The organism is uncultured Microbulbifer sp. (assembly GCF_947498635.1).
Lineage (GTDB): Bacteria > Pseudomonadota > Gammaproteobacteria > Pseudomonadales > Cellvibrionaceae > Microbulbifer > Microbulbifer echini.
Map to the genome: position 1 here is coordinate 57,672 of NZ_CANMKV010000010.1, position 57,671 is coordinate 115,342.

The 57,671-nt window shown below is 51.1% G+C and carries 52 protein-coding genes and 1 tRNA gene (2 of these 53 cut by a window edge); 42 read left to right on the top strand and 11 right to left on the bottom strand.

Annotation, left to right across the window (positions count from 1 at the left end; genetic code table 11):
- On the bottom strand, positions 1-333 hold the 5' portion of the coding sequence (locus Q1A69_RS07180; protein ID WP_299583257.1) for a hypothetical protein. The gene continues 27 nt to the left of window position 1, outside the view; the window shows 333 of its 360 coding nt (coding positions 1-333); the start codon lies at positions 331-333; its stop codon lies beyond the left edge, outside the window.
- 337 nt (positions 334-670) lie between these two features.
- Between Q1A69_RS07180 and Q1A69_RS07185 the strand changes: the two genes are divergently transcribed.
- From Q1A69_RS07185 to Q1A69_RS07200, 4 genes are all read left to right on the top strand, one after another.
- Positions 671-1,093: an HIT family protein gene (locus tag Q1A69_RS07185; protein ID WP_299583260.1), complete on the top strand. Its 423-nt coding sequence runs from the start codon at positions 671-673 to the stop codon at positions 1,091-1,093.
- 140 nt (positions 1,094-1,233) lie between these two features.
- Positions 1,234-2,043 carry a DUF2807 domain-containing protein gene (locus tag Q1A69_RS07190; protein WP_299583263.1) on the top strand — a complete coding sequence of 270 codons (810 nt, stop codon included), beginning with the start codon at positions 1,234-1,236 and terminating at the stop codon, positions 2,041-2,043.
- 122 nt (positions 2,044-2,165) lie between these two features.
- Positions 2,166-3,623, top strand: a complete 1,458-nt coding sequence (locus Q1A69_RS07195; protein ID WP_299583266.1) for a YcjX family protein — start codon at positions 2,166-2,168, stop codon at positions 3,621-3,623.
- The gene (locus tag Q1A69_RS07200) at positions 3,623-4,759 is read left to right on the top strand and encodes a TIGR01620 family protein (protein ID WP_299583270.1); all 1,137 of its coding nucleotides are present in this window, start codon (positions 3,623-3,625) and stop codon (positions 4,757-4,759) included. Before Q1A69_RS07195 ends, Q1A69_RS07200 begins: the two co-directional genes overlap by 1 nt.
- Positions 4,760-4,821: 62 nt before the next feature.
- Here the strand turns inward: Q1A69_RS07200 and Q1A69_RS07205 are convergent, their stop codons facing one another.
- Positions 4,822-5,334 (bottom strand): hypothetical protein, encoded by a 513-nt coding sequence (locus Q1A69_RS07205; RefSeq protein ID WP_299583273.1) that lies wholly within the window; start codon positions 5,332-5,334, stop codon positions 4,822-4,824.
- Positions 5,335-5,563: 229 nt separating this feature from the next.
- Here Q1A69_RS07205 and gorA point away from each other — a divergent pair, with 229 nt between their 5' ends.
- Positions 5,564-6,922: a glutathione-disulfide reductase gene (gene gorA, locus Q1A69_RS07210; protein ID WP_299583276.1), complete on the top strand. Its 1,359-nt coding sequence runs from the start codon at positions 5,564-5,566 to the stop codon at positions 6,920-6,922.
- A gap of 180 nt (positions 6,923-7,102) precedes the next feature.
- On the opposite strand, the gene Q1A69_RS07215 is transcribed toward gorA, so the two are convergent.
- Positions 7,103-7,462, bottom strand: coding sequence for an HPF/RaiA family ribosome-associated protein (locus tag Q1A69_RS07215; protein ID WP_299583279.1), 360 nt, complete (start codon positions 7,460-7,462; stop codon positions 7,103-7,105).
- Positions 7,463-7,944: 482 nt separating this feature from the next.
- Here Q1A69_RS07215 and Q1A69_RS07220 point away from each other — a divergent pair, with 482 nt between their 5' ends.
- Positions 7,945-8,937 (top strand): hypothetical protein, encoded by a 993-nt coding sequence (locus Q1A69_RS07220; protein ID WP_299583282.1) that lies wholly within the window; start codon positions 7,945-7,947, stop codon positions 8,935-8,937.
- Positions 8,938-8,983: 46 nt separating this feature from the next.
- Here Q1A69_RS07220 and thpR read toward each other — a convergent pair whose 3' ends face one another.
- Positions 8,984-9,568 (bottom strand): RNA 2',3'-cyclic phosphodiesterase, encoded by a 585-nt coding sequence (gene thpR, locus Q1A69_RS07225; RefSeq protein WP_299583285.1) that lies wholly within the window; start codon positions 9,566-9,568, stop codon positions 8,984-8,986.
- 147 nt (positions 9,569-9,715) lie between these two features.
- Here thpR and Q1A69_RS07230 point away from each other — a divergent pair, with 147 nt between their 5' ends.
- A complete protein-coding gene (locus Q1A69_RS07230; RefSeq protein WP_299583288.1) occupies positions 9,716-10,207 on the top strand; it encodes an Hsp20 family protein in 492 nt (163 codons plus the stop codon).
- Between the two features lie 169 nt (positions 10,208-10,376).
- Positions 10,377-10,862 (top strand): class I SAM-dependent methyltransferase, encoded by a 486-nt coding sequence (locus Q1A69_RS07235; protein WP_366525558.1) that lies wholly within the window; start codon positions 10,377-10,379, stop codon positions 10,860-10,862.
- On the opposite strand, the gene Q1A69_RS07240 is transcribed toward Q1A69_RS07235, so the two are convergent.
- A complete protein-coding gene (locus Q1A69_RS07240; RefSeq protein ID WP_299583294.1) occupies positions 10,842-11,828 on the bottom strand; it encodes a helix-turn-helix domain-containing protein in 987 nt (328 codons plus the stop codon). The genes Q1A69_RS07235 and Q1A69_RS07240 overlap by 21 nt on opposite strands.
- A 137-nt stretch (positions 11,829-11,965) precedes the next feature.
- On the opposite strand from Q1A69_RS07240, the gene Q1A69_RS07245 reads away from it, so the two are divergent.
- The 11 genes from Q1A69_RS07245 (at position 11,966) to Q1A69_RS07295 (ending at position 27,455) form a co-directional block, all read left to right on the top strand.
- Positions 11,966-13,822: a beta-ketoacyl synthase gene (locus tag Q1A69_RS07245; RefSeq protein WP_299583297.1), complete on the top strand. Its 1,857-nt coding sequence runs from the start codon at positions 11,966-11,968 to the stop codon at positions 13,820-13,822.
- A gap of 98 nt (positions 13,823-13,920) precedes the next feature.
- Positions 13,921-14,583 carry a helix-turn-helix domain-containing protein gene (locus Q1A69_RS07250; protein WP_299583300.1) on the top strand — a complete coding sequence of 221 codons (663 nt, stop codon included), beginning with the start codon at positions 13,921-13,923 and terminating at the stop codon, positions 14,581-14,583.
- Positions 14,584-14,830: 247 nt separating this feature from the next.
- Positions 14,831-16,987, top strand: coding sequence for a fatty acid oxidation complex subunit alpha FadB (gene fadB / locus Q1A69_RS07255; protein ID WP_299583303.1), 2,157 nt, complete (start codon positions 14,831-14,833; stop codon positions 16,985-16,987).
- Positions 16,988-16,998: 11 nt separating this feature from the next.
- A complete protein-coding gene (gene fadA, locus Q1A69_RS07260) occupies positions 16,999-18,174 on the top strand; it encodes an acetyl-CoA C-acyltransferase FadA (RefSeq protein WP_299583306.1) in 1,176 nt (391 codons plus the stop codon).
- Positions 18,175-18,368: 194 nt separating this feature from the next.
- A tRNA-Leu gene (locus tag Q1A69_RS07265) sits at positions 18,369-18,453 on the top strand.
- A 193-nt stretch (positions 18,454-18,646) separates the two neighbouring features.
- Positions 18,647-19,960, top strand: a complete 1,314-nt coding sequence (gene tig / locus Q1A69_RS07270; protein WP_299583309.1) for a trigger factor — start codon at positions 18,647-18,649, stop codon at positions 19,958-19,960.
- Between the two features lie 186 nt (positions 19,961-20,146).
- Positions 20,147-20,788, top strand: coding sequence for an ATP-dependent Clp endopeptidase proteolytic subunit ClpP (gene clpP / locus Q1A69_RS07275; protein WP_299583312.1), 642 nt, complete (start codon positions 20,147-20,149; stop codon positions 20,786-20,788).
- Between the two features lie 165 nt (positions 20,789-20,953).
- Entirely contained in the window at positions 20,954-22,240 is a 1,287-nt protein-coding gene (gene clpX, locus Q1A69_RS07280; RefSeq protein WP_299583315.1) for an ATP-dependent Clp protease ATP-binding subunit ClpX, read from the top strand.
- A gap of 278 nt (positions 22,241-22,518) precedes the next feature.
- A complete protein-coding gene (gene lon / locus Q1A69_RS07285; RefSeq protein ID WP_299583318.1) occupies positions 22,519-24,924 on the top strand; it encodes an endopeptidase La in 2,406 nt (801 codons plus the stop codon).
- A 255-nt stretch (positions 24,925-25,179) separates the two neighbouring features.
- Positions 25,180-25,452 carry an HU family DNA-binding protein gene (locus tag Q1A69_RS07290; RefSeq protein WP_067086576.1) on the top strand — a complete coding sequence of 91 codons (273 nt, stop codon included), beginning with the start codon at positions 25,180-25,182 and terminating at the stop codon, positions 25,450-25,452.
- Between the two features lie 119 nt (positions 25,453-25,571).
- Entirely contained in the window at positions 25,572-27,455 is a 1,884-nt protein-coding gene (locus Q1A69_RS07295) for a SurA N-terminal domain-containing protein (RefSeq protein WP_299583321.1), read from the top strand.
- A gap of 87 nt (positions 27,456-27,542) precedes the next feature.
- On the opposite strand, the gene Q1A69_RS07300 is transcribed toward Q1A69_RS07295, so the two are convergent.
- Positions 27,543-29,099 carry a LysM peptidoglycan-binding domain-containing protein gene (locus Q1A69_RS07300; protein WP_299583324.1) on the bottom strand — a complete coding sequence of 519 codons (1,557 nt, stop codon included), beginning with the start codon at positions 29,097-29,099 and terminating at the stop codon, positions 27,543-27,545.
- 203 nt (positions 29,100-29,302) lie between these two features.
- Positions 29,303-30,085: a hydroxyacylglutathione hydrolase gene (gene gloB / locus Q1A69_RS07305; protein WP_299583327.1), complete on the bottom strand. Its 783-nt coding sequence runs from the start codon at positions 30,083-30,085 to the stop codon at positions 29,303-29,305.
- Positions 30,086-30,298: 213 nt separating this feature from the next.
- On the opposite strand from gloB, the gene Q1A69_RS07310 reads away from it, so the two are divergent.
- From Q1A69_RS07310 to dnaQ, 3 genes are read left to right on the top strand one after another with little or no spacing between them, the layout of a single operon-like run.
- Positions 30,299-31,087: a class I SAM-dependent methyltransferase gene (locus Q1A69_RS07310; RefSeq protein ID WP_299583330.1), complete on the top strand. Its 789-nt coding sequence runs from the start codon at positions 30,299-30,301 to the stop codon at positions 31,085-31,087.
- Between the two features lie 50 nt (positions 31,088-31,137).
- Complete coding sequence (gene rnhA / locus Q1A69_RS07315; RefSeq protein WP_366525559.1) at positions 31,138-31,569, top strand: ribonuclease HI; 432 nt, start codon at positions 31,138-31,140, stop codon at positions 31,567-31,569.
- Positions 31,570-31,585: 16 nt separating this feature from the next.
- On the top strand, positions 31,586-32,314 hold the full coding sequence (gene dnaQ / locus Q1A69_RS07320) for a DNA polymerase III subunit epsilon (protein WP_299583333.1): 729 nt from the start codon (positions 31,586-31,588) through the stop codon (positions 32,312-32,314).
- Between the two features lie 139 nt (positions 32,315-32,453).
- Here dnaQ and nhaB read toward each other — a convergent pair whose 3' ends face one another.
- Complete coding sequence (gene nhaB / locus Q1A69_RS07325) at positions 32,454-33,989, bottom strand: sodium/proton antiporter NhaB (protein WP_299583336.1); 1,536 nt, start codon at positions 33,987-33,989, stop codon at positions 32,454-32,456.
- A 317-nt stretch (positions 33,990-34,306) separates the two neighbouring features.
- On the opposite strand from nhaB, the gene Q1A69_RS07330 reads away from it, so the two are divergent.
- The 6 genes from Q1A69_RS07330 to Q1A69_RS07355 all read left to right on the top strand — a co-directional run bounded on the left by Q1A69_RS07330 (position 34,307) and on the right by Q1A69_RS07355 (position 41,226).
- Positions 34,307-36,016, top strand: coding sequence for a hypothetical protein (locus tag Q1A69_RS07330; protein ID WP_299583339.1), 1,710 nt, complete (start codon positions 34,307-34,309; stop codon positions 36,014-36,016).
- A gap of 21 nt (positions 36,017-36,037) precedes the next feature.
- Positions 36,038-36,841, top strand: a complete 804-nt coding sequence (gene nudC / locus Q1A69_RS07335; protein ID WP_299583341.1) for an NAD(+) diphosphatase — start codon at positions 36,038-36,040, stop codon at positions 36,839-36,841.
- A gap of 45 nt (positions 36,842-36,886) precedes the next feature.
- On the top strand, positions 36,887-37,537 hold the full coding sequence (locus Q1A69_RS07340) for a cation/multidrug efflux pump (protein WP_299583343.1): 651 nt from the start codon (positions 36,887-36,889) through the stop codon (positions 37,535-37,537).
- Positions 37,538-37,585: 48 nt separating this feature from the next.
- Positions 37,586-38,737: a protease SohB gene (gene sohB / locus Q1A69_RS07345; RefSeq protein ID WP_299583346.1), complete on the top strand. Its 1,152-nt coding sequence runs from the start codon at positions 37,586-37,588 to the stop codon at positions 38,735-38,737.
- Positions 38,738-38,794: 57 nt separating this feature from the next.
- Complete coding sequence (locus Q1A69_RS07350) at positions 38,795-39,808, top strand: YhdH/YhfP family quinone oxidoreductase (RefSeq protein WP_299583349.1); 1,014 nt, start codon at positions 38,795-38,797, stop codon at positions 39,806-39,808.
- A 155-nt stretch (positions 39,809-39,963) separates the two neighbouring features.
- Positions 39,964-41,226, top strand: coding sequence for a patatin-like phospholipase family protein (locus Q1A69_RS07355; RefSeq protein ID WP_299583352.1), 1,263 nt, complete (start codon positions 39,964-39,966; stop codon positions 41,224-41,226).
- A 190-nt stretch (positions 41,227-41,416) separates the two neighbouring features.
- On the opposite strand, the gene Q1A69_RS07360 is transcribed toward Q1A69_RS07355, so the two are convergent.
- Positions 41,417-42,157, bottom strand: a complete 741-nt coding sequence (locus Q1A69_RS07360) for a pseudouridine synthase (RefSeq protein WP_299583355.1) — start codon at positions 42,155-42,157, stop codon at positions 41,417-41,419.
- 417 nt (positions 42,158-42,574) lie between these two features.
- Here Q1A69_RS07360 and Q1A69_RS07365 point away from each other — a divergent pair, with 417 nt between their 5' ends.
- Together Q1A69_RS07365 and Q1A69_RS07370 are read left to right on the top strand one after the other, a co-directional pair.
- A complete protein-coding gene (locus Q1A69_RS07365; protein WP_299583358.1) occupies positions 42,575-43,783 on the top strand; it encodes an RtcB family protein in 1,209 nt (402 codons plus the stop codon).
- A gap of 115 nt (positions 43,784-43,898) precedes the next feature.
- Positions 43,899-44,165: a hypothetical protein gene (locus Q1A69_RS07370; RefSeq protein WP_299583361.1), complete on the top strand. Its 267-nt coding sequence runs from the start codon at positions 43,899-43,901 to the stop codon at positions 44,163-44,165.
- Here the strand turns inward: Q1A69_RS07370 and Q1A69_RS07375 are convergent.
- Positions 44,132-44,515 carry a YchJ family metal-binding protein gene (locus tag Q1A69_RS07375; protein ID WP_299583364.1) on the bottom strand — a complete coding sequence of 128 codons (384 nt, stop codon included), beginning with the start codon at positions 44,513-44,515 and terminating at the stop codon, positions 44,132-44,134. The genes Q1A69_RS07370 and Q1A69_RS07375 overlap by 34 nt on opposite strands.
- A gap of 326 nt (positions 44,516-44,841) precedes the next feature.
- Between Q1A69_RS07375 and Q1A69_RS07380 the strand changes: the two genes are divergently transcribed.
- From Q1A69_RS07380 to Q1A69_RS07405, 6 genes are all read left to right on the top strand, one after another.
- Positions 44,842-45,369: a TetR/AcrR family transcriptional regulator gene (locus tag Q1A69_RS07380; protein ID WP_299583367.1), complete on the top strand. Its 528-nt coding sequence runs from the start codon at positions 44,842-44,844 to the stop codon at positions 45,367-45,369.
- A 32-nt stretch (positions 45,370-45,401) separates the two neighbouring features.
- On the top strand, positions 45,402-46,466 hold the full coding sequence (locus tag Q1A69_RS07385) for an efflux RND transporter periplasmic adaptor subunit (RefSeq protein WP_299583370.1): 1,065 nt from the start codon (positions 45,402-45,404) through the stop codon (positions 46,464-46,466).
- A 42-nt stretch (positions 46,467-46,508) separates the two neighbouring features.
- Positions 46,509-49,613, top strand: a complete 3,105-nt coding sequence (locus Q1A69_RS07390) for an efflux RND transporter permease subunit (protein WP_299583373.1) — start codon at positions 46,509-46,511, stop codon at positions 49,611-49,613.
- Between the two features lie 333 nt (positions 49,614-49,946).
- Positions 49,947-50,507, top strand: a complete 561-nt coding sequence (locus tag Q1A69_RS07395; protein WP_299583376.1) for a DUF1524 domain-containing protein — start codon at positions 49,947-49,949, stop codon at positions 50,505-50,507.
- Positions 50,508-50,692: 185 nt separating this feature from the next.
- Positions 50,693-53,374, top strand: coding sequence for an ATP-binding protein (locus Q1A69_RS07400; protein ID WP_299583379.1), 2,682 nt, complete (start codon positions 50,693-50,695; stop codon positions 53,372-53,374).
- Between the two features lie 96 nt (positions 53,375-53,470).
- Positions 53,471-53,773 (top strand): hypothetical protein, encoded by a 303-nt coding sequence (locus Q1A69_RS07405; protein WP_299583382.1) that lies wholly within the window; start codon positions 53,471-53,473, stop codon positions 53,771-53,773.
- A 116-nt stretch (positions 53,774-53,889) separates the two neighbouring features.
- Here Q1A69_RS07405 and Q1A69_RS07410 read toward each other — a convergent pair whose 3' ends face one another.
- Positions 53,890-54,204: a DUF6471 domain-containing protein gene (locus Q1A69_RS07410; protein WP_299583385.1), complete on the bottom strand. Its 315-nt coding sequence runs from the start codon at positions 54,202-54,204 to the stop codon at positions 53,890-53,892.
- Positions 54,205-54,352: 148 nt separating this feature from the next.
- On the opposite strand from Q1A69_RS07410, the gene Q1A69_RS07415 reads away from it, so the two are divergent.
- The 6 genes in view from Q1A69_RS07415 to Q1A69_RS07440 are tightly spaced (at most 31 nt apart) and all read left to right on the top strand, a layout consistent with a single transcriptional unit that may run on beyond the window.
- On the top strand, positions 54,353-54,757 hold the full coding sequence (locus Q1A69_RS07415; protein ID WP_299583388.1) for a DUF2170 family protein: 405 nt from the start codon (positions 54,353-54,355) through the stop codon (positions 54,755-54,757).
- A complete protein-coding gene (locus Q1A69_RS07420; RefSeq protein ID WP_299583391.1) occupies positions 54,754-55,449 on the top strand; it encodes a PspA/IM30 family protein in 696 nt (231 codons plus the stop codon). The genes Q1A69_RS07415 and Q1A69_RS07420 overlap by 4 nt, the downstream gene beginning before the upstream one ends.
- A gap of 31 nt (positions 55,450-55,480) precedes the next feature.
- On the top strand, positions 55,481-56,527 hold the full coding sequence (locus tag Q1A69_RS07425) for a potassium channel family protein (RefSeq protein ID WP_299583394.1): 1,047 nt from the start codon (positions 55,481-55,483) through the stop codon (positions 56,525-56,527).
- The gene (locus Q1A69_RS07430) at positions 56,512-57,165 is read left to right on the top strand and encodes a YjfK family protein (protein ID WP_299583397.1); all 654 of its coding nucleotides are present in this window, start codon (positions 56,512-56,514) and stop codon (positions 57,163-57,165) included. Before Q1A69_RS07425 ends, Q1A69_RS07430 begins: the two co-directional genes overlap by 16 nt.
- Before the next feature lie 15 nt (positions 57,166-57,180).
- Positions 57,181-57,597, top strand: coding sequence for a DUF350 domain-containing protein (locus Q1A69_RS07435; RefSeq protein WP_299583400.1), 417 nt, complete (start codon positions 57,181-57,183; stop codon positions 57,595-57,597).
- 13 nt (positions 57,598-57,610) lie between these two features.
- On the top strand, positions 57,611-57,671 hold the 5' end (the start) of the coding sequence (locus tag Q1A69_RS07440) for a DUF1190 domain-containing protein (protein WP_299583404.1). Its footprint extends 563 nt past the window's final position; 61 of the gene's 624 nt are visible here — the first part of the coding sequence; the start codon lies at positions 57,611-57,613; its stop codon lies beyond the right edge, outside the window.

The window sequence follows — 57,671 nt, forward strand, 5'->3', positions numbered from 1 at the left end:
ACAACCACCATAAAGGCTACTGGCCGTTTGTACGAGGTCTGTACTGAGCTGCCAGGGAAAGCCTAGCTCTTCCAGGCGGGCCTCAAGGTATTCGAGGAGTGCGTCGAACAGGGCTGGATTCAGGCCGCGGGCAAGGAAGCTGGCACGGCTACTGCGATCTGGCTCGGGTTGTTCGGAGAAGGCGTGGTTTAGGAATTGTGCTTGGCGGCTTTGTTGTTTGCGATGATCGCAGGTTTCGTAATTGGAAAGGTGTCGGCCTATGGTTTCGTAAAATTCATTGACTGTATGACAGACAAATTTAGCACCACCGACCTGATCTAACAGGCTGTCCATATCTCTCCCCCCGGTGAGCAGTTGGTACTGAAATATAAAATTCCGCAGAGCCGAAAAAATATTGTGATAACGAAAAATGCACAGGATGCATTGGCTCAATTACGGTACAGCATTAATTGCAGTGCAGCGTAAGTCATATCTTCTTGGACTGCCAACTTGCTTTAAGAATATTGTCATTCTGTTCGACAGGTTGTTATTGGTTTTGCTTTTATCTACGCCAAATAAAAAATTGCTATTTATATTAGTGTTTTTTATCACTTTGCTCTGTGTTTAATAGTGTAGATGTTAGACTGCACGATTGAACCAAATATAAAATTGCAACAGGTTGGAACAAATTATGGCAAGCATTTTTACTCAGATTTTGAATGGGGACTTACCTGGGCACTTTATCTGGCGAGACGATAAAGCTATTGCGATTATGACCATTTCCCCGATTAAGCCCGGCCATTGCCTGGTAATTCCGGTGGAAGAAATTAATCATTGGGATGAGGTTCCCCCGGAGCTTGCCGCACACTTGATGTTGGTTGCCCAAAAAGTCGCCAAAGGCTTGAAATCAGTTTATTCACCTAAGCGGGTGGGAGTGATGATTGCCGGGCTGGAAGTGCCGCACACCCATATGCATCTGATTCCAGTTGATGCATTGACAGACTTTGACTTTTCCTTGCAGAAAAATGCAACATCTGAGCAGCTGGCCATGGAAGCTGAGAAAATCCGCGGTGCGCTGCAGAAGTTGGGCTGCGCGGAGGCGGAGTGTGCTTAGGCTAGGCTTGTTAAAATTGAGTAAAGACTGATCAGTCTTTGCTTTTAGTGCCTCAGAAATTTTTCTGATGGCACTGCATCCAGTTCACCTGCTCGGGTAGTCTAGTAATACGAGACAGTGATAATTATGAGAATTTTGCAATGGCAACCACTAAAAAAGCTTTTTTAGCCCCACTGATTGCTCTACTGACCCTTTTTGCGGTTGGCAGTGCTCATGCTGAGGCAGAAGAAATGGAAAGTAAAAGCTTCGATGTCAATGGATTTACCCGGGTATCCCTCAAAGGCAGTTCCCATGTCGAGGTGATACAGGGGGACCATTTTGCCGTGAATGCTACGGGCCCGGCTGAAGTAATGGCCCACGCCAAAGCCCAGCTGAAAGGCGACACGCTCGAGCTGTCTGTGGATGATAATACTCAGCGCTGGTTTGGTGTGATAACCATCACCCGCGATCTGGATCAAAAGGTACAGTTTACGGTAACCATGCCAAAGGTTGAGGCTATTGTGGTGCTGGGATCCGGCCAAGCTGTGGCGGAATCGCTCGAGAGTGAGAGTCTTGACCTTGGAGTCACGGGCTCGGGTACCGTGCGAATTGCCAAGGCAGCGGCTGAGAACCTCAACGCATATGTCACTGGTTCTGGGGACTTGATCTTAGACAAGGCCTTATCAGTCACCAGTGAAATTGCGATTAGTGGCTCGGGTGACGTTTTCTTGGGGGGCATCACCGGTGAGAAACTTTCTGCCGAAATCAAAGGCTCTGGTGATATGCGGGTAGGCGGCCGTGTAGCCGATGTCAATATCCGCATTATGGGTTCTGGCGACTTTGTCGGTCGCAGCTTGCGCGCAGATAACGCGACAGGTTCTGTGATGGGGTCCGGGGATATTGTTCTGAAGCGTCCGCAGCGGGATTCTTTCACCGTAATGGGATCGGGCGACGTTGCCTTGGTGGACTAACTCCTCCCTGTCGAACTGCACATAGCCAGGCACTGCCAGTAACGGCAGTGCCTGGCCTTTTTTGGGGCCCATTTTTCGGGCCTGTTCTCTATTTTGGAAGTAAACTCCCGATGGAATCGCAGGTGACAGGGCCCGGGCAGGAGAGCTCGGAGCGCCCTTCAGGTAGTCGAGGCGAGCGGAGCCGACGGCTCAAGGAAAAATTGCGCCACTGGGGGCGTGGCGCACAGGAAAAATCTCATTGGGTCGCCGAGCGACTCATGGACCGTCGTATTTGTGTGGGGGTGACGGGGTTGAGTGGAGCGGGAAAATCAACCCTGCTTACCAGTTTGATCTACCAGCTGAGCCACCCGCAAAAGGCACAGTTACCCGGTTTTGCGCCGGCGCTGAACGGAGATCTGCTCGGCGCGGAGTTAAAGCCAGCCCTAGACTCCGGCCTGCCAGTGTTTGACTATGAAAGTTGTCTCTCCGCCTTGATGTCTCACCCCCCCAAATGGCCACAAGGCACGCGCGATGTTTCGGCTATGGAGTTGCATATTCACTTGCGGCGCCATGGCCGTTTTCGTGGCAGCAGCCCTAAGACTCTGATTTTGGAGTTGCGAGACTATCCGGGTGAATGGTTGATGGACCTGCCAATGCTACGCATGGATTATCGTGAGTGGTGTAGACATCAAGCCCATATTATCGAATCGGATACCCGTGCAGGATTGGCCCCGGAACTGGTAACTCGCCTGGCGGCTCTATCGCCCCAAGCTGAAGCAAATGGGTCTGAGCTGGCGAGGTTGTGGAACGATTACCGCGGTTTCCTGTTGGACTGCCGCCGTGAGCGCAAGCTCAGTTATTTACAGCCTGGACGAGCGCTTCTCGATGAAGAGGATTACAGCTTATTGCCCCTGCTTGATCTGCGCGGGTTTAATGCCGGGGAGTTGGAGCAGCTGCCAGAAACGAGCAACTACCAGGTTTTACGCCGTCATTACGAAGCATATGTGCAGGGTCAGGTGGCCCCCTTTTTGGAGAGTCACTTCAAGCACCTCGATCGACAATTAGTGTTGGTGGATATGATCGGTACTCTTTTTGCTGGGGAGCAAGCCCTCGATGATATGCGCCTGGCATTCACTCATATAGCCGATACCTTTCGCTATGGGGAATCCGGTTTACTGAGTAAGTTGTGGCGCCCAAAGGTTAATCGTTTGTTATTTGCCGCTACTAAGGTCGATCAAGTGCTGGCCGCCGACCACGATGCTTTGCGCCAGTTACTCGGGCAGCAATTACAGCAAACTTTCACGGGAGCCCGGCATCGTGGATTACCGATTTTTAGTGAGGCTATTGCTGCGGTGCGATGTTCTCGTGAAGATCAGCGTAATGGCCGGCGGATGTTGGTGGGGCACGATCTAGAAGGGCGTTATTTGGGCTTTGAGAATGCTGAGATTTCCTCTCATTTGCCGAGAGAGGAGCGGGACTGGAGCCACTATACCGGTGCGGCGCCGCCCCAGTTACGCCCCCCGCAGGGAATGGATTCGGGCTCCATTCCGCATATTCGTGTCGATGCGCTTCTGAATTTGTTGCTTGGAGATAAGGTCTGATGGGGGATGATGACAAAGAAACTCTGCGTCGTACGACGCGAATAGAGTCCTTACAGGAGCCAGAGCGGGAAGCTTCGCACAGAGAGACCACACGGGTAGAAGCTCTTCGAGAAGAGGATGGGGATATTCCCAGGTCTATTACCACAGGAGAGTCCCTGCCAGACCGAATTGCTTTCTCGGAGTTACGCTTACCTGTTTTTCGCTTGAAATGGTTGAAGCCGGCACTATTTTCGACAATTGCGTTGATCGTTGCCGTGCTTGGGTGGGAGTTGCGCCAGCTGTATACCTGGGCGGCGGATAAACATTGGGGCCTTGGTGTTCTCGCTGGAGTGGTGATCGCGACCTTCGTATTTGCAATTGCCAGCTCTCTATGGGAATTTTTTCGTGCGGGGCGGCCCCTGCGGAAATTGCAAAAAACCCAGACGATGGCTGCAGAAATGCGGGAGAGTCGCAGCCATGAGGAAGCTGAGCCTTTTCGCCAACAACTTCAGGACCACTTTGCAGGGAAACCTCAGGGAGTACTGCTCAATCGGGTGCTGGATGAGACGCCGGATTACTACGATAGCAGTGAGCTGCTACAGCATCTAGAGGTGACTTTCCTCGATGCCCTCGATCAGGAGGCCAAGCGGCGTGTGGTGCGTCACTCTACAACAACAGGGGCTTTGGTGGGCCTCAGTCCCTTTGCCAGTCTCGACATCCTGGTGGCTCTGCGCCAATCGTTGCGAATGATTGATGATGTGGCGCAAATTTACGGAGTGCAGCCGTCCCTGGTCGTGCGTTGGCGCTTGTTCAAAAAGGTGCTTGCGCTGGTGGCTTACAGTGGAGCCAGTGAATATGCGATTAGTGAAATGTGGCCGGATCTGGTGGGCGACAGTTTAATTGGTACGGTGTCAGCACGCCTAGGCCAGGGCGTTGGGGCGAGCTTGTTTGTGGCGCGTATCGGGCTTGCCGCTATGCAGAGTTGTAGGCCTGTCCCCTTTGCTGAAAAGCGCCGCCCAAGGCTGTCTGCGTTGATATCACGGATTGGGGCAGGGTTGAAGGAGCGTATGCCGGAAGTCTTTTCGATGGTGGGCTTCAATCGCCGAACAGTTAACTCTCCGTCTAAACCAGAAGTGAAATATTCACGTAAGGGTTAATTTCACCAGGAGGAGGGGCCCGCTGAGTATGCGGGCCCTAGGGACCTTTGTGAGATCACGGCTTATTGAAACTGCTTTTTCATTAATAGGCGCGTATGGTGGCGGTCCACCAACTGTGCCAGGGTGGTGAAGCGGCGTTTGATGAAAGGTGCGGGGTTGTTATTTCCCGTATCATCCCGATATTCAACCCCGGAGCGGACATGTTGTAGCTCTCGGGTTAACTCATTGATCGCCATAAAGATGTCTTGGGTGTCATCCTGGCTGTGAAAAATGTAAGTGTTATTGGTGTCTACCAAGTACTCATTGCATTCATTCAGCCATTCGGATCGCTGCTCAAGAAAGCGGATTGTATTGCGAATGCCCCCCTTATACTCGGGGTTGAAGTGTTCATTAACATACTTGCCCAGGCTGCGCATGCCCGAGCCGACAAATTGTTCCACCACACTGCTGCAATACTCTTCTGTGAGATAAGAAGGGTGGGTTTTGGCGCTGCTCGAGGTGCTTGCAATCAGCAGAGACAGAAGCCCCAGGGCTCGTAAAATGGCTGAAGTAGGAGAGTTCATTGTCTTGCCCATGCGTTACTCTTTTCAGTGGCCGTTATTCTATCCGCCAAACTTGCTCAGTTGTTTTAACTCTTTGATTGGCGAAGCATTTTTTGTGACAGTTATCACATGAATATCGAAGAGGTGAAAAAGTGTCAACGGTTATTAAGTGCGGAATGACAGCTTTGACGCAAAATGCGTGATGTAGGGATTATGACTTTCGATATTTGTCCGGAAACTAAATTAGAGATTGAGGTTTGCTTTGGCAGAATTTGCATTTGACCTTTTTGTGATTGGGGCGGGCTCTGGTGGTGTGCGAGCCGCGCGAATGGCTGCGGCTCAGGGGATGAAGGTGGCTGTGGCCGAAGACCGTTATATGGGCGGCACTTGCGTTAATGTGGGCTGTGTCCCCAAAAAATTATTTGTCTATGCCAGTGGCTTTAGTGAAGACTTTAGCGATGCCAAAGCGTATGGCTGGGAAGCTCCTGTTGCGGAGTTTAACTGGCCAACATTACGTGATAACAATGCTAAGGAAATAACCCGGCTTAATAATATTTACCGCAATCTGTTGGTAAATTCCGGTGTAACAGTTTTTGATGGGCGGGCCAAGGTCACAGGTGCTAACACCGTGGTGGTAAATGAGCGTGAATATACTGCCCAGAGAATGTTGGTCGCCACAGGTGGCTGGCCTTTTGTTCCTGATATTCCGGGTAAAGAATTTATTTTGACCTCTAACGATGTATTTTCCATGGAGGCTTTCCCGAAACGCGTACTGGTTGTTGGAGGTGGGTATATCGCGGTTGAGTTTGCGGGGATATTTGCCGGCTTGGGGGCTGAAACCCACCTCTCTTATCGCCGGGAACTATTCCTGCGAGGTTTTGATCGTGATATTCGCCATTTTGTCCGCGATGAAATGGTTAAGAAAAATATCGATTTAAAATTTAATCATCAGGTGAGTGCCATTGAGAAATTGCAGGATGGTAGTTTTCTTGTGCATGCGGGGGATGGTTCCAGCTTGAATGTGGATATGGTCCTCTATGCAACTGGGCGAGTTGCGAATACTGAAGGGCTTGGCCTGAAAGAGCGGGGAGTGGTGCTGCACAGGGATGGCACCATCTCTGTTGATGATAATTTCCGCACCAACATTCACTCCATTTACGCGCTTGGGGATGTTACTGGTGAGCCGCAGTTGACACCCGTGGCCCTTGCGGAGGCGATGGCTTTGGTGAAACACTGGCGTACGGGAAATACAGCCGAAATTGATTACAACAATATCCCGACGGCGGTATTTTGCCAGCCAAATATTGGCACGGTAGGGCTCTCTGAAGAGGAGGCTAGAGATTCTGGAATCTCTGTCACTGTTTATAAATCAGAGTTTCGCCCGATGCGCCACACAGTGAGTGGTAATACCGAGCGGACACTGATGAAACTGGTGGTAGATGCCGAGACCGATAAGGTGATTGGCGTTCACATGGTTGGTGATGATGCCGGTGAGATTATCCAGGGTTTGGCTGTGGCCTTGAAGGCGGGCGCCACCAAGCAAACGTTTGATGAGACAATTGGCATTCATCCAACAGCCGCTGAGGAATTTGTCACAATGCGTACGCCCGTAGGTGGATAGTTTGCGGCTTATAACCCCTGCCTTGCAGATTGCTTCAGTCGCCTTTGGGGTTGATGGGTTTTTTCGTTTGGAGAGACCTGGAATGTAATAGGGGTTATTCACGAACTGCCTACATTATCGGGGCTCAAGTAAAAACGGCGCATTTGCGCCGTTTTTGTGATTTGCTCGCTAATTTAGTTCTTACTCCTCCACGGTCTCCTCGGCTTCACAAAGTGCTTGGTGTCGCTGCGCTTTTTTGCGTTCGCTACGCTCTTTCAGGCAGCGTTCTGCTGAAGCAAATGTGTCATTAACAGCCCGGTGTATAGATTCGTTTTCATTACTGATGGTCACTGGATTGCCGCTGATGGCCAGTTCGAGGGAGGCTTTAAATTGTTTGCCTTTGCTTTTGTGCTGGTGGGGAGCTTCTAGAACTACACGGCTGTGTATGATTTCGCCACAATAACGTTCCAGTTTGTGTAACTTTCTAGATACCGTGTCTGATAGGGCGGCGGATTTGTCGATATCGCGGAACACAATGTTATCGTTGGACGCTGATTTCATAGGTAAATACCTCCGGTTATAGGAAACCATGCAGGCCGCTTTTGCGGTTTGCTAATAAAGAAGGTAGGGCGCCCTAAAGGGAGGGGTCGAGACCGCAGTAGAATCGCCGATTCACCAGGAGCGCAACGAATATTGCTGTCGGAACAGCTCTGGGTGTTTTACGTCCGGGTCGGGTTTCCGCTGTGTCTAGCGATCGTCTCCCTGTTACCCATAATGCTTCCGCTAAAAAAAAAATCAAGCGCTATCACTGGAAAATGTCACAGAAAATTCGCTGAAGAGTCATTAAGGCGACTTTCATTGCCAAGTTTTGGTGTCGGATTGATCGAATGGGTACAAAGGGTGGACGAGAGGTCATTGCTCGCGAGCTCAGCACTGCGTAAAATTAACGTTGCTGTACTGGGGGTTTGGGAAGCTTGAACAAAAAACAACCTCTGGGCTTTTATCTTATGAGTGTCGAAAAATCGAGAAATGGGTTCTGGACAATGGCGGTAAAGCGGTACTGCTCGCTCTTCTTGGCGGGCCTGGTAGTTTTTGGCGGGGCGGTTGCGCAGGCGCAATCCGCTCTCAATGTGGAAAAAAACCGACTGGCACGTCTGGAGCAGTCTCTGGAAAACAGGCAGGTTGAGCTGGAGGATATCGAGAACGAGCTGCTCTCGTATGAGTACAAGCTTGAGCGAGCGCAGGAATCTCTTAATGAGTTGCGCAAGGAGTATGAGGAGAGTCGCGTTGAGCTCGAAGAGGCCCGTCGGTTACATGAATCTAATGGAACCTCGGACTCTGAACGCCGCCTGACCAAGGCTAAGCACAGTTTTGCTATGGCAGAGCGAGGTGTGGATAGCCGCAGTCGCCGCTTGGAGTTTATTCAGGCAAACCATGAGGAGCTTCTGTCAAAGCTTGGGGCGGAGAGGCAGGCAATCGCCGAAACCAAGACTAAGATCTCTGCTCAGCAGGATAAGATTGGCGAAGTGGTGGATTCTATGGTCGCCAAGGCGGAGGCTTCTGAAAGGCGTGCCGCACTGGCTAGAAAAGCAAGGGCTGAGAAGCCTAAGCCTCCGAAATTAAAGACTGCGGCAATAGAAAAGCCGAAGAAGCGTGAGGTTCCACCCGAGCCAGCCCCGACTGTTGAGACGCAAATTGATCCAGAGCTACTCGCTTACGTGAAGCGTGAGCAAAAACGCCTGGATAACTTGCTTTCAGATAAAAACGGGGAAAACAAGCAGACTTTCCGTAATTTGATGCTTAAGCCCTCTGGCGGAGAGCGCTTGTCTTTTGAGTTCCTGGGAAAAAATCAATATCGGTTGGTGGCGACTGTTGAAGCTGGCCGTCAGACATACAAGATCAACACCTGGAAGTTTCGTCGTACGATTCCCGCCGAGGATGACGGTACCCGTTATGTTTTCGTCTTTGATGCACGCCGACTTTCGCGCCCCCGTTTAGTGATGTACCCAGAGTACGCTTTAGATGCCTTAAAATAGAACGCTTTGAGCCCGCTTAATGCGGGCTTTTTTATGTTTTGTGGCGTTATCTTTCACAAAGGGCAGCTTCGAGTAGGGGGTGGTAATGACTGCTCTGAGGTTTTGGAGTGCTCTCGTAAAGAGTGATGTTTTCAACTGATATCGAAAAGTCCAGCCTGAACGGTGAGGATTGTTCAAACCCTTCTTTGCTGCGTGCTAGGGTGATATGTGGCCGGTAAGTCCGCTTTTCAGGTGTTATACCTAACACGCCAATAATTCGGTTACAGTTTTGGTGGAGCTCCAGCAGGCTGGGATTGGTCGCCAGTTCCACGACAAGGGCTTTCGGGTTGCGCCTAGGGAATGGATTCAATGAGTAAATCAATCCCTGAAACCTGGGTTTTTTTTGCGCGAGCGCAATAAGGCCTTGCCTAAGGGGTGGAATTATTTCTCTTGGGGTGTTCCCCAGAAACGCGAGTGTTAGGTGCCGATTAGCTGGAGTGGTCCAGCGAAGATGGTCGCTTTTTATGTTCTCTAGTTGTTTTTGGTAACGCTTTATTAAGTTGTCGAGGAATTCCTGTGTTTTTTTGTCAGGCCTCACGCCAATAAATAAGCGGGAAGTAGTTTGTCCTGACGGTTTCTCTTCTTTTTGCATTTTTCTTCTTCCACGCCTTGAAATTTTTGTGGTCGTCCTTATCTCTGGAGTGCGGGTGGTAGCTTAAAGCGAAAAGTGCCGCCGCTGGTAATGCTCGGGCTTAATGGCGAGCAGAATTTAATATTGCTCTGAATTGAGGATATAACAATGCGTAATTTTGATTTTTCCCCTTTATACCGTTCCGCAATTGGCTTTGACCGTATGGCCAGCTTACTGGATGCAATGAGCACCAGCGAGCAGAAACAGCCTTCCTACCCCCCTTACGATATAGAATTGACCGGTGAGGATAGCTATAGGATTACAATGGCAGTGGCGGGTTTCGAGCAGTCTGAGCTCGACATTCAGGTAGAGCAAAACCGCCTCACCGTAAATGGAAAGAAGCCTGAAGATCCTGCGCAAAGAAACTTTTTGCATAGAGGGATCGCTGCGAGAAATTTTGAGCGGCGCTTTCAGTTGGCAGATCATGTAAAAGTGACCGATGCGAAACTTGCCAATGGCTTGCTTCACATTGAGCTGGTACGAGAAATACCAGAGGCAATGAAGTCGCGTAAAATAGAAATTAGCGAAGGTAAGTTGCTGCATCACAATGAAGCTGTGAAGGACGAAGCCGATAAAAAGTCGGATTCGGTAGCCGCATAAATTGTCCCAAGCTTGCCCGCTGTGCCGCTATTCCGCGGCACAGTTTTACTATCGAGATAAGGTTCGCAGTTACTACCAATGTAACCGCTGCGCTCTGGTGTTTGTTCCCTCTGAGCATCACCTCTCTGCAAAAGAAGAGCATGCATATTACGACCTTCACGAGAACGGGATGGAAGATGAAGGCTATCACCGCTTCCTCAGTCGATGTGCTTCGCCCCTATTGAAAGAACTCTCGCCAGCGAGTGAAGGTTTGGACTTTGGTTGTGGACCAGCCCCACTATTAGCTCGTATTTTGATGGAAAACGGCCACAGAGTGGAATTGTTTGACCGTTATTATTTCCCAGAATATGGTGCCATTAAAAAAGACTACGACTTTATCGTGGCGACGGAAGTTGTAGAGCATTTGGCTGCCCCTGGAGATGAGTTGACAAGGCTTTGGCGGCAATTACGCCCTGGCGGTTTTATGGCACTGATGACAAAACTAGTTATTTCACCCGAGCGTTTTGCCAGTTGGCACTATATTCGTGATCCAACACATATCTCCTTTTTCAGTGCAGAGACTTTACGTTGGCTCGCTCAGGAGTTGGGCGCTGAACTGCAGTTTGTCGACAGTGATGTTATCTTTCTAAAGAAATCAGGTGTTTACCCGGAATAACTTTGCTCTCACTGTGGCTCGGTACTCACTTGGGGTTGTGGACAGGAATTTTTTAAAGAGTGCCGTGAAGTGCCCCATGTCTTGGTAGCCCACTTTTTCCGCAATTTCATTAACGGATAAGTTGCTTGACTGCAAGAGTTCTCTAGCCATGTCCACTCGCACATTTTGCAAGTATTGCAGGGGGGTCTGTCCTGTCGCCAGTTTGAAGCGTCGATTAAAGGAGCGGACACTCATATCGAACATTTGCGCCACTTCGCTGAGGCGTACTTCCGTATTGCAGTGTTCTTTCAGCCATGCCTGGGCTTGCACAATATCTTCGTCGGGGTGCAGGCGTACTGCCCCTTCAGAATAGGCGATTTCCTCGAAGGGTCTGCGGATCTCATGGGAGAAGTTTCGTTCTACATGGCTGGCAACTGCGGGTCCGTAGAGCTGGCGGATCATATGCACGGTGACGTCTGCGAGGGCATTGACACTGGCGGCGCAAAAGAGCTTGTCCGCCTGAGTAATAAAGTACTGGCGTTTTAACTTGACTTCGGGGTAGTCAGCGCTAAAGCGGTCGAAATAATGCCAGTGCGTGGTGGCGGGTTTACCATTGAGTAGGCCCGCTTCTGCTAGGAAACAAACACCGGTTCCCACTGCGCTAATAGATGCTCCTAATTCAGCCTGATCTCTCAGCCATTTCAGCAACGGTCCGCTGCGTTTTAAAGCGGGGCGAGGATTACGCCAAAGTGCTGGAATGTAGACTAGATCGCTGTTTGGCGTCTCGCTTAATGCCATATCGGGTTGAAAGGTGAAGCCGCAACGAGATTTCACGGGCTGCCCATCCATGCTGGCTGTCACTAGGCGCAGGGGCTCTGTTCGTCCTTCCACTCGCGCCCGGCTCTCGGCTCCGCGAAGCATCTCTAGGGGGAGTACTGTCCCGGTAGCTAACATTTGATCAATCAGAAGAAAGGTAACCGTACGCATTACATACTCGGGCGCGTTGGCGCCATTGGCTAAAACACTCAATTTTGCTGGCCAGTATGCCCATAACTGGGCGCAATCGCCAGCCCCTACACTCGCAGACATCAAATTTATAGTGTTTAGCTTGGCTGGAGGTCAGGATGCAGCGCCTTCCCGTAATTACCGCGTTTGGTGGTTTTAATCCCGCAGGACGCAGCTCCTTTCATCGGGGGTATGCCCGCACGGTGCTGGAAAAGCTCTCTCTGAGAGAGCGGATTGACACGCTATCCGACCTAGCCGCGCTCATGGGATTGCGCACGGGGTCCGATGCCGCTGGCCCTTTGGGACTAGGTCTGGAACAGCGTGTGCTCGATGGTACCTTGGTGCGAGAATTGGAGGCGCGTTTTTACGACTACCGTAAGTGCCATTTTCACCAGGCTGCGGACCTGGCTAACCACAGTGGCATGTCTTTTGAAATATCCACCCGCCAGCTTCCCCACCCTTTGCCCGATGAATGGCAAGTAGAAAGTGTGGGCAGTGGCAGGGTTCGTGTGACCACCGCAAGCCTTTCTGTCATGTTGGATAGCTTTCGTGAGATTCCGGTTGGTGCCGCGGGGCAGCTGCCTACGGGCTTCGAGCCCGGTGAGCGATATAATTCGCGCTTTCACCCCCGCGGGCTGCAGCTGGCAGTGCTGGGAGCTTCTGATGCGGTGCATTCTATGGGGATCGACTGGGAAACCGTTGTGGCCGCGGCTGGTCCTGGCAATATCTCTGTATACGCCTCATCAGCTATGAGTCAGCTCGACCCCTTTGGGAACGGGGGGCTGATGCAATCCCGGTTGCGTGGTTCCCGGGTCAGCTCCAAGCAGTTGGCATTGGGCTTAAACAGTATGCCTGCGGACTTTGTGAACGCCTATGTGCTGGGTAATGTCGGTTCTACCGGGGCCGTGACCGGAGCCTGTGCCAGTTATTTATACAATCTGCGCTCAGGTGTTGAGGATATTCGCAGTGGTCGAGCCAGAGTGGCCGTTATAGGAGCTGCTGAGGCACCGCTTGTTCCTGAAATTGTCGATGGTTATTCCACCATGGGGGCGCTCGCAACTACTGAGAACCTGCGCAAAATTTTTTCAGGTGAGGTCGATTTCCGCCGTACTAGTCGTCCATTTGGGGAAAACTGTGGATTTACTTTGGGAGAGGGTACTCAGTGGGCGATTCTAATGGATGATACCCTGGCCCTTGAGCTGGGTGCGAACATCCATGGCTCAGTTTCGGGTGTTTATATCAACGCTGATGGTTATAAAAAATCGATCTCCGCACCGGGGCCTGGTAACTATTTGACAATGGCCAGAGCTATGGCGGAGTCGAGAGCGATAGTTGGAGATGAGAGTTTGACGAGACGCAGTTTTGTTCAGGCCCACGGATCCAGCACACCACAAAATCGGGTTACTGAGTCAGCGATACTGGATAGATTGGCTTCTGTTTTCGGAGTGGAGGAGTGGCCAGTGTGTGCAGTGAAAGCTTATGTGGGGCACTCCATTTCGGCGGCTAGTGGGGATCAATTGATCTCTGCGCTGGGTATTTTTGATAGGGGAATAATACCGGGTATTGCCACGGTTGACCGAGTGGCTGACGATGTTCATCAAAAAAATCTACAGATTTCCCTTGAACATGTGGAGCGAGATCCAAGCTCACTGGATCTGGCGTTACTGAATTCTAAAGGTTTTGGAGGAAACAATGCGACGGCAGCGGTGCTTTCCCCCCGCCTGACCCGCTCCATGCTGGAAAAACGTCATGGAGCAAAAGCAATACTCGCCCACCATAGGGATAACGAGGCAGTTGTCGAGCAAGCTGTGGCTTACGATGTGAGAGCGAGCAGGGGAGACCTGCAACCCATCTATCGGTTTGGTGAAGGTCACATAGATGAGGCGGAGATAAATCTCTCCGCTGATAGCGTCACCCTCCCTGGATTCCCACCAGTAGAATTGGATGTTAGCAACCCATTTGATGATATGGTTTAGGTTGTATTTCATTGCCTATCGCCACCGGGGCCAGTTTTTCTTTTGGATTGAACTTATCACAAAAGCACGTATTCGCTGTTAACTGAGTGAGGATTTCAATGGCAGACATGGATGTATGCGATGGAAAAAAAGATGCTGCAGATCTTGGGGTCCGTCTAAAACTGGTGCGAAAAATATACGGCATTTCCCAGCGGCAGTTGGCGCGGCAGGCGGGTGTCACCAATGCCACTATTTCCTTTATCGAGCAGGGGCGGGTGAGCCCTTCTGTAGGTTCGCTTGAGAAAATATTGAGTAGCGTGCCTATGACCCTGTCTGAGTTCTTTTCGTTGGAGCTCGTTGAGTCGGATCCGATTTTCTTTCGCTCCAGTGATATGCCAAATGTCGGTGACGGCCGATTTTTTTGTCAGTTGCTCGGCGGTTCCCGCAGTCAGCGTGCGATGTCTATCTTGCGCACCGTGTTTTCAGAAGGGCAGGATTCCGGCCCCAACCCGTTGATCTTCGATGGGGAGGTTGGGGGGATAGTTATTGCCGGTGAGCTGGAAGTATCTGCGGGATCCGATCTTGCCCTGTTAGAGGCGGGGGATGGTTATTACTTTGGCACCCGGCGACCCCACCGTTTCCGCAACCCAGGTAAAACGGATTGCGTGGTGATTAGTACGGTTAATCCGGCCCATGCCATTGAGGCGTCTTGGGGATCTGTAAGTCAAATAGGAGGCGTGATAAAGGGTGATTTGCGCCATCAAGCTGAAAAAGCGGACTGATTCACGATAGACTGACTCCGCTTAAAGCGTCCGGCCAGCAAGTTATGGCTGGCTATATTGTGTTCTTTGGTGCTGTTGGTGCCAGTGTTTTTGTAAGAAATGGTATTCAAACAATCGTTTGAATCTGGCTATACTACGGCTGACCGTATTGGGCCAAAGTGTCACCGCAAGAGCGGACGGTCCATGGTTGCAAAAAAATTCCGACCCCGGGTCCAGGATTGCGGCCCAGAATAAAAGAGGTCAATCAATGTTATTTAGTGGCAAAGCGCTCACGGTACAAATGCTGGATAACGGCATTGCCGAGCTTAAATTCGACCTGCAAGGCGAATCCGTCAACAAGTTTAACCGTCAGACGGTTACCGAATTCTCCCAGGCTCTGGATGCAATTGAAGCAGCAGACGGCGTTAAAGGTGTGCTGCTTACCAGTGGCAAGGGTGTCTTTATTGTCGGTGCCGATATCACCGAATTTGGTAACGCTTTCTCTGCAGGCGCAGAGGGCGTTGCTGATTTGATGAATCAGAACAATGAAAATATTAACCGCCTGGAAGACCTGCCGGTTCCGACCGCTGTGGCGATCAATGGCTATGCGCTGGGCGGTGGTTTCGAAGTTTGCCTCGGCTGTGACTACCGCTTGATGGGCGAAGAGGCCAAAGTGGGTCTGCCCGAAGTTAAGTTGGGTCTTATCCCAGGTTGGGGCGGTACGGTACGCTTACCGCGGGTAGTGGGTGTGGATGTGGCGGCCGAGTGGATTGCCGCAGGTAAAGAGCAGAAGCCAGCGGCGGCTCTGGAAGCTCATGCTGTAGATACTGTAGTGCCTACCGATAAGCTCAAAGATGCAGCAATTAAGCTGCTTGAGCGCGCAATCAAAGGTGAGTTGGATTATAAGGCCGGTCGTGAGATCAAGAAGTCTCCAATCCCGCTGAATGATACCGAAGCCCTGATGGCCTTCTTTACTACCAAGGCGTTTGTTGGTCAGCAGGCGGGCAAAAATTACCCATCCCCGGTTGCGGCCGTTGAGTCTATTGAGCAGGGTTATAAGTTGACCCGCGATGAAGCTCTGAAGATTGAACAGGAAAAATTTATTTTCTGCGCCCAGACCGGCACCGCTAAATCTCTGGTAGGGCTGTTCCTTGCGGACCAGGCGATCAGTAAGGTTGCCAAGGGTTGGGAAAAGAAAGCCGATAAGCCCATTGAGCGCGCTGCCGTTCTCGGTGCCGGTATTATGGGTGGTGGTATTGCTTACCAGTCTGCCTATAAAGATACTCCGATCAAGATGAAAGATATTGATCAAAAGGGTATCGATCTCGGTTTGAATGAGGCGAATAAACTGCTGTCCAAACTGGTCGACCGCAAACGCCTCACCCCGGTAAAAATGGGTGAAGTGCTCAATCGTATTGAGCCGACCCTGAGCTATGACGGCTTCGAGGATATCGATGTTGTTGTGGAAGCGGTTGTAGAAAACCCAAAAGTCAAGCACGCGGTACTTAAAGAAGTGGAAACCAAGGTGAGCGAAGACACTGTCATCGCCTCCAACACCTCCACTATCTCTATTAACCAGCTGGCTGAGCCTCTGTCCCGTCCTGAAAACTTCCTGGGTATGCACTTCTTTAACCCGGTGCACAAAATGCCGTTGGTTGAGGTGATCCGCGGGGAGAAGACTTCCGATACCGCAGTTGCTCGCGTTGTAGCCTACGCAAACAAAATGGGCAAAAAGGCCATCGTGGTTCGCGACTGCCCTGGATTTCTGGTAAACCGCGTACTGTTCCCTTACTTTGCCGGTTTTTCTATGCTCGTGCGCGATGGTGCGGATTTCCAGGCCGTTGATAAGGTTATGGAGCGCTGGGGTTGGCCTATGGGTCCGGCCTACCTGATGGACGTTGTTGGTATTGATACCGGAGTTCATGCGGAAGGTGTAATGGCTGAGGGCTTCCCTGAGCGTATGGGGAAAACCTTCACTGCAGCCTCAGATGTTATGTACGAAGCTGGTCGTTACGGTCAGAAGAACGGTAAGGGCTTCTATAACTACGAGCAAGACAAGAAAGGTCGCCCGAAGAAAGTGGCTACCGAAGAGGCCTACCAGTTACTCAAGCCGCAGGTTGCTGAGCGCCGTGAGTTCGAAAGGGACGAGGTGATCGAGCGCATGATGGTGCCGATGGCCACCGAGCTGGCTCGCTGCCTGGAAGAAGGGATCGTTGACTCCCCGGCTGAAGCCGATATGGCGCTGATTTACGGTATCGGATTCCCTCCGTTCCGCGGTGGCATTTTTGCCTGGCTGGATAGCATCGGTCTGGATGAATTCGTGAAGATTGCCGATAAGTACGCCGATCTGGGCGAGTTGTACAAGCCGACTGATCGTATGCGTGAAATGGCCGCAAGTGGCAAAACCTACTACGGCGATAAGTGAGGAGAATAGCGATGAGTTTAAATCCTAGAGATGCCGTAATCGTTGACTACGCGCGTACCGCCATGGGCCGCTCAAAGAATGGTGTGTATCGCCATGTGCGCGCCGACGATATGTCTGCTGAGCTGTTGAAAAAGTTTTTGCAGCGCAATGACAAGCTCGACCCCGCTGAGATCGATGACCTGATCTGGGGTTGCGTGATGCAGCGCGATGAGCAGGGTTTTAACGTAGCCCGCTTTATTTTGCTGCGCGCCGGCCTGCCACACACAATTCCTGCGCAGACCGTTAACCGTCTGTGCGGCTCCTCTATGTCCTCTCTGCATGCCGCTGCTGCCAACATTCAGGCTGGCGTGGGTGATGTGTATGTTGTGGGTGGTGTTGAGCACATGGGCCACCTGAATATGATGGAGCATGTGAGCCCCAATCCTATGCTGGGCCGCTACATGGCCAAAGCTGCTGGCTCCATGGGCATGACCGCTGAATACTTGGCTATGATGCACGGTATTCAGCGCCAGCAGATGGATGAGTTCGGTGCGCGCTCACATCAGCGTGCGGCTGAAGCGACTAAAGAAGGTAAGTTCAATCGCGAGATTATTGCGATTGAAGGTCATGATGACGATGGCGTCCCTTTCCTTGTGGAGGCGGATCAAACCATTCGCCCGGATACTACCGTAGAAGGTCTCGCCCAGCTGAAGCCGGCATTTGATCCGAAGCACGGTCAGGTAACCGCAGGGACTTCTTCTCAGATTACCGATGGCGCCTCAGTTATGCTAGTGATGTCGGCTGAGCGCGCTCAGGCGCTGGGTATGACACCGATTGCGCGCGTTAAGGAAATGGCTTTGGCGGGCGTTGATCCTTCGATCATGGGTTACGGTCCAGTGCCTTCCACCAAGAAGGCGCTTAAGAAGTCAGGTCTTACTCTCGGCGATATCGATAAGTTTGAGCTGAACGAGGCGTTTGCTGCGCAGGCGCTACCGGTAATGAAAGACCTTGATCTGCTGGATAAAATGGACGAAAAGGTCAATCTGTACGGTGGTGCTATTGCTCTAGGCCACCCCTTCGGTTGCTCCGGGGTCCGGATCACGGGCACTCTCTTGAGTGTTATGCAGAATGAAGGTGGAAATCTAGGTGTTTCCACTATGTGCATTGGTTTGGGGCAAGGTATTACCACCGTCGTAGAGCGTGTATAAGCTTTCCTCCGGGTAGCTGCACATCTATAAAAAGGCGCCCTTGTGGCGCCTTTTTTTATTTTGTGAAGAATGTGCCTACTAAAGTGTTGATGCCTTCAAAATGCTGTGGCACAATCTGCACCCCTTGTCGCGATGGGGTCTTTTTTGACCTGAAACTCTATGTATTTCAAAGGGTTAGCGATAAGAGAATTTTTGGGGACGTGGTGAAATTGGTAGACACGCCAGATTTAGGTTCTGGTGCCGAAAGGTGTGGGAGTTCGAGTCTCCCCGTCCCCACCAAATTAAGAGCTTTGAAGTCCGTGTGACTTGCCCTGCAGAAGGGTGGGTGCGGACTTCTTGTGCATTTGGCATAAGCCTGGAATTGCTCTGCAGTTTTTATGGTTGTGCCTACGAGGTGGCCGGCTAAGTCCCGGCGGCCCGGCATTCGTTGGCGCTGCGGCGCGATTACAGAGATAGTCTCACGAGGATAAACATGCAGGTTTCCATCGAAACTACTTCCGGTCTGGAGCGTCGTTTAACGGTTAATTTGCCGGCGGAAATCGTCGATAAAGAAGTGGACAAGCGTCTCCAGCAGGCCGCCAAAACTGTTCGCGTAAACGGCTTCCGTAAAGGCAAGGTGCCAATGAAAGTTGTACGTCAGCGCTTTGGTGCCGGCGTTCGCCAGGAAGTGCTTGGTGAGGTTATGAGCCGCTCTTTTTATGACGCAGTTCAACAAGAGCAGGTAAAGCCCGCTGGCCAGCCCAGTATCGAAGCCAAGCAGACAGCTACTGGCGAAAACCTGGAATACGTTGCCACTTTCGAAGTTTACCCTGAGGTAGAGCTGGCCGACTTGGCAGGGCTCAGCGTAGAGCGTCCAGTTGCGAATGTTACCGATGCTGATGTCGAGAATATGATCGACGTATTGCGCAAGCAGCAGTCTTCCTGGAAAGACACTAAGCGCAAGGCGCAAAAAGGCGATCGAGTGACTATTAATTTTGTCGGTCGCAAAGGTGGCGAAGAGTTTGAGGGTGGCAAGGCTGAAGATCATCAGTTGACCCTTGGTTCTGGACAGATGATCCCGGGCTTTGAAGAGGGTATTCTGGGTATGAAGCCCGGCGAAGAGAAAGATTTGGACCTGACCTTCCCGGAAGACTACCAGGCTGAAGAATTGCGCGGTGCCGCGGTAACTTTCAGTGTCAAAGTAACCTCTTCTGAAAAGCCAGAGTTGCCAGAGCTGAACGAAGAGTTCTTCGCTGCTTATGGTGTGCAAGAGGGTGGAGAAGAGAAGTTCCGTGAAGAAGTACGTAATAACATGGGTCGCGAGCTGAAAAATGCAGCGCTGAACAAAGTGAAGACCCAGGTAATGGACCAGTTGTTCGAAAAGCATCCGGTTGACTTGCCTTCAGCTCTGGTTGCTGGCGAAGTTCGCACCCTGCGTGGTCAAATGATTCAGCAGTTCGGTGGCCAGATTAAGGCTGAAGATGCAGAACGTATGCTCCCGGATACCATGTTTGAAGAGCAGGCCAAGCGCCGTGTCGTTCTGGGTCTTGTTGTAGGTGAGATTGTTAAGAAGAACGAACTGTCTGTTGATGCTGACCTCGTCAAGGCTAAGGTTGAGGAGCTCGCCTCCACGTACCAGCAGCCAGAAGAGGTGGTTGAATACTATTACAACAATCGTGAGCTGCTGTCTGGAGTTGAATCGGTGGTGCTGGAAGACCAGGTTGTTGATTTTGTTCTTAAGTCTGCAAAAGTTGAAGAAGTGGAAAGCACTTACGACGACGTAATCAAGCCGCAGAAGCAGGGTTAATTACCCGGCCTTATAAGAATGCATTGGCGCCCGCATTAGTCGGGCGTCCTTGCATCTCCTTCCTTTTTACCGGCTGGCTTTATCCTGCCTGACCGGTTAAGCTCTGAAAACCAAATTTTCAGCACAGGCGCCAGGCGCTTGTACGCTGGCCTGCCGAATACGCCACAAAAGGAAGCAATGGTACCTATGGCACGAATTGATAATCCTCTAGCCTCGATCGACCCTTCAGCCACTGGTTTGGTGCCCATGGTGGTAGAGCAAACTGCCAGGGGTGAGCGCTCTTTTGACATTTATTCCCGTCTATTAAAAGAACGGGTTATTTTTCTGGTTGGACCAGTCGAAGACCACATGGCCAACTTGGTGGTTGCCCAGTTGTTGTTCCTCGAAGCGGAGAACCCCGATAAGGATATCCACCTGTACATCAACTCCCCTGGGGGCTCGGTTACGGCGGGTATGTCTATTTATGACACCATGCAGTTTATCAAGCCGGACGTGAGCACTATGTGTATCGGTCAGGCCTGCAGCATGGGGGCTTTTTTGCTGACCTCTGGTGCACCTGGAAAGCGTTTTGCTACCCCTAATTCTCGGGTAATGATCCATCAACCCAGTGGTGGCGCCCAAGGACAGGCTAGTGATATTCATATCCAGGCGCAGGAAATTCTTAAGATTCGCCATCGTTTGAATGAGCTGATGGCCCATCACTCTGGTCGACCGGTCAGTGATATTGAGAGAGATACCGAGCGAGATCATTTCCTGAGTGCCGATGAGGCCAAGGAGTATGGTTTGGTAGATGATGTGCTCTCCAGACGCCAAGCGATGGAAAAGTAAGCAAATCAACGAAAATAATTTGCTGATGGCGTCCAGATCGAATTCCAGGCTCCCTGTATGTGATTTCTCAGGCAAAGGGGGCTTGAAAAATACGCCAAAAGGCAGCATCTTGCTGTAATAGCTGAATTGAAGGCCCTGGTAGGCCAGTGACCACGGAGTATTTTGATGACCGACAAAAGCAGCGGAGAAGACAGCGGCAAGTTGCTGTACTGCTCTTTCTGCGGCAAAAGCCAGCAGGAAGTGCGGAAGTTAATCGCTGGGCCGTCAGTCTTTATCTGCGATGAGTGTGTCGAGCTCTGTACCGATATCATTCGCGAAGAGGTCCAGGAGACTGCGGAGGGCCCGGAAGGGCGTCTGCCCACACCACGCGAAATAACTGAGATCCTCGATCAGTATGTGATTGGTCAGGAGGGGGCCAAGCGTGTGCTGGCCGTTGCGGTATATAACCACTATAAGCGTCTGCGCAGTAAGGCTGGCGTAAAAGGTAAGGATGAGGTCGAGCTCAGCAAGTCCAACATCCTTTTGGTAGGGCCAACCGGTAGCGGTAAAACCCTGCTGGCTGAAACCCTGGCACGGCTGCTCAATGTGCCTTTTACCATCGCCGATGCTACCACCCTTACCGAGGCTGGTTATGTTGGTGAGGATGTCGAGAATATCATTCAGAAGCTGCTGCAGAAGTGTGACTATGATGTCGAGAAAGCCCAGCAGGGTATTGTCTACATCGATGAGATTGACAAGATCTCACGCAAATCTGACAACCCCTCTATCACTCGGGATGTTTCCGGTGAGGGTGTACAGCAGGCGTTGCTGAAATTGATCGAAGGCACCGTCGCTTCTGTTCCCCCTCAAGGCGGACGTAAGCATCCGCAGCAGGAATTCCTGCAGGTGGATACATCGAACATTCTGTTTATCTGTGGTGGTGCCTTTGCCGGTTTGGATAAGGTCATCCGAGATCGCTCAGAGAAGGGTGGCATCGGCTTTAGTGCTGAGGTGAAGTCTAAGGACGCTACTAGTAATTTCGGAGAGGTTCTCCGCGAGCTGGAACCCGAAGATTTGGTCCGCTACGGCCTGATACCTGAGTTCGTTGGACGCCTGCCGGTTACGGCGACATTGGAAGAGCTCGATCGCGAAGCTCTGGTGCAAATTCTCACCGAGCCGCGCAACGCCTTGACCAAGCAGTATGCGAAGCTCTTCGAGATGGAAGATGTAGAGCTGGATTTCCGTCCAGATGCCCTGGATGCCGTAGCGACGAAAGCGATGGAACGTAAGACGGGTGCCCGAGGGCTCCGCTCCATTATGGAGTCGGTGCTGCTGGAGACGATGTATGACATTCCATCTTCTGATGATGTTGCCAAAGTTGTTATTGATGAGGCTGTGATCAAGGGAGAGTCCGCCCCGTTACTTGTTTACGAAAGTGAAAGTCAGCCACAAAAGGCTGCGCCTGAAGAGTAGCTGCTCTTCACTCAAGAAAGCCCCATAACCGGGGCTTTTTTTATGCCGTTTTTTAATTAAAAGAGCGGATATCCTGCCAAATTGGCCCGTAGAGGCATTAACGTCTACCGAGTGCTCAGTTGAAGTCGGCACAAATTGGTCGCGAGATTAGACTTGTATTCCGGGCTCTCCCCCCCCATCTCTAGCAACTGAAGGGCGGTGGCCCAAATTAAGCTGTCAATTTCAACAGCAGCATGATGCCGCGCCAAATACCCAGTGATAGGGCCGAGAGGAGTTCTATGGATCAGTCACCCGACACCAAGCTTGAATATCCGTTATTGCCATTGCGCGATGTTGTTGTTTACCCCCATATGGTGATTCCGCTGTTTGTCGGCAGGGAAAAATCCATTGAGGCTCTGGAAGAGGCCATGCGCCGGGATAAGCAAGTGTTACTCGTGGCCCAGAGAAAAGCATCAGAAGATGATCCTGGTGCCGAAGACATCTATCGCGTTGGCACGATTGCCAGTGTTCTGCAGCTTCTTAAACTTCCGGACGGTACCGTTAAAGTACTAGTAGAAGGGGGGGAGAGGGTCAATATCCTCGATGTTGCTGAGCGTGATAATCACTTTGAAGCCAGTGTTGAGCCTATGGAGACTATAGAGCTCCCAGAAGGTGAGACAGAGGCCCTGGTCCGCTCGGTGATGACCCAGTTTGAGCAATATGTCTCCGTCAGTAAAAAGGTGCCGAATGAGGTTATTACCTCTTTGTCGGGTATCGATGAGCCGGGACGATTGGCAGATACTATCTCTGCCCATATGTCACTTGAGTTGGCGCAAAAGCAAGAGCTTTTAGAGACCTCCAATGTCAAAGAGCGCCTGGAGCACCTGCTGGGCCTGATGGACTCCGAAATCGATCTGATTCAGGTCGAGAAGCGCATTCGCGGCCGCGTGAAGAAGCAGATGGAGAAAAGCCAGCGCGAGTATTACCTCAATGAACAGATGAAGGCGATTCAGAAAGAGTTGGGCGAAATCACCGAAGAACCCAATGAAATTGAAGAGCTTGAGAACAAAATCGCCGAATCTGGGATGTCGGCTGAGGCTGAGAAGAAAACCCGCGCTGAGCTGGGTAAGTTGAAGATGATGTCCCCGATGTCTGCTGAAGCATCGGTACTGCGCAGCTATATCGACTGGATGCTGAGCCTCCCTTGGAAAAAGGCCAGCCGTGTACGACACGACCTGAAAAAGGCCGAGGAGATCCTCGAAAAGGAACACTATGGCCTTGATGAAGTGAAGGAGCGGATCCTCGAGTATCTGGCTGTGCAAAAGCGCGTGAAAAAAGTTAAAGGGCCGATCCTGTGTTTGGTTGGGCCGCCTGGGGTGGGTAAGACCTCACTCGGGCAGTCCATTGCTCGTGCGACCAATCGCCAGTATGTGCGCATGGCACTCGGCGGGGTTCGCGATGAAGCAGAAATCCGCGGGCATCGCCGCACCTATATAGGTTCTCTGCCCGGTAAGCTGGTTCAAAAGATCTCTAAGGTTGGGGTCAAAAACCCCCTTTTCCTACTTGATGAGGTCGACAAAATGGGTATGGATCAGCGCGGGGATCCCGCGTCCGCCCTGCTGGAAGTCTTGGACCCGGAACAGAACAAGACATTTAACGACCATTACCTGGAGGTGGATTACGACCTATCTGATGTGATGTTCGTATGTACCTCGAACTCCATGAATATCCCCGGTCCTCTCCTGGATCGCATGGAGGTTATCCGTATCCCCGGTTATACCGAGGACGAGAAGCTCAATATTGCCCAGCGTTACTTGGTGCCCAAGCAGCGCAAGGCTAACGGCTTGAAAGAGAATGAGCTGGAACTGTCTGATCAGACTATTCGAGACATCGTTCGCTACTATACCCGCGAGGCTGGTGTTCGTGGTTTGGATAGGGAAATTGCCAAGGTTTGTCGTAAGATCGTCACCGAACATGTGCGAAATCCATCGGACGAAAAAGCAATCGTTAAGCCTGATCAGTTAGAAGAGCTGTTGGGCGTGCGAAAATTCGACTTCGGCCGCGCAGAGGAAGAAAACAAAATAGGGATTGTTACCGGTCTTGCCTGGACTGAGGTTGGCGGAGAGCTTCTCAATATTGAGGCTTCTGCGGTGCCAGGCAAGGGTCGTATGATCAAAACCGGGTCTCTCGGTGATGTGATGCAGGAGTCGATCCAGGCCGCTTTGACGGTGGTGCGCTCGCGCTCCCAGGCCCTCGGTATCGGGCCGGATTTCCACGAGACGCGAGATATACATATCCATGTTCCCGAGGGTGCCACGCCAAAAGATGGTCCATCAGCGGGTATAGCTATGTGTACGGCACTGGTTTCCGTTCTTACCGATATCCCGGTGCGTTCCGATGTGGCAATGACCGGAGAAATCACTTTGCGCGGAGAGGTTTTACGGATTGGCGGTCTCAAAGAGAAGTTATTGGCAGCGCATCGGGGCGGTATTAAAACTGTGCTGATCCCTGCGGATAACGAGCGGGACCTGAAGGATATTCCTGACAATATTCTTCAGGACCTGGTAGTAAAACCAGTGAAATGGATTGATCAGGTGCTCGAGTTGGCGCTTGAACACAAGCCTGAGTCTCTTTCTGATGAGGAATATTCCGCCTTGCAAAAGAAAGCGGAAGAGCGCTCGCAAAGATCTATCCAGACTCACTAATCCATTTGGGGCGGCTATTGTCGCCCCGTAACAATTTACAAGACCAAAACCTAACCACTAAATTGATTTTTGTTGCCTGGGCTTTGTTCCACTGGCCGGAAACCCGCATGGTTCCTTGACCCGTTACCGGGCAGTTGGTATAAAACGGGCCTTATTGGCCGGCGCTAAAATTGTCGGTGGTTAGAAAGTTACTAATAGGGATACCTTGCCTGAGGGTATGCCCTGAACATATTTAAAAGAACAGAGGGATTAAGCGTGAATAAGTCCGAACTGATTGAAGCAATTGCCGAGTCTGCAGATATTCCTAAAGCTGCAGCTGGCCGTGCTTTGGACGCAATGGTTGACAGCATTACTGATGCGCTTAAAAAAGGCGATCAGGTTGCCTTGGTGGGCTTTGGTACTTTTGCTGTGAAAGAGCGTGCAGCCCGCACTGGCCGCAACCCGCGCACTGGTGATCCGATTGAGATTGCCGCGGCAAAAATTCCCAACTTCAAGGCCGGTAAAGCCCTGAAAGACGCCGTAAACTAAGTTTCGGTGAACTTCGAGACCTTGTAAAAAATCGAAGTTACAAAGAGGCGTATCAATTTGGATGCGCCTTTTTTGTATCTGCACAGTTGAATAACTAGAGTCAAATTTCGGAGCTGAGCATGCTTCAGTCCATGCGCGATAATCTGAAGGGAACAGCTGCAATTATTGTTGCGGCGTTCTTTGGGTTCATTATGGTGATTGGAGGAATCGACTTTTTCTCCGGGGCCAGTGGTGGTGCCGCTGATGCGGTTGCCGAGGTTAATGGTGAAAAAATCACCAATATGGATTTGCAGCGGGCCATTCAAAACCGCCGCAGTATGATCATGAACCAATACGGTGAAAATGTTCCGGCGGATCTGATCAGTGACGAACAGCTGCGTGAACCGGTGTTACGCCAGTTGATTTCCACATCCGTCATGCGCCAGGCCGCCCAGGAAAGCGGAATGGTCATGAGCACGGCGGCGGTCAATAAGGCCATAACCGATATTCCGGCTTTCCAGGTAAATGGGACCTTTGATACTCAGTTATACCGTGATGCTTTACGCCGCATGGGCTATAGCACAGCCAGTTTCCCGCAAATTGTTGAGGGTGACCTTACCCTGCAACAATATGCTGACGGTGTCACCGCGAGTGCCTTCACCACCAAGGTGGATGCCGAGCAGGTGGTGGCTGCATCAATGGAGGAGCGCGATTTCACTTACGTGGTGTTACCCGTGCAGGAATTACTGGCCTCCACTGAAGTCAGCGACGCTGAAGTTGAGCAGTACTATCAAGAAAACCAAAGCCAGTACCAGCGACCTGAACAGGTGGCCGTTGAGTATATCGAGCTAACCCCAGAAATTTTTGCCTCCAATATCGATGTCTCTGAAGATGATATCCGCGCCCAGTATGACCAAGAGCGGGCCAGTTTCGGTTCTGACCTTCGTCGCCGTGCTGCGCATATCTTGCTGGAGGACGCAGATCAGGCAAAGTTAGAAGAAATCCAGGCAAAACTGAGTGCTGGTGAGGACTTCGCTGAGCTGGCCAAGAGTTACTCTGAAGATATCGGTTCCCGCGAGGAGGGAGGCGATCTAGGTTTTACTACCGGCGATGTTTTCCCTCAGGCCTTCGAAGAGGCTCTTGCCACTTTGGAAGTTGGTCAGGTTTCAGGGCCGGTTACGACCGATAGCGGTACCCACTTGATCAAGTTGCTGGAGGTGGAGGAGAGTGAGCCTCCCACTTTCGAAGAGCGTAAGAGTGCAATCGAAAAGCAGTTGCGCTCAGCAGCTGCGGAGAGGGAATTTGTCGACTCCCTGAGCCGTCTGGCTGACCTGGCATACAATGCTGACAGTCTTGCGGGCCCGGCCGAAGAGCTTGGCGTACCTCTACAAACCAGTGGCCTTTTTTCTCGTCAAGAAGGTAGTGGTGTTTTGGCAAATGGTCAGGTAGTTGAGGCGGCTTTCTCTCCTGAGGTTATGGAAGATGGCAACACTTCCGATGTTCTGAATCTCAATAATGAGCACTCCGTTGTATTGCGTGTCACTGAATCCAAGCCTGCCGGGATCTACCCGCTGGAAGAGGTGCGTGAACAGATTGTTGCGGGCCTGAAGCGCGACAAGGCTAGTGAACAGCTGGCTAAACAGGCCGAAACTCTGAGGCAGAAGCTGGCGTCGGGTGGCGATTTTGCTGAGTTGGCCAAAGAGCAGGACCTCACCCTGGAGTCTAGCGAGAAGACGCGCCGGGGAGGTTTTGGCGAACGCGCAGAGATCAATGGCAAAGCATTCTCTTTACCGGCGCCTGCTTCTGGTTCCGAAGAGCTTGCGGTGTTTGCTCTCAGCAGTGGAAATCAGGTGGTTCTCGCTTTGCGCGATGTACGTCCCGGTGATCTTTCCCAGCAGAGTAAAGAACAACGCCTGGCACTGATGCAGCAGTTAGCCTCTGTTAATGGCGGCGCTGAGCTTGCCGCAATCCGCCGCTACCTGTCCGATCAGGCTAGCGTGGAACTGAGCTCCCCGGACGAGTAGCTTGAGCTTGTTCAGAGTAAAAAAAACCCGGCATAAGCCGGGTTTTTTTATTTTGGTCGCCCCAGAGTGGGGCAAGCTCTGAGGGAATCAGCTGTTATGGGCGCTATTGACGAACAGAGTTAAGCGTTGGCCCGGCTGTAGGTATTTTGATTTAGTGATTTTGTTCCAGCGTAAAATATCATCAATTTTTACGCTGAACTTAGTAGCGATTCGGTAGAGGGAGTCTCCATTTCTCACTCTATAGGAGAGTTTTCGTGTGGTGCGGTTACTGCCATTTGTGGTGTCGCTGTAGGCAACCAGAGTTCGGCCGGGTCGCAAGGTATCGCCAGGAGCCATACTGTTCCAGCGTGCGAGCTCTTTGACACTGACTTTTAGCTTGCGAGATATCGCCCAAAGACTATCGCCGGGCTGGATAGTATAACTTGATTTTTGCCCTTTCCCTGAGGCTTGACGCTGCTTGACTCTCTGATCGACGGTGTATGCATACTGTCCTGTGGGGCCGGAGGCGCTGGGGATTAATAGCGTCTTGCCGGCACGGATATTATTACTGCGCAATCGGTTGGCTTCGCGGATGGCGGTGATCGTGGTTTGGTATCGCCGTGCGATTGTCGAAAGGGAATCGCCTCGCGCAATGGTGTAGCGCTCCCAGGTCACCCTCTGGTCTACCGGTAGGTCTTTGAGGGCGCCCTCAAAGCGCTCCTGACTATCTACAGGGATGAGTAAGTGGTGATTGCCATTGGGGTCTGTTGCCCAACGATTGAAGCCCGGGTTGAGTAAGTAGAGTTCATCCAATTCGATTTGGGCAAGTTCTGCGGCTTGAGCCAAGTCAATCTGACTACCGACATTTACACGCGTGTAGTAGGGCTCGTTGGCGACATCGTGCAAGGGCACTTTGTAATGGTCTGGGCGGGACACTACTTCCGCAAGAGCCAGAAGCTGCGGCACATAGCGCTTGGTTTCTCGCGGTAATTTGATGTCCCAAAAAGTCGTTCCCAGCCCTCGACGACGGTTGCGTTCCATTGCGCGTCGCACCGTTCCTTCACCAGCATTGTAGGCCGCAAGGGCAAGCTCCCAGTCGCTATCAAAACGCTTGAAGAGGTAATTAAAGTACTTAACAGCAGCGCGGGTTGATTCGTGTACATCGCGGCGGCCATCGTACCACCAGTTTTGTTGCAGGCCGAAAGACCGCCCGGTCGCTGGGATGAATTGCCACATTCCGGAGGCCTGGGCATGGGAGTAGGCAAAGGGGTCGTATGCGCTTTCCACAATTGGCAGCAGAGCCAGCTCGAGAGGCATATTGGCTTGCTCTAGCTCTTCGGCAACATGGAAGATATAGCGGCGCGATCGTTCAGTAACCCGCGACATATAGCCTTCATTGCGGGAAAAATAGGCGATGTAATCCTTTACCTTGGGATTCTCAACGCGGTGATTGAGGTGAAACCCTCGGCGCAGGCGCTCCCAGATATCTGTGGGGGGCAGGGCTTCGTCCGCCGACTTGGGAGCGGGAGTCGCAAGGTTGTTCGCAGCAGTGGTTTCTTGTATCTGGGGGTTTTCGCTATCGGGCGATGAGCCCGTTTCTGGCAATTGCGAGCAAGCCCCAACCGTAGCAGCCAACAATGCGGCGGCAAAATTCTTGTGAACCATGTTTGGTATCCGCGAGTAATTCTTGTAATTCCCGCTCAGGTCGCGCGGAGGCGCTTATTATCTGCTAACACTGAGCATTGGATCATAGCCTTCTGATTCTAATTAGCGGAAATAGTTTCGGTCAACGCGAATGGATAAAAAACAGACAGTTTTTTAAGTTGAATGAAAAATTACCGGAATAATGACGTCCTTCATGCTCTCGCTTAAAAGTGATCCTTCCAGTCGCGGAGGCTGGCAAATATTTCTACTTCATCGAGTTGTTTGGAGCTGTCTTGCCCCAAGTGCTTGGCGCCGCTTTGGGCAACCTCAGGTATATGGCAGCGTAGGAAAGGGTTTGTTGCGATTTCTTCAGCGATTGTTGATGGCAAAGTGGGCTTGCCGGCTTGCCGCAGTACTTGACTGTCGGCCAGCCGTTTGCTGGTTACGCTGTTGCCGGGCTCTATGGTGTGGGCAAAATGGAGGTTGCCCAGGGTATATTCATGCGCACAATAAACGCGTGCACCTTGGGGGAGAGAGGTCAGTTTTTGAAGAGAGTCATACATTTGCTTGGGTGAGCCCTCAAATAAACGACCACAGCCTGCGGCAAAAAGTGTGTCGCCACAAAAGAGGTGTGGTTGTGAGCGTCCCCCGGAGGATTCCTCAGTGAGAATAATAGCCAAATGATCCAGGGTATGGCCGGGTATGTCCCAGACTTCAAGCGCTAGCCCCAGTAGCGAAAAATGATCTCCTCCGGCAATAGGGTTTGTGACACCCTTGATCGATTTTGGGCCGAACACTGGGCATTGGTATTGCTTATGTAGTGCTTTGATACCACCGGTATGGTCATAGTGGTGGTGAGTGATCAATATACCGCTAAGCGGCGCTCCATTGAGCGCTTTGATTACGGGTTCGGCTTCTCCTGGATCGACAACCCAGTGTTGATTATCCTTCTCAAGGTGCCAGATATAGTTGTCATTCAATGCGGGAATGGGGGTTATGGATAGCATATTAGTCCTACCTGCCAACTCAATTTTGAAACCATATCATGGAAGTTAGAAGGTGGTGTGCGGCAAGGCGCTAACCAGGGTGCAATATCTCCCTACTTAGTAATGGGGAGGTGGGTGGGCTCGGTGTTAGACTGTTTGGCTCGGCGAGAGTTTGGTGTAGTTTGGGCGTGGGGCTTACCGACCGGATAAGTGTGGGTTTTTTAAGGAGAGTTGATGACTGATAAGTCTAGATCTCGAGAGCCGATAGAGAAATCGTTACTGGCCAAAGCCTGCCCGGCGATGTCTCACTGGTTTTCAAGCCGCTTGGGGCAAGAGATTCTTTCGCAACAGCTGACTCTGGTACAGCCTCTCCTCGAGGGCTTCTTTGGTTATCACCTGTTACAGGCAGGTGTTACCGATGCTGTGGATTTTACCGCCTCTAGTCGTATCAATCACTGTTTTCGCTTGGCAGTTTGTGCCGAGCAACGTGGGGGGGCTCTTGTGGAGTTGGAGCAATTGCCTCTCCCCTCAGAGTCGATTGATGTAGTTTTTCTGCATCATTTGTTGGATTTTTCCTCTCAACCTCACCAGGTATTGCGGGAGGCTGCTCGGGTTTTAATACCTGGTGGTCACATGTTGCTGGTGGGGTTCAACCCTTTCTCATTACTTGGTCTTTCCCGCTTACTGTTCTCTCGCGGCGCTTACCAAAAGGGTAATCAACTGCGTGCAGCCAGGGTGGCGGACTGGATGAACTTATTGGATCTTCAGGCTGAGCAGGTGCACCGGGGTTTTTTTCGTCTGCCCATACAGCAGCGTGAGGTTCTTGCCAAAACAGTCTGGATGGAGCGCCTGGCTACCCGCCTGGGCTTGCCTTGGGGGGGGTTTTACATCATAGTCGCGCGCAAAGAAGTGTCTCGAGTACGTGCAATCAAAATCGATTGGCGCACTGAGCGGAAGCCCGCCCTGGTGGCCACGCCGACAAGTCCGCGTGTTGCCGCGCGGGGGAAACACCAGAAGCGCTAGCCTTGGAGAAAATCCTCAAAGGTCGCTTTGCTGCAATTTTGGCGTTGATTTTGAAACAAATTACTATCTATACCGACGGTGCCTGTCGTGGAAATCCGGGACCAGGAGGCTGGGGAGCTTTGTTGGTTTACGGTGATATCGAGAAAGAGTTGTGCGGTGGGGAGTCCCACACGACAAATAATCGTATGGAACTGATGGCTGCTATCAAAGCATTGGAAGCTCTCAAGCAGCCCTGCCAAATTGATCTGCATACCGATTCTCAATATCTGAGGCAGGGTATTACCGGCTGGATCAACAACTGGAAGAAGAATGGCTGGAAGACGGCAAGTAAAAAGCCGGTTAAGAATGCCGATCTCTGGCGTCAGTTAGATGAAGGCGTTGCACGACACCAAGTGGAGTGGCACTGGGTGAAGGGCCATGCTGGGCACCCCGGCAATGAAAGGGCCGATCAGCTGGCTAATCGCGGTCTGGATGAGTTGTAATTCTGAGGGGTGAACTATGCGCCAGGTTGTACTGGATACTGAAACTACCGGCCTTGACCCCAAGAGTGGTCATCGGATCATTGAGATTGGTTGTGTAGAGCTTGAAAACCGTAAGCTTACCGGGCGCCACTATCATCAATATATCAATCCGCAGCGGCAAGTGGATGATGGTGCTATTGAAGTTCATGGAATCACGAATGAATTCCTCACAGATAAGCCTCTTTTTGCCCAGATCGCCGATGAATTTATGGCCTTTTGTGAAGGGGCTGAACTCGTCATCCACAATGCGCCGTTTGATGTTGGCTTTATCAATGCTGAATTAAAGCGGTTAGGTAATCCTCGCTGGCAAAGTGTGAGCGCTCACTGCAGCGTGCTGGATACCCTGGCTCTTGCTCGGGAGAAGCACCCGGGGCAAAAGAATAATCTGGATGCTCTGTGCAAGCGCTATTTTGTCGATAACTCCCAGCGAGATTTGCACGGCGCCCTATTAGACGCGGAGATCCTCGCCGACGTCTACCTGATGATGACCGGTGGCCAGACCGACCTGGGTTTGGCCCAGGGCGGTGATGGGCAAAGCTCGGATGAGGGCGAGCAGGTGCAAGGGGAGGGCGCATCAACCGTAATCCGCAGGCTCTCCCAGAGTCGCTCCCCCCTCGCTGTAATACAAGCTAATGCCCAGGAGCTGGAGGCGCACCAATCCATGCTGGAGCTATTGCAGAAATCTGCCGGCAAACACTTCTGGTAAAGAAACTAAAAAGCCCGCGATGCGGGCTTTTTAGTGGATTTGCTATTTTTAATTTTCAGTCTTTATCCCAGTTACCTATCTGGTTGCTGGGTCCGTGTTACACGCGCATTCATATAATATCCCGCCTGAATACTTACCACTAAATGGCGTAGACTACGCAGATTAGGGCTACTGTACTCAGTACCAGCGTATAGGGCAAAGCCATTAATACCATGCGGCCATAGGAAAGGCGGATGAGCGGGGCAAGAGCCGAAGTAAGCAGAAATAAGAAGGCAGCCTGGCCATTGGGAGTGGCGACACTAGGCAGGTTGGTGCCTGTGTTAATGGCAATGGCCAGCTTATCAAAGTGCTCGCGGGTAATGTCGCCAGCTATAAGGGCAGTCTTAATTTCGTTGATATAAACAGTGGCCACAAATACGTTGTCGCTGATCATTGACAGAATGCCATTGGCAATAAAGAGCAGCCCAGGTTGTTGTTCGGGCTTTTGCGATAGTACGAAGTGCGTAACTGGTTCAAACAGGTGCTGTTGGTGAATGACTGCAACAATTGCGAAAAACACCACTAAAAGAGCGGTAAAGGGTAGTGCCTCTTCAAAGGCGTGGCCAATGCGAGCTTCCTGAACAACGCCATTGAAAGCGGTTAGCAATACAATAACCATCAGGCCGATAATACCGACTTCGGCAACATGAAAAGCCAAAGCGAACACCAGCATCAGAGCCACAATACCCTGCACCCACAGTTCTGCAACGTGAGCGGATGTGCGCTTACTCTCCTCCTCCCGGGAGGAGTTTAATAAAACTTCGCGTACCGCCTGGGGAAGTTGGGCGCCATAACCGAAAATTTTAGTTTTTTCAAGGAACACACAGGTGATAAGACCCGCAAACAGAGTGGGAATCGTTACTGGGGCCATCTGCAGGAAGAATTGTACAAATTCCCACCCCGCTTTTTCGGCGATCAGTAGGTTTTGTGGCTCGCCGACCAGAGTGCATACACCTCCGAGCGCGGTACCCACAGCACCGTGCATAATCAGGCTGCGCAGGTAGGCCCGGAACTGGTCCAGGTCCTCACGATGATATTCCACCACATGTTCATCATTCGAGTGGTCGTGGCCATGATGGTGGTGCGGTTGCTGTGAGGCAACACGGTGATAGACCGAGTAAAAGCCCACGGCGACAGCAATGAGTACTGCCGTGACTGTGAGTGCATCCAAGAACGCAGAAAGTACGGCTGAAACGGCACAGAACAGCAATGACAATAAACTTTTGGATTTTACATGGATCAGGATTTTGGTGAATACAAAGAGAAGTAGGCTCTTCATAAAGTAGATGCCGGCCACCATGAACATCAATAGCAATATTACTTCGATATTCTCAACCACCTCGTGGTAGACCGCATCGGTGCTGGTCATTCCCATCAGCACTGCTTCAATAGCGATCAATCCACCCGGTTGCAGTGGGTAACATTTTAAGGCCATGGCCAGAGTGAAAATAAATTCACCGATAAGCACCCAGCCGGTAATGAACGGTCCGCTCACATAGAGCAACAGTGGATTGAGTAGTAGAAAGGCGGCGATGGTTAATTTGTACCAATCAGGAGCCTCACCGAGAAAATTATCTGCAAAGGCCCGGCCGAAACCGTATCCGGAAGCCGTAATTGCATTGTTATAGGTGTTCATTATTTACTTCCATGGTTTACCCGTTGGGCCATTTTGGAGTCTTGGGGGGGGGTAGTACGGCAATTAGAGCGCCCAACTACCAATTTTTCTTTTTTTGCGCAAAAGACGCAAATATCAAAATAGCAAACGCTACTGAGTTTTTTGGAAAATTCAAGTGATTTAGGCTGTGTTGCATTATTGCCAGGACTTTTGTCGAATATTCGGTGGAATTTGTCCGTGGAAAGGTGGACTCTTTCCATTATTGGTATAAATTGCCGTTTGTTAGGCCCACCCGTCTTCGGGTCGGTTGTTTTTTGTTCGGTTACAGGAAGAATGCAGTGGTGCAGGCAAAAAGTGAATTGCGCAAGATCAACATCACTTCTGTCAATGTGGTCAAGGATGAGCTGGTTGTAGCAATAGATAGTGCTGCCGCTCACTTGGACAAATTTGCAGCAGATACCACCCGAAAACAGTCACTGGAGGAATGTCTGGCTGCCCTCAGGCAGGTGAGCGGAGTCCTGCAAATGGTGCAGCTCCACGCGGGTGAGTTGCTGACACAAGAGAAGATCGCTGCTTTGACTGAAGTACTGGAGCAGCGCCAGCAGCCGACCGAAGAGCTGATGGAAGCTCTGGGCACGGCCTTTTATGTGCTCGGCCGCTATCTTGATTTTGTGCAAAACCGAGCGATTGCTCGCCCGGAGCTACTAATACCCTTTATTAATAATTTACGCGCGGCGCGTTCCCAGCCCCCTGTACCTGAGAGCCATTTTTTTCGCTGTAATCTGAGTGCCTCGATACCCGGCATGGGGGCTTCGGCAGTGATGTCTGAGGACTTGCGCAGTTTTGTCCGCAGGTTTCGCCATATGTACCAGGTTGGCCTGTTAGCGCTGTTACGCGGCAAGCCCCGCGGCCCGGCCTTCACAATGATGGCTCGGGCATTAGAGCGCATAGCGAGTATCACTACTGGACGTCCCAACGGGCGCCTCTGGGTGGTGGCTGGTGCTGCCCTTGGTGGCATGGCCGCTGGTGAAATGCGCATCAGTCGCTCGCGAGTTATGGTTTTCAGTATGTTTGACCGCTGGCTGCGGGCATTGCAGAAAGAGTGCGATACCGCCTTGGACCAGCCGGCTCCACCAATTCTTTTGAAAGAGTGTATCTATTGGTTGGCTCTTTCCCGGCCCAATGCGGGTGGAGCAAAGCTACTTAGTGCCTTTTCTGCCGAAGCGCTTGAATACACTGAAGATGAACTGGAGAGAGAGCGCACGAGCCTCGGAGGTCCTGGCGCTACGGCAATTTCAGCTGTTGCCAACGCCCTGGATGAGGAGCTATCCGGTGTGCGGCGAATGCTCGATAATATCGAGATGATTGGTGTATCCGATATCGATGAAAACGATGGCCTGGCCAGTACCCTGCAGAGGGTTGCCGGTACATTGCAGATGTTGAACTTCAAGCGGATTGGCGAAAGCCTGCGCAATGCTGTGGCCGAATATCAGAGTGCAGCGGGAGCCGGTGGTTCTGTTGCAGACGCAGCGCTGCAGAAATTAACCGGCCAAGTATTAATGGTGGATAGCACCGTGCGGGCTTTGAAGCAAAGTACCAGCATTGATCTCGACGAATACGGTCATGCGGATATCGCGTTCGAGCATAGCCAGCTGGCCGAAGCGGAAGTTGCCGTACTCAAGGAAGCCGAAGCGGGGCTGGCTCTGATCAAGCGGGCCCTGGCCGCTTATGCGGATTCTGGTTTTGATCACGGCCATATCCGCAATGTATCCACCACCCTAAACTCAGTTAGGGGCGGTCTGATTGTACTCAATCTCCGTCGTGCCGCAGCGGTTGTCGAAGGCCTGTTGAGTTTTGTCGAAACTGTAGTAGATAGACACGATGCCGCGCCTGAGGTAGAGCAGTTATTGGATATTTTTGCCGATGCCATTATCAGCCTCGAATACTATCTCGGTGAGGTGAAGCTGCATCGCCAAGCGGATGTTCAGTCCCTGAATCTGGCAGTGGAGAGCCTGGCGGCCCTGGGCTGTCCCGTTGAGGTGGCTTAGTTTGAGAAAGGAGTCACTTTTTTGGTAGATCGCTTTGAACCCGCCGCAAACGTGTGGGGAGCCCCAGAGTTTTCCCAGCAGATTATCGTGGCGCAAGGCTTGGTTCTCTGTGTAGGGGAGCAGTTCATTCACGAAGCAAATATGCTTCCGAGCGGAGTCGTTATTTCCAGTCATTACCTTGGTGAGCTGGGCGGGCGAAGTTGTGGCGTTCGCGTGTTGTCTGCGCAACTGAATGTACAGGGCCACGATTGGCGCAATCTGCGCAGCCTGCTGACCTCTACCGAGGAGCACCTGTTTGCCCTGGCTGGGCGCGCTCTACAGGTGGCCTATTGGGATCGGGATCACCGCTTTTGTGGTCGTTGCGGCACGGCAACACACTACCACTCTATCGACAGGGCCAGGTCTTGCCCAAGTTGCCAGCTCACGGTCTACCCGAGGATCTCACCTTGCGTCATTATGCTCGTTACCCGCGGGGAGGAGTGTCTGCTGGCGCGCCACGCCAACCGTAGAAATACCACTTATACAGCGCTGGCTGGCTTTATCGAGCCGGGAGAAAGTGCCGAACAGGCCCTGAAGCGGGAAGTCCGTGAAGAAGTTGGGCTTGAGGTGGGAAATCTAAGCTATGTCGGCAGTCAGCCCTGGCCCTTTCCCGGGCAGTTGATGTTGGGTTATTTGGCTGAGTGGCAGGGGGGCGAACTCTGTCCCGACCCGAATGAGATTGAGGAGGCGCAGTGGTTTCATTACCGTTCTCTGCCTGCCATTCCGCCGGTGCAAACGTTGTCAGGGCAGTTGATACAAACTTTTATGGAGTTGCAGGCGTCGTAAATTTTCTGGCGATCCGGATTAAGCAGTGTGGAGTTCAATATAAATATGTATCTCTTGATTACCTTTTTGATAGCCATATTGGCCCTATTACTCATTTTTTGGGGGACGAGGGTATTGCTTGGCGGTACCTGGGTGATGGGCTTTTTACGTGGTTCTATTGGGTTGGTTTTCTTTGGGTTGGCCCTGTGGATCGTATTGGTTGCAGCGGATGTATACAGCTATCGAAACCTGGCGAATGAACACAGTGTCGGCATTGTGTCATTCAAGAAAATTGCCGAGCAGCAGTTTGAGGTAAAATTTTCCGATGCGGATGGTATTTCGCAAAGGTTTGAATTGTACGGCGACCAGTGGCAACTGGATGCGCGTATGCTGAAATGGCAGGGGCCTCTGGCTCGCTGGGGTATCAAACCCGCGTATCGCCTGGATCGCCTCAGTGGTCGATACTTAACACTGCAAGATGAGCGGATACGCGAACGCTCGGTACACCAAATTGATGGTACAAACTATGGCGTCGATATTTGGCAATTTGTGCAGGGCTTCGATCAAACCTTTCCTTTCGTTGATGCTGTGTACGGAAGCGCAACGTTTTTGCCGATGGAGGATGGTGCAGTCTACGAGGTGCGTATCAGCCACAGCGGCTTACTGGCGCGCCCACTGAATCAGCAGGCGACCTCCGCGCTGGACGGCTGGCAGTAGGGCAGCTTAATAATTATCAAAATTGCAAGGCAGCAATCTGGAGTATAAGTGGAATTTTTAATTGAATATGGCCTGTTTCTGGCAAAAATCGTTACTGTCATTCTGGCTCTGATGGTATTGATTGGGTTTATTTTTGCTAATCGTGAACAATTGAAGGAGAGGGTACAGGGGCATATCAGCGTAACGCGCTTGAATGACCGCTATGAGCAATTCAAGGAAACTTTGTTGGAAGCGGTGATGGAAAAGCATGAGTTTGCCCATCTAAAGAAACAGCTGGCTAAAGAGAAAAAAGCGGAAGAAAAGGCGCTTCTCAAGAAACATAAGGCAGCCGCGAAGAGGAAAGGGTCTAAAGCGGCCAGCTCAGAGGTCGGGGCCAAAGTGTTGCAAAAGAGCGCCCCTGAAGCAGAACCCGAAAAACAAGCCGGTTCGAACGGTGAGCGAAAGCGTATTTTTGTAACCCAGTTCAACGGTGATATCAAAGCGAGTGGCCTCTCTCATCTTCGCGAGGAGATTACGGCGATCCTACAAGTGGCTGAAGCTGGGGATGAAGTACTCCTTTGTCTGGAAAGTCCCGGGGGTATGGTCGCCAATTATGGTCTCGCAGCGAGTCAGCTAGCGCGGGTGCGCAGTGCCGGAATTCAGCTCACTATTGCAGTTGATAAAGTGGCCGCTAGTGGGGGCTATATGATGGCCTGCGTGGCCGACAAAATCCTGGCTGCGCCGTTTGCTATGGTGGGTTCTATCGGCGTACTGGCTCAGCTGCCCAATTTTAACCGCCTTCTTAAGCGCCACGATGTCGATTATGAGCTTTTTACCGCGGGTGAATACAAGCGCACGGTAACGATGTTTGGGGAAAATACCGAAGAGGGTCGCGAGAAGTTCCAAAGTGACCTAGAGGAGATACACGTGCTTTTCCAGCATTTTATCAGTGAATATCGCCCCAATCTTGATGTTGCCAAGGTGGCAACTGGAGAGGTTTGGTTCGGGCAAAAAGCCCTTTCAATGGGGTTGGTTGATGAGTTGAAAACCTCGGACGAGTACCTGACTGAATGCGCTCGCGAGGTGGAATTGTTCCAGGTGGAATATAAAGAGAAGAAGAATATCGCCAAGAAAATGGGACTGGCCGCTGAGGCGGGCATAGAATCGGCACTGACGCGCCTATTCTCAAGATTGACTGCTTGGCGCCACCACGCTCAGTAAAGGGACCATTGTTTAGGGGGTAATTAGAGATTAACACTGACAAAGGGATAATGCGGCATGAAAAGCATTCTGGATAAGGAGTTTCGGGCTATTCGGGTTGAAGAAGTTGCTACAGGCAAGTTTGATCAGCGGGTGGTGACGCGCCATGTTCGAGACCTACCAGCCAACTCTCTACTGTTAAGTGTTTCCTACTCCTCCCTAAACTATAAAGACTCAATGTCTGCATTTGGCAACCGCAGCATTACCAGGGAATATCCGCACACGCCGGGGATTGATGCGGTGGCTTCCGTGCTAGAGGATAAAACTGGCGCTTTTAGTCCGGGGGTAGAACTTCTGGTCACTGGTTATGATTTAGGAATGAACACACCTGGGGGCCTGGCTGAGGTCGTTTCTGTGCCCCGGGGGTGGGTCTTGCCCCTACCGAAGGGGCTCAGTGCATGGGAATCCATGGCGCTGGGTACTGCCGGGCTGACTGCGGCTCTTTGCGTAGATAGATTGTTGGAAGCAGGTGCCGTGCCGCAAGATGGAGAGGTTCTCGTTACGGGCGCCACTGGGGGCGTAGGCTCGATAGCCGTGGCTCTCCTTGCGAATTTGGGCTTTCGTGTGGCTGCGGTCACAGGAAAGTTAGAGGCGGCTGATTTTTTGACTGAACTGGGTGCCTGGAAGGTTCTGGATAGGGATACTCTTGCTCCCTTTGCCAATAAGGCCATGGCTAAGCCGCTTTGGGCTTGGGCGGTAGATACCGTTGGCGGGGAAACTCTTTTTAACGTGGTTAAATCCCTGGCTTACGGCGGTGGCGTGGCGGCCTGCGGTATGGCCTCGGGCGCTCAATTCCATGCAAATGTTTTCCCTTTCATTTTGCGTGGCATCAGCCTTCTAGGTGTCGATAGCGTAGAGTTGCCAATAGCAAATAAGTCCGCTGTTTGGCAAAAACTGGCTGATCAGTGGTATATCGGCGACAAGCTGAAGCTTATAGCTGAGGATATATCGCTGGAACAGGCGTCGGAGTTCCTTGCTCGCCTCCATCGTGGCCATGGTATTGGCCGTTACGTAGTGAATATGGCCCTTTGACCACTAGATTATTTGGAGCTGAAAAATAGTAGTGAGTCGGGTTATGGGTTGTCATATTCCGCTATATAAGTAATGGTGTTTGTTGGTACTTGCACTTTTCAATAGCCTTACAGCCACTAGAGTCATTTGCGGCCTGTTTCTGTTGGAATATTACAGTGTCTAAAGGTAGCGAAAAGTCCTTGGTTCCTGTGCAGAACAGCGCTTTGGTACTATCCGGTGGTGGTGCTCGTGCGGCTTATCAGGCCGGTGTTCTCAAGGCTCTGGCAGAGGTAGTGCCAGAAGATAACCCTCGACCGTTTAAAATTATTTGTGGAACATCTGCCGGCGCCATGAATGCAATGATGCTGGCGGCCCACCCAGGGACCTTTAAAGAGGCTATCGAGAGCATGTGCTCGGTGTGGATGAGCCTGAGCGTGGAGCGTGTTTACCGCACCAGCTGGTTCAGCCTCTTAGGTAACCTGCTGTCGATTAGTCGATCCCTATTCAACCAGGGGGTTGGCCGGCAAAAGCCCCTCGCGCTTCTCGATAATGCGCCTTTGCGCAAGCTTTTAGGGGAGGTGATCAATTTTGATAATATTCAAAAAAATATCGATTCGGGTTACCTTCACGCGACTTGTATTAATGCGCTTTCTTACAGTGAAGGTGAATCCGTCAGTTTCTATCAGGCAGCGGATGGGGTGCGCAGCTGGCAACGTTTCCGTCGTTTTGGCATTGCCACACAGCTGACCGTCGATCATTTGTTGGCCTCTGCTGCAATCCCTGCAATATTTCCCGCGGTAAAAATCAACGATATTTATTATTGCGATGGCGCTATTCGCCAGATGGCGCCAATTAGTCCGGCTCTTCACCTCGGCGCCAAACGTGTTTTTGTCGTTGGTGTGTCTGATAATCGCTCACCCATACATTGGGGAAGTCGACGCAACGATAGCCAAATTCACTCCCCATCAATGGCTCAAATTGCCACACAATGGTTCAACGCCGCATTTATTGATAGCTTGGAGGGGGACCTGGAACATATGGATCGTGTCAATACCTTGCTTGATTCTGTGGATGAGCAAAAGTTTGCGGATTTGGCTCCTTTGCGGCCTGTAGAGTCTGTGGTCATTGAGCCTTCACAGAGTCTCGCTCGGCTTGGGGGGAGAAAATTACAGTTTTTACCACCCGCGTTACGTTGGTTATTTCGTTCTACCGGGGCGACCCGAGCTGGAGGTGGTGTCTCCGCAGCCAGTTATCTGCTTTTTGAGCGGCCTTATATTGAGGAGCTGATAGAACTTGGCTACCAGGATGCGATGTGGGAAAAGGATAAGCTGCGTTATTTTTTGAGACCGCATCCCAAGTTGGAAGTGGAGAAAAAAGGGCTTTTCGGTGCGCGTAAAAAAGGCACTGAGGAGCAGGCTGGCCAGGGAGACTCAACTTGAGTGGCTGGCTGTTTAGAAGAGAGTACCGTTCGTCGCCTGCTTCACTTATCAGGCAAATAATCCGGCGAGTTAATACTGTAGAGTAACCTGCCGCGGCTGACAGGTGGCCTATCGTCGTCAGCAAGTAAAATTTAATTATCTAAGCTTCTTTTCGCTTCTTTTCGCTTCTTTGTTTTTAATGCTTGCCTGCTTAGGCTCTGGAAGCCTCAACCCAGTCAAATGTTTCCAGCAGCTTCTTAAACTCACCCCGGGGTTCGGCTTGAAATACTAATGGCGCGCTACTAACAGGGTGTTTCAGCTCTAGCCTTACTGAATGTAATAGCAGTCTCCCACAACCAAATTGGTGCAAAAAAAAGCGATTGTGTGAGGACTTTCCGTATTTGGGGCAGCCAATCAGCGGATGGTGGATATGTTTGAGGTGCCTGCGAATCTGGTGGCGGCGGCCAGTCTTCAAGTGAATTTCTACCAGTGAATAGCGGCTGCTGGGGTAGCGGTCAACTTCGTAGGGTAATTCCACAGTGGCGAGTCTACGTAAAAGTGTAACGGCTTCTTGGCGGGGAAGATCCGATTTCGAGCGCTTGCGTTGATGCTTAAAGTCCGCTACCGGTGGTAAGGGGTAATCGATTACTTCCCGCTCGGGGCAGTAACCACGACAGACTGCAATATATTTTTTTTGAGAGTGCTCCTCTTTTAGCTGTTGTTGTAATTGGGCTGCAGCTTCGCTGCTTTTGGCAAAGACAATTACCCCGGAAGTCGGTTTGTCCAATCTGTGCACTGGGAATAAATGCTGGCCGCTCAGGTCCCGTAAGTATTGCAGAAGAATACGTATTTCGTGACGATCTATCCCTGAGCGGTGTACGAGCCAGCCTTCAGGTTTGTAGGCGGCAAGAAGGTATTCGTCTTCAAAGATTATTTCTGGGTCAATACTCATTTTTCGATCTGATAGAGAGTCGGTTGTTGGATGCGCATTGTATTGTTGTGAGATAACAATTGCATTTCAAATGCTGGAGTCGCTCTGAATTTGAGAGTAGAAATCAGGCTTTAGGAAGAAATACTACCTAAGTGGCGAGAATTAGGTTGACATACCGTGGCTAGACAATAAAATCTACAGTAGATTTAATTAGCTACTCATCTGTTAAGTGTGCACCGCAGCCACGAAGGAGTCATGAAATGCGAAACGTAGATATCAACAACCTGTTTATTTAATTGCTTTTCATGTGCTTGTGCTTGAAAAGTGATTGAGCTTTTCAAGCCAGAATTTTCTAAAGCCCTGGCGTCTGCCGGGGCTTTTTCGTTTTAGGTTTTGAAGAGCTTTTGCTGATTTATTGGATAAATCCAAGGACTCTATATGCCTGTAAAATTCGTGCTGAATAAAAATGCACCACCGGGTAGTGTGCCGGTAAAAATATATACTGATGAAGTTGAACCGATGGCATTGCAACAGCTTAAAAATATTGCTCAGTTGCCCATTATTCATTCTCACCTTGCGGTAATGCCAGATGTCCACGTTGGTAAGGGAGCGACAGTTGGGTCGGTGATTCCAACTCTGAGTGCTGTCATCCCATCTGCGGTGGGAGTGGATATAGGCTGCGGAATGAATGCGGTGCGGACTTCGCTACATGCCCATCAGTTGCCAGACAACCTGAAAGCATTGCGGGAGGCCATTGAGGTGAAAGTACCCATTGGACAGGGTCGTCATAAGATGATCTCTGCCAGGGAATCTGCCTGCAAAATTTTAGCTCCCGGTGTGGATAGGTTATTTGAAAAACATCCTGGGCTACTGAAGAAACTGCACCAGCCACAAAAAACCTGGGTTACTCAAATGGGTAGTCTGGGTGGTGGTAACCATTTTATTGAGATCTGTCTGGATGAAGCGAATGCAGTTTGGGTGATGCTGCACTCCGGTAGTCGGGGTATTGGTAATGCCATCGGACAGCACTTTATACAGTTAGCCCGTCGGGATATGGCGGGTCATATGCATAATATGCCGGATAAAGACCTGGCGTATTTTTCTGAGGGGAATCCGCATTTTTTTGATTATATTGAGACGGTGAACTGGGCTCAGGAGTATGCCCGGGTAAACCGGCAGGAGATGATGAAGCTTGTTATGAATTGTCTGAAAACGCAATTGCCAAAATTCACGCTAACGTCTGAAGCGATTAACTGCCATCACAATTATGTTGTGCGTGAGCGGCACTTTGAGCGGGATGTTTATGTTACGCGAAAAGGGGCGATTAGCGCGAAAAAAGGCCAGCTGGGAATTATTCCAGGTTCCATGGGGGCCCGGTCCTTTATCGTGTGTGGGCGCGGAAATGCTGAGTCATTTCATTCTTGTGCTCATGGCGCCGGCCGCAAGATGAGTCGCACTGCGGCGCGCCAGAGGTTTACGCGCCAAGACCTCGAAGAGCAGACTCTTGGTGTTTGTTGTCGCAAAGACAAGGGGGTGATTGATGAGATACCGGCGGCCTATAAAGATATAAGCCGAGTTATGGAAAATCAGTCAGACCTTGTCGAAGTGGTGCACACTCTGCGCCAGGTAATTTGTATCAAGGGGTAGGGTTGGAATTTTCTCTGTAATTATTTGAAGATTAAGGGGGGCACAGGTTTGAAATTTGTGAAAGAGCGTTTTATTTTTGCCATTTTCTTGGCAGTTTATTTAAAGGGGGTTTGATGTGAAAAAGATTCCACCAGAGACCGGTGGTAAGTTGCGCAGTTATGTCGCGCGCAATCCACTATTGGGAAAAGGCGGTGCCCACGTGAAGGCAAAGTCGGGTGTTCGTTTTGCCGATAAGCAAAAAATGTTGAAGGAGGTGCGGGAGTGCAGACGCTCCCGCGATATTCCCCCGCTAGCGATCGAGCAAGTTTCTCAGGCGCAACCGTTTTTACCCGTCATTAAGTCACACCCTCAATCTGGCCAGCCTGGGAGTGCCTCCAGGTAAACCCATCTTTTCTTATACAGCTTGAACAGGGATATTTCATGGATCACATGTTCCTGGTCATTCTCCGTATACCATGCCTTAAATTCCACAATTGACTTTTTCAGTCCGGGCTTACACTTAACGACTTGCAGTCGGGTCCACTGTGTTTCTAGGTCTTCTTGGTTGAGGTTTGGACAGGTATCCGGGTGCCAGGTCTTTCTTAGATATGTCAGATTTCCCATTGAGTAGGCACTGAAGCGGCTGCGCATCAGAGTTTCGGCAGTATTGGGGTAGGCCTGTCCTGAGAGATAGAGGTCGCAACAGCGTTTGAATTTCTTGCCCGAGCCGCATGGGCAGGCGTGATCCGTCATAGGTGGCTCCGAAGCAGGGCTAAAAAAAATTTTTATGGGTCATGCAGTTGTGTAAATGCTTCGAAAACCAAGGTTACCAAGAACGATTGTTTGGTGGGCGTGGGAGCTCCCTCAGTCATCGAAGTTACAGCCTTGTCTTATACGCTGAAAACGGTTAAAGCCATGGTGGCGAACAGCGTCTGATACCCGGCAACCTCAAAGCCCGCAGAGTGCTCAGAAGTCCCCCGGCATGATGGTGACAGAGGGTAGCATAACTTGACGTTTTCCCGAGTCAGGTTAAGATACCGACCAGCCGGTTGGTTTGTGAAAGATGCCTGGGAGGTCATGTGTCTAGAGTCGATAAATCTGCCATAGTCCGCGCGGCGGAAGAGGTGGTTCGAGAGAAAGGGGCACGCAAGCTCACGTTGGATGCTGTGGCAGCCCAGTGTGGACTGAGTAAGGGCGGTCTGATTCATCACTTCCGGACTAAGCAGTCCCTTTTAAAGGCGATGCTGGAATCGGCCATTGCCAGGGAGGATGCCGGCGCAGCTGCCTGTGCAACCGCTGGTGGCAACTTGGTGGTCTCTCGGCTCAGCTCTATTTTTGAATTAATGGAAGATGACGAGGGGTTGCCGCGCTCGTTAATCGCTGCCGTAGCTGAGGACCCGGCTCTGTTGGAGCCTGTTAAGGTCAAGGAGGCTCAACTTCGCAATGAAATTTCCAGTAGCTACAACGACCCAGAGCTCGCTCAACTATTGATTCTTGCTGCCCAGGGTATGTTCTTTGGACGTGTGCTGGGTGTTATGGAGCAGGGTGATCCCATGCTCGACCGTTTGCGTGAACGTTTGTTTACGCTTTCTGCAGATCTCACCTGATTTTTTTTCAAATACGCTTTTGGATGACGAATATGAAATTGTCGGTAAATTCTCGTATCCCCATGGCCTTGCTGATGGCTGCAGCGGTAATTCTTGCGGGTTGCTCCGGCTCAGAAAAAGACGAACAGCAGGCGGAGCGTCTTTGGCCGGTAAAGGTCGCCACAGTCGAGAGCACGACCAAAGTGGCGGATCGACAATTTGCTGGTCGGGTGAAAGCTGTGCAGAGCGTGGATCTCTCTTTCCAGGTGGGGGGGAAACTCGCCAAGTTGAATATTCGCGAGGGGGAGATTATTCCCAAAGATACATTGATCGCTGAGCTGGATGATCGGGACTACCGCCGACGGGTTAAAGAGACCCGAGTGAATGTAGAGCTTCTGGAAAAGACTTTGAGGCGTCAACGTTCCCTGGCCGGCTCGAAAGTGATTTCTCAGCAGCAACTGGATGAAACAGAAAGTAACTTTGACCTGGCCAAAGTAACACTGGAAAGAGCGGAACAGGATTTGGCTTATACCCAGCTCAGAGTTCCCTTCGATGCTCTGGCGACGCGACAGCTTGTGGAGAATTACACCAATGTCCAGCCGGGTCAGGCAATTGTACGGCTACAGAATATTTCTGAGGTTCGAATCCAAATCTCTGTACCCGAAAAAATGTTGGCCACGGTGAATGAAGAGCAGATCAGCTCCGTGGTTGCTGAGTTTGAATTCCTACCTGGTAAACAGTTTGCGCTCAAATATCGCGAACATCAGGCGGAGGCTGACAATGTGACTCAGACTTACGCTGTGGAGCTGGGTATGCCGCGCCCTCAGAATGTGCAGATCCTTCCCGGCATGACGGCTCGAGTTACTGTCAAAATGAAAGAAGGCAGTGAGGACTTCTGGATTCCCCTGGCAGCGGTACAGAGTAGTAGTGAGGGCAAGCCCTATGTCTGGAAGATTAATGAAGACCAATCTGTTTCCAGGGTTCAAGTAGCCCTCGGCCGCACCAATGGTGAAGCCATACAAATTACTGAGGGGCTCTCGTCGGCGATGAAGCTGGTGGCGGCGGGGGGGCAACATCTCTACGACGGCGCAAAAGTTCGCAATTATGTACAGCGCTAATTGGTATCTGAGCTCTGGCCCTGTTAACAGGGGGGGAATGTTTTGAAGATTTCTGACTTATTTATTGAAAAGCCGGTTTACACCTGGTTGTTGATGCTGATCTGCCTGATTGGTGGACTTTGGGGGCTTTCGGATATTGGCCGCCTCGAGGACCCAGCTTTCACGATTAAAGAGGCTCGGGTGTTCACCCTCTACCCTGGAGCAAGCGCTCAACGGGTGGAAGAGGAGGTAACAGAAAAGCTTGAGGTGGCCATTCAACAAATGGGCCAGCTGGATCTTGTAACCTCGACATCAAGCCCGGGTATGTCGGAAATCCGCGTAAAGATAAAAGATCAATACGCCTCTGCAGAGCTGGCTCAGGTATGGGATGAGTTGCGACGAAAAGTCAACGATGCCCAGCGTGACCTCCCCAGCGGGGCTTATCCCTCGGTTGTCAATGATGACTTTGGAGAAGTTTATGGTATTTATTACGCGATTACTGGTGAAGGCTTTTCGCTGACTGAAATGCGCGAAATTACCAAAGCCATTCGTCGCGAGCTGCTCGGTGTAGAAGGGGTGGCAAAAGTATCTCGCTCCGGGATCATCGATGAGGTTGCTTACCTGGATATTGATGAATCCCGCCTCGCCCAATTTGGCTTCTCTTTGGATGACTTGGCGCAAGTTCTGCAATCAGAAAGCTCCACACAAAAAGTTGGTGAAATCGGTGGACAGGATTTGCGCACCCGGATTTTGGTAGACAACCCTGCTAGTGATTTGGAAGCGATTCGCAATATTCTCGTGGGTGTTCCGGGCTCGACCGCAATGCTGGCTATCCGTGATATTGCTGATATCTCGGTGGGATATGATGAAAGCCCGAGTTTTATAGCCCGCTTCGACGGAAAACAGGCGATATTGCTCGGCGTGGCTGGTGCTGAAAATACCAATATTGTGAATGTTGGTAAGGCAGTAGAAGCAAAGCTGGAAAAAGTAAAGCTGGCTTTGCCGTTGGGCGTTGAAATCCATCCGATTTATGAGCAGCACCGGGTGGTGGAGGAAAGTGTCGATGGCTTCTTGTTTAACCTCGTTTCCTCTGTAGTTATCGTCACCCTTGTGCTTTGTCTTTTTATGGGCTGGCGATCTGGCGTAGTGGTGGGCACTGTGCTCGGCCTCACTGTGTTGGGAACCGTGTTGATCATGAACCTCTTTGGTTTGAATCTGCAGAGGATTTCCCTCGGTGCCCTGATTATTGCCATGGGCATGTTGGTTGATAACGCCATCGTGGTAGCGGAAGGCATGTTGATGGGGGTTCAGAGAAATGAAGAGCCCAAGAGCGCCGCTAGCCGAGTGGTACGCCAAACATTCTGGCCGCTACTGGGTGCCACCATTATCGGTATCATGGCTTTTTCCGGCATTGGTCTGTCTGATGATGCAACTGGAGAATTCCTCTTCTCCCTGTTTGCTGTGATCGGAATATCCCTTTTACTCAGCTGGATCCTCGCCGTTACGGTGACGCCCTATTTGGGTTACCACCTGTTTAAGCCAGGGAAGGACTCGGACTCAGAGGATCCCTATAACGGTCGTTACTATAATATGTACTCCGGTGCTTTGGCCGGAGCACTGAAGCATCGCGGCCTGACCATTGGCCTTCTTGTGGCAGTGACTTTGGTCAGCTACTTTGGCTTTGGTTTTGTGAAGCAGGGGTTCTTCCCTAATTCCAACGCCCCGCTGTTTTATGTCAATTACTACATGCCTCAGGGTAGTGACATCAATCGTACGGATAAGGCACTGCAGCGGGCAACGGAGTTTTTCAAAGAGCAAGAGGAAGTGGCCTCGGTGACGGCTGTTGCAGGTCGTGGGGCTGACCGCTTTATGCTGACTTATGCTCCTGAGCCGCCTAACGCCTCTTACGGCCAATTGATTGTCAGAGCTCAAACGCGGGAGCAAATCCCCCAATTAATTGAGCGGGCCAGGGAGCGTCTACGTGAAGAGCAACCAGAAGCGCTGATCACTTTTAAACGTTTAGTGTTTGGCCCCGGTGGTGGTGCCGATGTGGAAGTGCGTATTTCTGGCCAGGATTACCAGACCCTGCGCGGGCTCGCTCAGGCAGTTGAACAGCAATTTCGCGACAAGGGGCTTGAGGATATTCGTCATGACTGGCGCAGCCGAGAGCCGGCTATTCATGCGCATCTGGATGATGAACGTGCGCGAGTGGCTGGCGTCACGAATACGGATATTAGCCGTATGATCCAGTTTGCTACTGCGGGTTATACCGTGGGCGACTTTGAAAGTGGTGACCGGATTATCCCAATTATTGCCCGTATGCCTGAAGGGGATCGCAACCAGGTTGGCTCTTTAGAAGACCGCCTGGTGTGGAGCCCCAATGACCAAGGATATATTCCGGCGGGGCAATTGATTACCGACTTTGAAGTAACGGCAGATGAGGGGCTGATCCAAAGACGCGATCGTGTTCCGACTATTACGATCAGTGCAGATGCGCCTGAGGGGGTCACTGCTATGGCAGCCTTCGGTAAAATCCGCCCCTGGGTGGAAAGTATGCAATTGCCGCCGGGTTTTACCTTCGAATTTGGTGGTGAATATGAAAGCTCGACCGATGCGCAAAAGTCTCTGGGCAAAGGGTTACCTCTAGGTTTCCTGATTATGATTCTGGTATCGATTCTCTTATTCGGTACTGTACGTGAACCCGTCATTATTTGGCTGGTGGTGCCAATGTGCTTGGTGGGCGTAGTTGTTGGTTTGCTGGCAACCGGCTTACCGTTTGGCTTTATGTCACTTCTCGGGGTATTGAGCCTGTCGGGGATGTTGATTAAAAATGCTGTGGTTTTAGTTGACGAGATTGAGGTGCAAACCCATGCAGGCCTTCCCAGGCTGACCGCGATTCAGCGTGCGAGCGTGAGTCGTTTGCGTCCGGTGTTCCTCGCAGCTGTCACTACTATTTTGGGCATGTCACCGCTCTTGTTCGACGCCTTCTTTGCGGATATGGCCGTGACAATTATGGGGGGGCTTGGCTTTGCTACTATCTTGACCTTAATCGCAATACCAGTTTTCTATGCGATCTTCCATAAGGTTAAACCCGATGAAGTGGAGGGCGGTGCCGGTGCCGGAGCAGCGGTGCAAAAAACCTCTGCCGAAGAGCCGGTCTCAGCCTGATAGAAACAGCCGATCTTAACGCCCACCTTATTGGAGGGTAACTTTAAAATCCCGCGCGATGTTGGTTATGCATTGTGCGGGATTTTTCTTTTTACGACCGCTTTTCCTTGCGCACTCTTTTTCCTATTTCTGGCCAACTTTTTACATCAGTGGGTTTTCAAATGGCTGGCAGAACCTGCTAGTTTTTAATGGGTGGAACTAAAGAATAAGTATTCGATACATAACAACTCGCTGAAAGACTTCATGGTGTCCGCCTCCCAATTTGAACTGGTACATACTCTTAACTGTAATTTTCTTGTAATCTGACACTCTGATTTGATTGGTAGTTGATGTATGAGTGTTCGGTCATTTTCAAAGATTTTTTTATCTGTTTTTTTGTTTTCACTGAGTTTTACGGCCCTGGCAGTAACCTATGAGAGGGATGAGTGGTTACCTAAGTGGTCGGATGTAGATCGGGATTGCCAGGATACCCGTCACGAGCTATTGATACGCTATTCTCTCTCGCCAGTTACCTTTACCCGCTCCAATGGCTGTAAAGTCGATACTGGATTATGGTTGGATCCCTACACAGGTAGTTTTTACAGCAGAGCTTCGGATTTAGATGTAGAGCATATAGTGCCTTTAAAATGGGCTCATGATCACGGTGGGGCAAAGTGGAGTCGTAAGTTGAAGAGACAGTTTGCCGAGGATATCGATAACTTGTGGCTGGTAGACGATGGACGTAATCAAAGTAAGGGGCACAAGGGCCCGGACCAATGGATGCCGCCCTATGCACCTGTCGGAAAGATCTATGTGCAGAGATTTATTTCTATCGTCGAAAAGTATAATTTAAGCTTGAGTTCCGCTGAATCGCAGCAGTTACGCTCTATGGTGGGGAAGAGCGAAAAGGGGTAATGCGTTTGCAAGCTTCGGGTTATTAGAGGTTTACTGACTCGCAACTGTCTAGGCTTATCCGCGGCGCATCTTTGCGCCGCTTTTTTCCATTAGGGGGTTCGGCAGGCTCCTTGTCGAGGGGGCGCCTGTCCCACTGAGGCAATTTCGGGTAGCATTTTCGCTTCAATAGGGAAAAGCAGTCAGTTATGCAGGATTCCTCGAAGTTATTGGTTGAATATTTTAGACGCTGTTACCAAGCTGATAATCATGACTTATCGTTGGGTAATGTTGCTAAGCTTGCGAATAATCGCCGCATGTTTCTTTCTGATCGGGACTTTTTATCCAGTGAAGAGCTGCCGCGTATTCCATTGGTGAGTACCTCGGTGGCACAGCTTTCCGAACAGGCGGAGGCCTACCGAAAAGAACGCAGCTTGATTTATGCCGTCTTTTTTATTTCCGGTCTACTCCCTGCTCAGGTTGGTTTTATCTCAAAGCGTAAATTGTGCGCTCCACTCCTGTACTTTCCTGCACAGGTTTATTGTGAAGAAGAATATTTTGCCGAGATCCACTCAGCGGATCTTCGTATTAATTTGCCTGTACTTCGCCTAATTCTCAAAGTGGATGTGGATCCCAGTGTCACGGATACTTTTCCCGTGCCGAGTTTTCCCTTGGATAGTGCTCAAGTGGCGGCCATGGGGCGCTGGCTTGAGGAGAATACCCAGCTGGAGGGTATTGGAGAAATTGGCCGTTGGCCAAATTTGCACTCGAGCCCCCACGAAGAGTGGGCAAGTCGCTCGGCACTTAGGGTAATCAGTGCCTGTGCAGTGCTATTGGCTGATAGATCGAGGGGATCGCGAGGGGTAATCCATGAGCTGCGTCAGCTGTCTCAGGCTCAAGCGTATTCGGTACCTTTAACGGCTGTCCTCGGCGAAAGAAGTGGTGATTATCTTAAGAGTGATAGCGAGCCGGAAATGTTACCTGGGTTGTTGAGTGCTGCCCAGGAGCGGGCACTTCATAATGCCGCAAATCTGCCGCTAAGCCTTATTTCCGGACCGCCTGGAACCGGTAAGAGTTTTACTATCGCGGCAATGGCGATCGATCAAATGTTACATGGAGGTACTGTACTGGTTGTCTCCAAAACTCCTCAAGCAATTGATGTGGTTCGACAAAAATTGCGTGATACCTATGGGTTGAGCGAAGGCTATGTGCATGCTGGAGAGCGGGGCTTTGTTCGTAGTTTGAAGGCGCACTTGGACTCACTACTCAAGGAAGGTATAGCTCCGCCGGAGATAGGTACAGTCAAATTAAAAAGCAATCTAAAAACCACTCTCAAGTCACTGCGCAGAGCTGAGCGGCGGTTTGAGTGGGCGCTACGAATTGCCCAGGCGATTGGCGTCGGTGGAGGTTGGCTTTCTGCCCTGAGCGCGCGCGTATTGCGTCGACGACTGGATACGGAGGCTCTCTGGGCCTTCCAGGATACTATTGGCCATTTACGTAACTGTTTTGAGCGTCAGTCTGCTGGATATATCAATACCTACCGAAAAGAGACTTTATTAAGACTTCTTGACAAAGAAAGGCAGCATCTAACCCATTTTCACCAGGCCCTCAGGGCGAGAACCTCTAAAACTCAAGCGGAGCGTTTTGCCCGGACGAATATGAAGGCTGTATTACAGGCTTATCCAATCTGGCTTGCGAGCCTGGATGAGCTGAATGAAATACTGCCGTTGTCACGGGAGCTGTTTGATTTGGTGATCTTTGACGAGTCCACTCAGTGTGATATTGCCAGTGCTCTACCGGCACTCTATCGAGCCAAGCGCGCGGTTGTGGTGGGGGATGGAAAACAGCTGCGTCATGTGTCTTTCTTATCAGCACAGGCGCAGCAGCGCCTGTGGAGCGAGATTAATGCTTCAGGGGAATTGCCGGCGTCTCTAAGTTATCGCGATCAATCCCTGTTGGATATTGTCTCCGACTCCCTGAGAAGTCAGGAGGCGGTTACCTTGTTGGACGAACACTACCGCAGCCAGCCGGAGCTGATCGCGTTCAGTAATCATGCTTTTTATGCCGATCGGCTTAAAGTGATGCAAGCGCGCCCAGGCGCTTCGGATGAGGGTGCTCTTACCTTGCATAACCTTGAGGGGCGGCGTGCAAAAAACGGTAGGAATCGGGTGGAAAAAGACTGGGTTATTGAGCGCTTGCGCGAGCATATGGACCGCTATGTCGATTCTCCAGTGAAGCCAACGGTGGGGGTGCTGTCCCCTTACCGGGAGCAGGCAGATTACCTCGCTGTGGAGTTGGGCAAGGCCTTTTCGGCTAAAAAGTTGTCTTCCTTTTCGGTGCGTGTAGCAACACCTTATGGTTTTCAGGGGGACGAGCGGGACGTGATGCTCCTCTCGTTGGCAGTAGATAGTCAGTCCCTGCGCGCGGCAACCTATCTCAATCGCGCTGATATGTTCAATGTGGCGGTAACCCGGGCCAAAGAGAGGCAGTTGGTAGCCTATTCGGTTAACCCGGATTCCTTGCCGAATGAGCATCTACTGCGCCGCTATCTTACTTTTTCCCTCGGTGCCGGCTCCAAGACTTCCCAGAAAGCGTTTCCCTGTGAGTTTGCCAGGGAGGTTAGCGCTGGGCTGAAGCAGGCGCATATCAGGCACTGGATCGCTTTTCCAATTGCCGGTCAGCGCATTGATGTGGTTTGTGAATACCGCGGGCATATCCTAGGGGTGGACTTGATTGGTTATCCGGGAGAATACCGACAACATTTTACTATCCAGACCTACAAGGTATTGTATCGGGCAGGGGTTAAGGTGTTACCGCTGCCCTATGTCAGTTGGTCACAGGACCGGCGGGATTGCCTAAGGCGCATTCTTGAAGTGCTGAAACAGGAGTAACCGTTGGGGCTAGTGAGCGTGCGCGCATACAATGAAGTTTGCGCCGGGCCTGCTAGGCTTAAGGGAGTCCGGTTTGCAGTTACGCCGAGAGTGCCTATGAAATTGTGGCTATTGATACCCTGTTTTTGGGTATCTGCCGTAGCGGCTGTAGATGTGATTTTTGTGGATGCTCAACAGCAGCAGGGGGTGAGAAGCCCGACCCTGAGCTTTTGTCAGGCGCGCTTTTACGAGGAGGATGACGGTCGCCTGTACTGCAACTGGGCAGTCAACTTCCGCTACGCCTGTTTTGTCTGGTGGCCCACCAACAAAGTCATTCCAGCTGGTGCGAAACTTTCCGAGCCTGAGGTGGTAGGCAAGTGCGGCAATGGTGAGCCGGTCTACAAGCTTCACCACTACTAGTCGATTTGATCTGTTTGGTCGACTTGATCCATCGGGAGGCTCTTGTTGAGTTTTCGAGACCTTGCTCAGTGTATCCCCCAATTTGCCCCGTTACTGGTGTCGTGGGGAAGGGCGTGTTAGCTTTTCTCTTGCTCGGTATAGAGTCCTTGATCTTGCAGCTCCCGTGCCTGCTTGAGGATCTCAGGCATGGCGCTATTTTCAACCAATAGGGCATCAATGATGGCAGCTAGCAGGTCTGCCGAAAACATGCATTTGCTCACCTTGCTGCGCAGGTTTTCCGTGGTCATTGATATCCCCCTTTCAGCCAGGGCCTGGGCGAGATCACCGTAGCGCATACCCCTCATAGCCATAGACGCACGTACATAGCGGGCAATGGCCTGCTTGTAAGGAGCCAGTGCTTGCTGATTGCCGAGGCTTTGCTTGTGATCCATGGGCTCTACTCTGTTACATTTGATATCACGTATGTGGTAAATATTATCCCTATGTGTATTATTTGCAACATAAGTTTGCAATAAGTTATTGACCACTTTTTTTTTGATGCTATATTCGTGACTGATATTCCACAGCGAGGGAGTTGAGATGACCTGGAACCATGAGAATCTACGCCAGTTGGCGGAAAACCACACTGGGTGGGTGGTGGAGCCTGAGGGAGAGTGCCTCAGCATCTCCAATGATGAGGGTGTCGATGCATTTGTTTATGTCGGTGAGAAGCAGATCGTTGTCGAGAGCATTTTGTTTCCGGTGAGCCAAGTAGTTGATGTGGCCGCGCTCAACGAGATGATTCTCCAGACCCATCAGTTGGTTCCCCTGACGGCGATTGCCATCAAGATGATTGGTGGTGAGCACTATTATGTCGCCTTTGGTGCGCTCTCGGTATCCAGCAAAGACGAAGTGGTTATTGAAGAAGTTGAAACCCTGTTTTCCAATGTGGGTGACTTCCTGGACTTATATGCGGATCATTTTGAAATGGAGGGTGTAGCATGAGCCTGAGAAAAATTTGGACTGCCTTGAAAGGCGCGGTCAACGAAGGTACTGAAGCGGTTGCGGACAGTCAGTCTATCCGTATCCTCGACCAGGAGTTACGAGAGGCAAAAGCCGAATTGAAAGCCTGTGATGAGAACCTGACCAAAATCATGGCCAAACGCAAACTGGCCGAGAGTAAAGTGGATTCGCTGAAAGCGGATGTCGAAACCTATAGTACGCATGCGATCAACGCTAATGAGAAGGGCGATGAGAGTCTGGCACTCGAGTGTGCCGAGCGAGTTTCGGAGCTTGAGGCCCAACTCGAAACTGAACAGAGCCTGCTGGAAGGTTTCCTTAATTCTGAGCGCTCCCTGAAAGGGAATATTGCCAAGGCGAAAACGAATGTGCGCCGCATGGAGCAGCAGATTGACCAAGTTAAAGCTACTGAGTCTGTGCAGAAAGCTCAGGTGGCAGTTTCCTCCCGTCATATGGGAGCTAACAGCAAAGTCAAAACGGCCCTAGATAGCCTTGATCGTATCAAGAACAAGCAGCAGGAACGTGCGGCGGAGCTGGAAGCAGCAGAAGAGCTGGCTACCGAAGAAACGGGTTCCAGCCTCGACGCCAAACTGAAGGCGGCGGGCATCAAGCCCGGTGGCCAGGTCAGCGGTAGCGATAAACTGGCTCAGTTACTGGCGAAACGCGAAAAGGCCTGATCCGGTGCTTGTCTATCGAGTGCGACGCCTTTTGGCGTCGCTTTTTGTTAGGGCCAATATAACAACTATTCTTATCGGTGTTCTCGGGTATGTGGTGGGTAGCTATGTGCTGCTCAGCGCCGCAGGAGAAAGCGACATTGTCGCCCCTGCAAATTTCATTTATTGGCTTGTGGTGACCGCCTCTACTGTAGGCTACGGTGATTTTTCCCCGGTAACGCCGGCGGGCAAGGTGGTCGTGGCGGCCTGGGTGATTCCCTTCGGCTTGAGTTTGTTTGCCATGGTGATTGCCAAGGCGGGCTTTGCAATTTCGGAGTTTGTGCACCGTGGAAAGAGAGGGCTGCGCATGACAAATCTTGTAAATCACACTGTGATTATCGGCTGGAATGGAACGCGAACCCTTCGCCTGATAGAGCTGCTATTGTCAAAGACCAATGGCACAACAACCGAAGTCGTGCTTTGTGTCGAGGCCGATATTGAGAACCCCATGCCCGGAAAAATAGATTTTGTCCGGGTTGAATCTTTTTCTCATATTGAGAGCATGCAGCGCGCTGCCCTTGCCGACGCTGCGCGGATTATTATCGATAATCCCCTGGACGATGTAACACTCACCACTGCGCTATTCTGTGATAAACACAGCCCTAACAGCCACACGACAGCCTACTTTCAGGATGAAAATGTTGGTGAGTTGTTGCGTGCTCACTGTCCCAAAATTGAATGCATCCCCTCAGTAGCAGTGGAACTGTTGGCTAAATCCTCTCTGGACCCCGGCTCCGCAAGGCTGCACCGGCAACTCCTGGACAGCACTTATGGAATGACGCAGTACAGTGTAGAGTACCGCGGGGAGCAGCCGTTACCATTCTCCGCCTTGTTCGAGCATTTTAAAAAGAACCTGTCTGCAACCTTGATCGCCGTCCGTCGCCAGGGCGTGGTAAAAATTGATGTAAACCCAGCGTTGACAGATCAGGTTAGTAAAGGGGATATGCTTTACTATATTTCGGCCAAGCGGCTTGAAGAAAGGCACTGCTTCGATATAAGAATCAATGAAGGGGATGGGGCCAGTACATGTTTACCAAGCTAATCAACAAACTGAAAGGCAAAGAAACTGCGGTAGTAAAAACTCCGGAGATTATGGGATTGCGGCTTGGCGCCAGTTTTGAATTGGACCCGTTGGCCATCCGCCTGATATTGGATGAGCTTACCATTGAATCCTGTTCGCCCACGCAAATTATCAAAGCAGCAGGTGTTGTAGAGCTTGATGGAACTTGGGTATATCGTTTTTACACCGATGATGATGCTTGGTTACAGGTTATAGCGGAAGGCGGTCAGAGTGATGAGCATGTAGTAGACGTAAAGCTATTTCACTTCTACGATACCCTCGATATCGCCAACCAGCAGGCTTGGGACAGACTCCTGAAACAGGAAATTGGCGCAGCCAAGTATCAGCTTCAAGATCGCAGCTACGAAAGAGTCTGGACCGCTGCGGGCGATTATCACAACCCGGTGCATATGGCCGAGAAGACCTATGACGAGGGTGGGGATTATTCCCTCACAGATCAATTCACCATGCTCTTTGAACGCGATTTGTCTGATCAGCGTACAGAATCTCTGTTTCTCTCCGCTGAGGAAAAAGAGGAAAGCGCTGGCTACTTGAGTCGCAGCCTGGTGATTAGTACCGGTATAACCCTGACACCATCACAGCTGACTATTCACGGATAATAAGGAGAAGTATCAATGGACCAGCCCTATGACTTAATGACTGGTATCCTTCACTTTGCGGCCTATTTTGGTCTGTCACTGGTATTTTTAATTGCGTTTAAATTTCTCTACGCACTGGTGACACCCCATGACGAATGGAAATTAATCCGTGAAGATAAAAACGCAGCCGCTGCCATCGGTTTTGGCGGTGCGGTGCTGGGTTTTGCTATTGCTGTAGGCGGTGCCGCCAGTAACTCTGTTTCCATCATTGACTTCGGCACCTGGGCATTGGTCGCCCTGGTTGCTCAAATAATAGCATTTGCCATTATTCGTTTTGGCTTTATGCCGCGTATTGTTGAGCGTATTGAGGATGGAGAGGTTAGCGCCGGCATTATGCTGGCCTCCACCACTATTTCTGTTGGTGTCCTCAACGCAGCTTGCATGAGCTACTGAGCGGAGAGTGAGGATGAAGCGAAGCAAAAATATTAACCTTACACGGATGCGTAAAGGTAAGGGGACCAGCTTTG

Coding starts and splice junctions, on each gene's coding strand:
- tig (WP_299583309.1), top strand. CDS start 18,647: ATGCAGGTTTCCATCGAAACTACTTCCGGTCTGGAGCGTCGTTTAACG.
- Q1A69_RS07235 (WP_366525558.1), top strand. CDS start 10,377: ATGGAAGATGAAGGCTATCACCGCTTCCTCAGTCGATGTGCTTCGCCC.
- clpX (WP_299583315.1), top strand. CDS start 20,954: ATGACCGACAAAAGCAGCGGAGAAGACAGCGGCAAGTTGCTGTACTGC.
- Q1A69_RS07230 (WP_299583288.1), top strand. CDS start 9,716: ATGCGTAATTTTGATTTTTCCCCTTTATACCGTTCCGCAATTGGCTTT.
- nhaB (WP_299583336.1), bottom strand. CDS start 33,989: ATGAACACCTATAACAATGCAATTACGGCTTCCGGATACGGTTTCGGC.
- Q1A69_RS07245 (WP_299583297.1), top strand. CDS start 11,966: ATGCAGCGCCTTCCCGTAATTACCGCGTTTGGTGGTTTTAATCCCGCA.
- Q1A69_RS07185 (WP_299583260.1), top strand. CDS start 671: ATGGCAAGCATTTTTACTCAGATTTTGAATGGGGACTTACCTGGGCAC.
- Q1A69_RS07395 (WP_299583376.1), top strand. CDS start 49,947: ATGAGTGTTCGGTCATTTTCAAAGATTTTTTTATCTGTTTTTTTGTTT.
- dnaQ (WP_299583333.1), top strand. CDS start 31,586: ATGCGCCAGGTTGTACTGGATACTGAAACTACCGGCCTTGACCCCAAG.
- fadA (WP_299583306.1), top strand. CDS start 16,999: ATGAGTTTAAATCCTAGAGATGCCGTAATCGTTGACTACGCGCGTACC.
- lon (WP_299583318.1), top strand. CDS start 22,519: ATGGATCAGTCACCCGACACCAAGCTTGAATATCCGTTATTGCCATTG.
- Q1A69_RS07310 (WP_299583330.1), top strand. CDS start 30,299: ATGACTGATAAGTCTAGATCTCGAGAGCCGATAGAGAAATCGTTACTG.
- Q1A69_RS07205 (WP_299583273.1), bottom strand. CDS start 5,334: ATGGGCAAGACAATGAACTCTCCTACTTCAGCCATTTTACGAGCCCTG.
- Q1A69_RS07190 (WP_299583263.1), top strand. CDS start 1,234: ATGGCAACCACTAAAAAAGCTTTTTTAGCCCCACTGATTGCTCTACTG.
- Q1A69_RS07215 (WP_299583279.1), bottom strand. CDS start 7,462: ATGAAATCAGCGTCCAACGATAACATTGTGTTCCGCGATATCGACAAA.
- clpP (WP_299583312.1), top strand. CDS start 20,147: ATGGCACGAATTGATAATCCTCTAGCCTCGATCGACCCTTCAGCCACT.
- Q1A69_RS07410 (WP_299583385.1), bottom strand. CDS start 54,204: ATGGATCACAAGCAAAGCCTCGGCAATCAGCAAGCACTGGCTCCTTAC.
- Q1A69_RS07420 (WP_299583391.1), top strand. CDS start 54,754: ATGAGCCTGAGAAAAATTTGGACTGCCTTGAAAGGCGCGGTCAACGAA.
- Q1A69_RS07200 (WP_299583270.1), top strand. CDS start 3,623: ATGGGGGATGATGACAAAGAAACTCTGCGTCGTACGACGCGAATAGAG.
- Q1A69_RS07400 (WP_299583379.1), top strand. CDS start 50,693: ATGCAGGATTCCTCGAAGTTATTGGTTGAATATTTTAGACGCTGTTAC.
- Q1A69_RS07340 (WP_299583343.1), top strand. CDS start 36,887: ATGTATCTCTTGATTACCTTTTTGATAGCCATATTGGCCCTATTACTC.
- Q1A69_RS07375 (WP_299583364.1), bottom strand. CDS start 44,515: ATGACGGATCACGCCTGCCCATGCGGCTCGGGCAAGAAATTCAAACGC.
- thpR (WP_299583285.1), bottom strand. CDS start 9,568: ATGCAAAAAGAAGAGAAACCGTCAGGACAAACTACTTCCCGCTTATTT.
- Q1A69_RS07430 (WP_299583397.1), top strand. CDS start 56,512: ATGTTTACCAAGCTAATCAACAAACTGAAAGGCAAAGAAACTGCGGTA.
- Q1A69_RS07295 (WP_299583321.1), top strand. CDS start 25,572: ATGCTTCAGTCCATGCGCGATAATCTGAAGGGAACAGCTGCAATTATT.
- Q1A69_RS07360 (WP_299583355.1), bottom strand. CDS start 42,157: ATGAGTATTGACCCAGAAATAATCTTTGAAGACGAATACCTTCTTGCC.
- Q1A69_RS07435 (WP_299583400.1), top strand. CDS start 57,181: ATGGACCAGCCCTATGACTTAATGACTGGTATCCTTCACTTTGCGGCC.
- Q1A69_RS07365 (WP_299583358.1), top strand. CDS start 42,575: ATGCCTGTAAAATTCGTGCTGAATAAAAATGCACCACCGGGTAGTGTG.
- Q1A69_RS07350 (WP_299583349.1), top strand. CDS start 38,795: ATGAAAAGCATTCTGGATAAGGAGTTTCGGGCTATTCGGGTTGAAGAA.
- Q1A69_RS07415 (WP_299583388.1), top strand. CDS start 54,353: ATGACCTGGAACCATGAGAATCTACGCCAGTTGGCGGAAAACCACACT.
- Q1A69_RS07220 (WP_299583282.1), top strand. CDS start 7,945: ATGGCGGTAAAGCGGTACTGCTCGCTCTTCTTGGCGGGCCTGGTAGTT.
- Q1A69_RS07240 (WP_299583294.1), bottom strand. CDS start 11,828: ATGCGTACGGTTACCTTTCTTCTGATTGATCAAATGTTAGCTACCGGG.
- fadB (WP_299583303.1), top strand. CDS start 14,831: ATGTTATTTAGTGGCAAAGCGCTCACGGTACAAATGCTGGATAACGGC.
- Q1A69_RS07300 (WP_299583324.1), bottom strand. CDS start 29,099: ATGGTTCACAAGAATTTTGCCGCCGCATTGTTGGCTGCTACGGTTGGG.
- gloB (WP_299583327.1), bottom strand. CDS start 30,085: ATGCTATCCATAACCCCCATTCCCGCATTGAATGACAACTATATCTGG.
- Q1A69_RS07385 (WP_299583370.1), top strand. CDS start 45,402: ATGAAATTGTCGGTAAATTCTCGTATCCCCATGGCCTTGCTGATGGCT.
- Q1A69_RS07405 (WP_299583382.1), top strand. CDS start 53,471: ATGAAATTGTGGCTATTGATACCCTGTTTTTGGGTATCTGCCGTAGCG.
- Q1A69_RS07250 (WP_299583300.1), top strand. CDS start 13,921: ATGGCAGACATGGATGTATGCGATGGAAAAAAAGATGCTGCAGATCTT.